The organism is Actinophytocola gossypii, assembly GCF_025165815.1.
Taxonomy (GTDB): Bacteria; Actinomycetota; Actinomycetes; order Mycobacteriales; family Pseudonocardiaceae; genus Actinophytocola; species Actinophytocola gossypii.
Genome location: NZ_JAFFZE010000015.1, coordinates 56610 through 113980 on the forward strand (window position 1 = coordinate 56610; position 57371 = coordinate 113980).

54 protein-coding genes and 1 riboswitch (2 of these 55 cut by a window edge) are annotated in these 57371 nt (G+C 73.2%); of the genes, 42 read left to right on the top strand and 12 right to left on the bottom strand.

The window, feature by feature from the left end:
• From JT362_RS19115 to pspM, 3 genes are all read left to right on the top strand, one after another.
• Positions 1 to 74, top strand: the 3' end of a protein-coding gene (locus JT362_RS19115) for a hypothetical protein (RefSeq protein WP_260192713.1). It extends 613 nt beyond the left edge of the window; the window shows 74 of its 687 coding nt (coding positions 614-687); its start codon lies off the left edge, out of view; it ends in the stop codon at positions 72 to 74.
• Positions 75 to 179: 105 nt separating this feature from the next.
• Positions 180 to 1019 carry a PspA/IM30 family protein gene (locus tag JT362_RS19120; RefSeq protein WP_260192715.1) on the top strand — a complete coding sequence of 280 codons (840 nt, stop codon included), beginning with the start codon at positions 180 to 182 and terminating at the stop codon, positions 1017 to 1019.
• A gap of 45 nt (positions 1020 to 1064) precedes the next feature.
• Complete coding sequence (pspM, locus tag JT362_RS19125) at positions 1065 to 1931, top strand: phage shock envelope stress response protein PspM (protein WP_260192716.1); 867 nt, start codon at positions 1065 to 1067, stop codon at positions 1929 to 1931.
• 37 nt (positions 1932 to 1968) lie between these two features.
• Here the strand turns inward: pspM and JT362_RS19130 are convergent, their stop codons facing one another.
• A complete protein-coding gene (locus JT362_RS19130) occupies positions 1969 to 2997 on the bottom strand; it encodes a quinone-dependent dihydroorotate dehydrogenase (RefSeq protein ID WP_260192717.1) in 1029 nt (342 codons plus the stop codon).
• Between the two features lie 43 nt (positions 2998 to 3040).
• Here JT362_RS19130 and JT362_RS19135 point away from each other — a divergent pair, with 43 nt between their 5' ends.
• A complete protein-coding gene (locus tag JT362_RS19135; RefSeq protein ID WP_260192718.1) occupies positions 3041 to 3910 on the top strand; it encodes a coiled-coil domain-containing protein in 870 nt (289 codons plus the stop codon).
• A gap of 388 nt (positions 3911 to 4298) precedes the next feature.
• Positions 4299 to 4712: a hypothetical protein gene (locus JT362_RS19140; protein WP_260192719.1), complete on the top strand. Its 414-nt coding sequence runs from the start codon at positions 4299 to 4301 to the stop codon at positions 4710 to 4712.
• Between the two features lie 16 nt (positions 4713 to 4728).
• Here JT362_RS19140 and JT362_RS19145 read toward each other — a convergent pair whose 3' ends face one another.
• Positions 4729 to 5676, bottom strand: a complete 948-nt coding sequence (locus tag JT362_RS19145; RefSeq protein ID WP_260192720.1) for a ParA family protein — start codon at positions 5674 to 5676, stop codon at positions 4729 to 4731.
• A gap of 34 nt (positions 5677 to 5710) precedes the next feature.
• Between JT362_RS19145 and JT362_RS19150 the strand changes: the two genes are divergently transcribed.
• The 4 genes from JT362_RS19150 to JT362_RS19165 all read left to right on the top strand — a co-directional run bounded on the left by JT362_RS19150 (position 5711) and on the right by JT362_RS19165 (position 9729).
• On the top strand, positions 5711 to 6442 hold the full coding sequence (locus JT362_RS19150) for a methyltransferase domain-containing protein (protein WP_260192721.1): 732 nt from the start codon (positions 5711 to 5713) through the stop codon (positions 6440 to 6442).
• Between the two features lie 402 nt (positions 6443 to 6844).
• The gene (locus tag JT362_RS19155; RefSeq protein ID WP_260192722.1) at positions 6845 to 8107 is read left to right on the top strand and encodes a DNA polymerase IV; all 1263 of its coding nucleotides are present in this window, start codon (positions 6845 to 6847) and stop codon (positions 8105 to 8107) included.
• A 48-nt stretch (positions 8108 to 8155) separates the two neighbouring features.
• Positions 8156 to 9322, top strand: a complete 1167-nt coding sequence (locus tag JT362_RS19160; RefSeq protein ID WP_260192723.1) for a hypothetical protein — start codon at positions 8156 to 8158, stop codon at positions 9320 to 9322.
• Positions 9323 to 9324: 2 nt separating this feature from the next.
• Complete coding sequence (locus tag JT362_RS19165; RefSeq protein ID WP_375546526.1) at positions 9325 to 9729, top strand: hypothetical protein; 405 nt, start codon at positions 9325 to 9327, stop codon at positions 9727 to 9729.
• Here the strand turns inward: JT362_RS19165 and JT362_RS19170 are convergent.
• Both JT362_RS19170 and JT362_RS19175 read right to left on the bottom strand, forming a co-directional pair.
• Positions 9726 to 10481: an SIR2 family NAD-dependent protein deacylase gene (locus JT362_RS19170; RefSeq protein ID WP_260193219.1), complete on the bottom strand. Its 756-nt coding sequence runs from the start codon at positions 10479 to 10481 to the stop codon at positions 9726 to 9728. The genes JT362_RS19165 and JT362_RS19170 overlap by 4 nt on opposite strands.
• On the bottom strand, positions 10478 to 11479 hold the full coding sequence (locus JT362_RS19175) for a PHP domain-containing protein (RefSeq protein ID WP_260192725.1): 1002 nt from the start codon (positions 11477 to 11479) through the stop codon (positions 10478 to 10480). Before JT362_RS19175 ends, JT362_RS19170 begins: the two co-directional genes overlap by 4 nt.
• Before the next feature lie 216 nt (positions 11480 to 11695).
• Between JT362_RS19175 and JT362_RS19180 the strand changes: the two genes are divergently transcribed.
• Positions 11696 to 12106: an SCO2097 family morphological protein gene (locus JT362_RS19180; RefSeq protein WP_260192726.1), complete on the top strand. Its 411-nt coding sequence runs from the start codon at positions 11696 to 11698 to the stop codon at positions 12104 to 12106.
• A 78-nt stretch (positions 12107 to 12184) separates the two neighbouring features.
• On the opposite strand, the gene JT362_RS19185 is transcribed toward JT362_RS19180, so the two are convergent.
• The 3 genes from JT362_RS19185 to JT362_RS19195 are packed head-to-tail and all read right to left on the bottom strand — an operon-like array spanning position 12185 to position 16972.
• Positions 12185 to 14620, bottom strand: coding sequence for a transglutaminase TgpA family protein (locus JT362_RS19185; RefSeq protein ID WP_260192728.1), 2436 nt, complete (start codon positions 14618 to 14620; stop codon positions 12185 to 12187).
• Positions 14617 to 15864, bottom strand: coding sequence for a DUF58 domain-containing protein (locus JT362_RS19190; RefSeq protein WP_260193221.1), 1248 nt, complete (start codon positions 15862 to 15864; stop codon positions 14617 to 14619). The genes JT362_RS19185 and JT362_RS19190 overlap by 4 nt, the downstream gene beginning before the upstream one ends.
• A gap of 16 nt (positions 15865 to 15880) precedes the next feature.
• Positions 15881 to 16972, bottom strand: coding sequence for an AAA family ATPase (locus JT362_RS19195; protein WP_375546527.1), 1092 nt, complete (start codon positions 16970 to 16972; stop codon positions 15881 to 15883).
• Positions 16973 to 17422: 450 nt separating this feature from the next.
• Here JT362_RS19195 and mraZ point away from each other — a divergent pair, with 450 nt between their 5' ends.
• From mraZ to JT362_RS19310, 23 genes are all read left to right on the top strand, one after another.
• Complete coding sequence (gene mraZ, locus JT362_RS19200) at positions 17423 to 17854, top strand: division/cell wall cluster transcriptional repressor MraZ (protein WP_260192729.1); 432 nt, start codon at positions 17423 to 17425, stop codon at positions 17852 to 17854.
• A gap of 168 nt (positions 17855 to 18022) precedes the next feature.
• Positions 18023 to 18979 carry a 16S rRNA (cytosine(1402)-N(4))-methyltransferase RsmH gene (rsmH, locus tag JT362_RS19205; RefSeq protein WP_260192732.1) on the top strand — a complete coding sequence of 319 codons (957 nt, stop codon included), beginning with the start codon at positions 18023 to 18025 and terminating at the stop codon, positions 18977 to 18979.
• A gap of 25 nt (positions 18980 to 19004) precedes the next feature.
• Entirely contained in the window at positions 19005 to 20039 is a 1035-nt protein-coding gene (gene ftsL, locus JT362_RS19210) for a cell division protein FtsL (protein ID WP_260192734.1), read from the top strand.
• Positions 20039 to 22252 carry a peptidoglycan D,D-transpeptidase FtsI family protein gene (locus tag JT362_RS19215; protein WP_260192735.1) on the top strand — a complete coding sequence of 738 codons (2214 nt, stop codon included), beginning with the start codon at positions 20039 to 20041 and terminating at the stop codon, positions 22250 to 22252. The genes ftsL and JT362_RS19215 overlap by 1 nt, the downstream gene beginning before the upstream one ends.
• 25 nt (positions 22253 to 22277) lie before the next feature.
• Positions 22278 to 23189, top strand: a complete 912-nt coding sequence (locus tag JT362_RS19220) for a haloalkane dehalogenase (protein WP_260192736.1) — start codon at positions 22278 to 22280, stop codon at positions 23187 to 23189.
• Positions 23186 to 24793: an SWIM zinc finger family protein gene (locus JT362_RS19225; RefSeq protein WP_260192737.1), complete on the top strand. Its 1608-nt coding sequence runs from the start codon at positions 23186 to 23188 to the stop codon at positions 24791 to 24793. Before JT362_RS19220 ends, JT362_RS19225 begins: the two co-directional genes overlap by 4 nt.
• 55 nt (positions 24794 to 24848) lie before the next feature.
• On the top strand, positions 24849 to 25514 hold the full coding sequence (locus JT362_RS19230) for a rhomboid family intramembrane serine protease (RefSeq protein ID WP_260192738.1): 666 nt from the start codon (positions 24849 to 24851) through the stop codon (positions 25512 to 25514).
• Between the two features lie 71 nt (positions 25515 to 25585).
• Positions 25586 to 27142 carry a UDP-N-acetylmuramoyl-L-alanyl-D-glutamate--2,6-diaminopimelate ligase gene (locus JT362_RS19235; RefSeq protein ID WP_260192739.1) on the top strand — a complete coding sequence of 519 codons (1557 nt, stop codon included), beginning with the start codon at positions 25586 to 25588 and terminating at the stop codon, positions 27140 to 27142.
• Positions 27139 to 28611 carry a UDP-N-acetylmuramoyl-tripeptide--D-alanyl-D-alanine ligase gene (locus JT362_RS19240; RefSeq protein WP_260192740.1) on the top strand — a complete coding sequence of 491 codons (1473 nt, stop codon included), beginning with the start codon at positions 27139 to 27141 and terminating at the stop codon, positions 28609 to 28611. Before JT362_RS19235 ends, JT362_RS19240 begins: the two co-directional genes overlap by 4 nt.
• Positions 28608 to 29702, top strand: a complete 1095-nt coding sequence (gene mraY / locus JT362_RS19245; RefSeq protein ID WP_260192742.1) for a phospho-N-acetylmuramoyl-pentapeptide-transferase — start codon at positions 28608 to 28610, stop codon at positions 29700 to 29702. Before JT362_RS19240 ends, mraY begins: the two co-directional genes overlap by 4 nt.
• Positions 29699 to 31057, top strand: a complete 1359-nt coding sequence (murD, locus tag JT362_RS19250; protein ID WP_260192743.1) for a UDP-N-acetylmuramoyl-L-alanine--D-glutamate ligase — start codon at positions 29699 to 29701, stop codon at positions 31055 to 31057. Before mraY ends, murD begins: the two co-directional genes overlap by 4 nt.
• Positions 31054 to 32457: a putative lipid II flippase FtsW gene (gene ftsW / locus JT362_RS19255; protein WP_260192744.1), complete on the top strand. Its 1404-nt coding sequence runs from the start codon at positions 31054 to 31056 to the stop codon at positions 32455 to 32457. The genes murD and ftsW overlap by 4 nt, the downstream gene beginning before the upstream one ends.
• Complete coding sequence (gene murG, locus JT362_RS19260; protein ID WP_260192746.1) at positions 32454 to 33554, top strand: undecaprenyldiphospho-muramoylpentapeptide beta-N-acetylglucosaminyltransferase; 1101 nt, start codon at positions 32454 to 32456, stop codon at positions 33552 to 33554. The genes ftsW and murG overlap by 4 nt, the downstream gene beginning before the upstream one ends.
• A 14-nt stretch (positions 33555 to 33568) precedes the next feature.
• Positions 33569 to 34966 carry a UDP-N-acetylmuramate--L-alanine ligase gene (gene murC, locus JT362_RS19265; protein ID WP_260193223.1) on the top strand — a complete coding sequence of 466 codons (1398 nt, stop codon included), beginning with the start codon at positions 33569 to 33571 and terminating at the stop codon, positions 34964 to 34966.
• The gene (locus JT362_RS19270; protein WP_260192747.1) at positions 34963 to 35685 is read left to right on the top strand and encodes a cell division protein FtsQ/DivIB; all 723 of its coding nucleotides are present in this window, start codon (positions 34963 to 34965) and stop codon (positions 35683 to 35685) included. The genes murC and JT362_RS19270 overlap by 4 nt, the downstream gene beginning before the upstream one ends.
• 1 nt (position 35686) lies before the next feature.
• Positions 35687 to 36187, top strand: a complete 501-nt coding sequence (locus JT362_RS19275) for a DinB family protein (protein ID WP_260192748.1) — start codon at positions 35687 to 35689, stop codon at positions 36185 to 36187.
• Positions 36188 to 36392: 205 nt separating this feature from the next.
• On the top strand, positions 36393 to 37772 hold the full coding sequence (gene ftsZ, locus JT362_RS19280) for a cell division protein FtsZ (protein ID WP_260192749.1): 1380 nt from the start codon (positions 36393 to 36395) through the stop codon (positions 37770 to 37772).
• 16 nt (positions 37773 to 37788) lie between these two features.
• Positions 37789 to 38505, top strand: coding sequence for a peptidoglycan editing factor PgeF (pgeF, locus tag JT362_RS19285; protein WP_260193224.1), 717 nt, complete (start codon positions 37789 to 37791; stop codon positions 38503 to 38505).
• The gene (locus tag JT362_RS19290; RefSeq protein WP_260192750.1) at positions 38502 to 39230 is read left to right on the top strand and encodes a YggS family pyridoxal phosphate-dependent enzyme; all 729 of its coding nucleotides are present in this window, start codon (positions 38502 to 38504) and stop codon (positions 39228 to 39230) included. Before pgeF ends, JT362_RS19290 begins: the two co-directional genes overlap by 4 nt.
• A 37-nt stretch (positions 39231 to 39267) precedes the next feature.
• Entirely contained in the window at positions 39268 to 39957 is a 690-nt protein-coding gene (locus JT362_RS19295; RefSeq protein ID WP_260192752.1) for a cell division protein SepF, read from the top strand.
• 20 nt (positions 39958 to 39977) lie between these two features.
• A complete protein-coding gene (locus JT362_RS19300; protein ID WP_184814390.1) occupies positions 39978 to 40262 on the top strand; it encodes a YggT family protein in 285 nt (94 codons plus the stop codon).
• A gap of 46 nt (positions 40263 to 40308) precedes the next feature.
• A complete protein-coding gene (gene wag31, locus JT362_RS19305; RefSeq protein ID WP_260192755.1) occupies positions 40309 to 41142 on the top strand; it encodes a DivIVA-like cell division protein Wag31 in 834 nt (277 codons plus the stop codon).
• A 29-nt stretch (positions 41143 to 41171) separates the two neighbouring features.
• A complete protein-coding gene (locus tag JT362_RS19310) occupies positions 41172 to 41747 on the top strand; it encodes a hypothetical protein (protein ID WP_260192756.1) in 576 nt (191 codons plus the stop codon).
• Here the strand turns inward: JT362_RS19310 and JT362_RS19315 are convergent.
• Positions 41744 to 41920 (bottom strand): hypothetical protein, encoded by a 177-nt coding sequence (locus tag JT362_RS19315; protein WP_260192757.1) that lies wholly within the window; start codon positions 41918 to 41920, stop codon positions 41744 to 41746. The genes JT362_RS19310 and JT362_RS19315 overlap by 4 nt on opposite strands.
• Before the next feature lie 277 nt (positions 41921 to 42197).
• Here JT362_RS19315 and ileS point away from each other — a divergent pair, with 277 nt between their 5' ends.
• From ileS to JT362_RS19330, 3 genes are read left to right on the top strand one after another with little or no spacing between them, the layout of a single operon-like run.
• Entirely contained in the window at positions 42198 to 45311 is a 3114-nt protein-coding gene (gene ileS / locus JT362_RS19320) for an isoleucine--tRNA ligase (RefSeq protein ID WP_260192758.1), read from the top strand.
• Positions 45312 to 45317: 6 nt separating this feature from the next.
• Entirely contained in the window at positions 45318 to 46520 is a 1203-nt protein-coding gene (locus tag JT362_RS19325) for a pyridoxal phosphate-dependent aminotransferase (protein ID WP_260192759.1), read from the top strand.
• Positions 46520 to 46795 carry a DUF167 domain-containing protein gene (locus JT362_RS19330; protein ID WP_260193226.1) on the top strand — a complete coding sequence of 92 codons (276 nt, stop codon included), beginning with the start codon at positions 46520 to 46522 and terminating at the stop codon, positions 46793 to 46795. The genes JT362_RS19325 and JT362_RS19330 overlap by 1 nt, the downstream gene beginning before the upstream one ends.
• Here the strand turns inward: JT362_RS19330 and JT362_RS19335 are convergent.
• A complete protein-coding gene (locus JT362_RS19335) occupies positions 46785 to 47768 on the bottom strand; it encodes a M28 family metallopeptidase (protein WP_260192760.1) in 984 nt (327 codons plus the stop codon). The genes JT362_RS19330 and JT362_RS19335 overlap by 11 nt on opposite strands.
• 105 nt (positions 47769 to 47873) lie before the next feature.
• On the opposite strand from JT362_RS19335, the gene JT362_RS19340 reads away from it, so the two are divergent.
• Positions 47874 to 49361, top strand: a complete 1488-nt coding sequence (locus JT362_RS19340) for a potassium/proton antiporter (RefSeq protein ID WP_260192762.1) — start codon at positions 47874 to 47876, stop codon at positions 49359 to 49361.
• Positions 49362 to 49367: 6 nt separating this feature from the next.
• On the opposite strand, the gene sthA is transcribed toward JT362_RS19340, so the two are convergent.
• Positions 49368 to 50771 (bottom strand): Si-specific NAD(P)(+) transhydrogenase, encoded by a 1404-nt coding sequence (gene sthA, locus JT362_RS19345; RefSeq protein WP_260192763.1) that lies wholly within the window; start codon positions 50769 to 50771, stop codon positions 49368 to 49370.
• Between the two features lie 52 nt (positions 50772 to 50823).
• Positions 50824 to 50939: riboswitch (SAM riboswitch) on the top strand.
• A 33-nt stretch (positions 50940 to 50972) separates the two neighbouring features.
• Between sthA and JT362_RS19350 the strand changes: the two genes are divergently transcribed.
• The 3 genes from JT362_RS19350 to JT362_RS19360 all read left to right on the top strand — a co-directional run bounded on the left by JT362_RS19350 (position 50973) and on the right by JT362_RS19360 (position 53873).
• Positions 50973 to 52286: an aminotransferase class V-fold PLP-dependent enzyme gene (locus JT362_RS19350; protein WP_260192764.1), complete on the top strand. Its 1314-nt coding sequence runs from the start codon at positions 50973 to 50975 to the stop codon at positions 52284 to 52286.
• 64 nt (positions 52287 to 52350) lie between these two features.
• Positions 52351 to 52950 carry a signal peptidase II gene (gene lspA, locus JT362_RS19355; RefSeq protein ID WP_375546529.1) on the top strand — a complete coding sequence of 200 codons (600 nt, stop codon included), beginning with the start codon at positions 52351 to 52353 and terminating at the stop codon, positions 52948 to 52950.
• On the top strand, positions 52947 to 53873 hold the full coding sequence (locus tag JT362_RS19360; RefSeq protein WP_260192765.1) for an RluA family pseudouridine synthase: 927 nt from the start codon (positions 52947 to 52949) through the stop codon (positions 53871 to 53873). Before lspA ends, JT362_RS19360 begins: the two co-directional genes overlap by 4 nt.
• Here the strand turns inward: JT362_RS19360 and JT362_RS19365 are convergent.
• Complete coding sequence (locus JT362_RS19365) at positions 53870 to 54859, bottom strand: chromosomal replication initiator protein DnaA (RefSeq protein WP_260193229.1); 990 nt, start codon at positions 54857 to 54859, stop codon at positions 53870 to 53872. The genes JT362_RS19360 and JT362_RS19365 overlap by 4 nt on opposite strands.
• Positions 54860 to 54973: 114 nt before the next feature.
• Between JT362_RS19365 and JT362_RS19370 the strand changes: the two genes are divergently transcribed.
• Positions 54974 to 56224 carry a CehA/McbA family metallohydrolase gene (locus JT362_RS19370; RefSeq protein WP_260192766.1) on the top strand — a complete coding sequence of 417 codons (1251 nt, stop codon included), beginning with the start codon at positions 54974 to 54976 and terminating at the stop codon, positions 56222 to 56224.
• On the opposite strand, the gene JT362_RS19375 is transcribed toward JT362_RS19370, so the two are convergent.
• Positions 56221 to 57084 carry an alpha/beta fold hydrolase gene (locus JT362_RS19375; protein WP_260192767.1) on the bottom strand — a complete coding sequence of 288 codons (864 nt, stop codon included), beginning with the start codon at positions 57082 to 57084 and terminating at the stop codon, positions 56221 to 56223. The genes JT362_RS19370 and JT362_RS19375 overlap by 4 nt on opposite strands.
• Before the next feature lie 63 nt (positions 57085 to 57147).
• Between JT362_RS19375 and JT362_RS19380 the strand changes: the two genes are divergently transcribed.
• Positions 57148 to 57371, top strand: partial view of a CGNR zinc finger domain-containing protein gene (locus JT362_RS19380; protein WP_260192768.1) — the 5' end (the start) only. The gene runs 337 nt beyond the window's last position; the window shows 224 of its 561 coding nt (coding positions 1-224); it begins with the start codon at positions 57148 to 57150; its stop codon lies beyond the right edge, outside the window.

The following is a 57371-nucleotide window of genomic DNA, read 5'->3' on the forward strand; positions in this document are numbered from 1 at the left end:
ATGCCCTGAGGGAGGGTCTGGTCCAGGTGCGCGACATGTCCGACCCCGAGATCGGCTCCGGCAGTCAGGGCTAACCCTGATCGATTCCTGATTTCTGCCGGGTCCGGTGGTGGGGACGCCGTCGTACCTGACACGATGGAACCCACAAGCGACCAGCATGGAGAAGGCAGGCGGAGGAGATGGCCAACCCGTTCGTGAAGTTCTGGAAGTACCTCATGGCGGCCTTCTCGTCGAAGATCGACGAGCATGCCGACCCGAAGGTGCAGATCCAGCAGGCCATCGAGGAGGCCCAGCGGCAGCACCAGGCGCTGTCGCAGCAGGCGGCCGCCGTGATCGGCAACCAGCGCCAGCTGGAGATGAAGCTCAACCGCCAGCTCGGCAACGTGGAGAAGCTGCAGTCCTCCGCGCGCCAGGCGCTGGTGCTGGCCGACGAGGCCCGCGCCAACGGTGACGAGGCCAAGGCCACCCAGTTCGAGCAGGCCGCGGAGTCGTTCGCGACGCAGCTGGTCACCGCCGAGCAGGACATCGAGGACATCAAGACGCTGCACGACCAGGCGCTGCAGGCCGCGACGCAGGCCAAGCAGGCGGTCGAGCGCAACGCGATGATGCTGCAGAACAAGCTCGCCGAGCGCACGAAGCTGCTCAGCCAGCTCGAGCAGGCGAAGATGCAGGAGCAGGTCTCCAAGAGCCTCAACCAGATGAGCGAGCTGGCCGCGCCCGGCAACACGCCGTCGCTGGAGGAGGTCCGCGACAAGATCGAGAAGCGGTACACCACCGCGCTCGGCTCCGCTGAGCTCGCGTCCAACTCGGTGCAGGGCCGGATGATGGAGGTCCAGGCCTCGACCACCGAGCTGGCCGGCCAGTCGCGCCTCGAGCAGATCCGCGCGTCGATGGGCGGTGCGCGGCAGGTCACCAGCGGCACGTCCGGCGCGGCGGCGTCCAACCCGACCGCGAACATCGAGGCCGAGATCGCGCAGCGGGTGGCGCAGGAGCAGAAGGCGAACCCGCAGAGCTCCTGATTCCACTGGTCCGCTGGTCAGCTCACCCGAGGAGGTGCCGGAACCGTGCAAGGTCGGGAGATCGCCAAGCTCGCTCGGCTCGCGAACCGGTACGTCAACGGTGAGGTCGCGCAGCAGGTGCGGCAGGCGCGGCAGCAGGTGCAGGAGGCGCTGGCGAACCGGGGCGACGAGAACGTCCGGATCGAGCGCCAGCGCCGCAAGCTGGAACGCAGGCGGATGTGGGCGTCCCGCTGGGCGACGGCGTGGGCCCTGATCACCGCGATCTGCATGGTGTTCATCGTGGCCGCGGCCACCAGCACCATCGCTCAGGGCGACGAGGCGATGACGGTCGCCAGCGGCATCGCGGTCGCCCTGGTCACCGGCACGATGGCCGTCCGAGGCATGCGCAAGACGGTGCTGGTCAAGCGGGCGCAACGCGAGTTCGACCGCGAGCACCCGCCGCCCGGCCTCCCGGCCGCCGCGCCGTCGACCGCGCTGCCCCCGAAGGGCTCGGCCGCCCGCGAGCCGATGCAGCGGCTGGCCGATGCCGAGACCGCGCTGGCGCAGGTACTGGGTCAGCTGTCGGCGCCGTCGACGTCGGTCCCGGTGGAGTCGGTGGCGCACGTCGAGGCGACGTCGTCGGAGGCCGCGACCGCGTTACGCGCGGTGGCGGCCCAACTGGTGGCGGTGGAGCTGGCGAGGGACCACGCGCCCCCGCTGGAACGCGGCCCCCTGGTGGACGGCGTGACGCGCCTGCGCGAGCAGCTGGACGAGGGCCTGGACGGCTACCGGAGCCTGGTGGCCGCCGCTGGCCGGGTGGTGGCCGCGAACTCGGCCCCTGGCCCCAAGCAGGAACTCACCGACGCCACGGACCACCTGGCCGGCCTGGCGGTCGCCCTCCGCGAACTGTCCGAGGCGGCCGGCCAGTCGTAGACCAGGAAACGGCGGCCACAAGCACACCTGGGCGGCGTCAGCGGGGGAGGCGGTTGATTCGGCGGACCAGGGCCGGGCCGCGGTAGATGAAGCCCGTGTACAGCTGCACCAGGCTCGCGCCCGCGTCGAACATCCTCGCCGCGTCCGTCGGCGTGTGGATACCGCCGACGCCGATCACCGGCAGCCGTCCGTCGCCGTGCTTCGTCACGTGCGAGACCACCTCCAGGGCCCGCGCGGCCAGCGGACGGCCCGACAGGCCACCCGGCTGCTCACCGACCGCCTGGTCCTCGGTCACCAGGCCCTCCCGCGACAACGTCGTGTTCGTCGCGATGAGTCCGGCCACGTCGTGCTCCGCACACACCGACAGCACCTCGTCGATCGCCTCGAACGTCAGGTCGGGGGCGATCTTGACCAGCAGCGGTGGCCGGCGGCCACCGGCGGCCAGGGTGTCGGCCTCACCTCTCAACTCGGCGAGTAGCGCGGACAGCGCCGCCCGGTCCTGCAACCCGCGCAGGCCCGGCGTGTTCGGCGAGCTGACGTTGATCGCGAAGTAGTCGGCGTACGGGAACAGGGCACGCAGCGACGTCCGGTAGTCCTCCACCGCCTCCTCGACCGGGGTGACCTTCGACTTCCCGATGCTCACCCCGATCGGCACGCGCCTCGCCCGCAACCGCCGCAGCCGCTCGGCCAGCGCCGCCGCGCCCGCGTTGTTGAAGCCCATCCGGTTGATCACGGCCTCGCTCGCCGGCAACCGGTACAGCCTCGGCCTCGGGTTGCCCGGCTGCGGATGCCGCGTCACGGTCCCGACCTCGACGAAGCCGAACCCCAACCCTGGCCACGCGCGTAGCGCCACCCCGTTCTTGTCCACCCCCGCCGCGAGCCCGACCGGCCCGGGGAACCGCAGGCCGAACACCTCCACCGGCTTCGACCGGCCGTAGAACGGACGCAGGACCCCGGTCAGCGGACCGAGCCGGGACATCGCCGCGAGCGTCCGCTCGTGCGCGACCTCCGGGTCGCCGTCACCGAGGCGGAACAACGCACGACGCAGAACACGCTGGTAGACCACCCGACCATCGTTCCACCGGCCCCGCGACTGCGAAGATGGTGGTGTGCCGGACACCGTCGACCTGGAAACCGCCGCCGCCGAGCTCTACGCCGGCTCCCGCGAGGACTTCACCCCGCGTCGCAAGGAGCTGGCCAAGGCGGCCCGCGCCCAGGGCGACCGGGACCTCGCCGCCGCGATCGACAAGCTCGGCAAACCCACCACCTCGGCCTGGCTCGCCAACCAGCTCGCCCACGACCCGTCCGCCGACCTCGACCAGGTCGCCGAGCTCGGCGACGCGCTGCGCGAGGCACACGCCAACCTCGCCGGCGCCGACCTGAAGGCCCTCTCCCAGAAACGGACCAAGCTCGTCGCCACGCTCGTCGCGCGGGCCGCCGAGGTGCACGGGTCGCCGCTGACGGAGTCGGTCACCCGCGAGCTCGAGGAGATCTTCACCACCGCCGTCGCCGATCCCGACGTGGCGCGGGTGCTGCTCGCCGGCCGGCTCACCTCGGCCAAGGATCTCGCCGACGCGGTCGCGGCGTGGCCGTCGGTCTCCGGCACGCCGACCCCGGTCGCCCGGCCGAAGCGCACGGAGCCGAAGAAGGACCTGTCCGACCGCGAGCGGGCCGAGCGGGCGAAGAAGCAGGAGGCCGCGCGCCGGGACCTGGACGAGGCGCGGGCCGCGGTGAAGGAGGCCGAGGCGGACCGCACCGAGGAGGAACGCATCCTCGCCGAGGCGCAGCGCGCCGCCGACGAGGCCACCGAGGAGGTCCGCCGGATCTACGAGCAACTCGACGCGGCCGAGAACCGCGAGAAGGAGGCACGCCGGCGGGTCGGCTCCGCGAGCCGGTCGGTCAAGGACGCCGAGAAGCGCGCCGGCCAGGCGTGGCGGCTCGTGCAGCGGGCCGAACAGGCACTGGAGGAACTGGGGTAGACGTAAAACGGCCCCCGGGCGACTCCCGCACTCCGTCAAGGGTGCGGGCTCAGGGTCGGACGAAGTCCCTGAGAGCTCCGGGGGCCGGGTGACTGCCTGGTATTCGCCGACCACACCGCGCGTCTACGGCACCGGGGAAACCGGTGTCAGCCGTGTTGCGCAGCCGGCCAAACCATGTCCGGTCGGGTGGTCCTTAGCGGACAGCCACCTCACGAGTCCTATAGCAATTCACTGTTGGACCACCTCCTCTCTCGTGTACCGCGAGATTACGTCCTCCCGGTGGTTCGCGACAAAGACTTTTCCGGCGAGGAACCTCACGCCGGGGGCGGGAATGCGTCAGGTCGCGGGGCGCTATCACCCGAATGGGGGGTGGTAGATTCCCGCGTCAATGAACTCTCCGTTACGAAGTGAACACGGCCGGCTGGGGCTCGGCGCTGTGGTCGGCGTCGTGACGGCCGCGTTGTTCACCGCGGGAGTGCTGTCCGGGCAGACGACGGTGCCGCTGTCGGACGTCCGGCTCCCGGTCGAACCGGTACCGCCGGCGCCCGGATCGAGCGGCCGGGCGATCGCCGTCACCACGACCGTGTCGGCCAGGTCCGCCGGCTCGTCCTCGCGCCGGGAGTCCACCACCACGACGACGACCACGACGACCACGACAACGACCACCACGACGACCGTGCCCGAGGACGAGCCGCCGGTCGAGACCACGACCACGACCACCACGCGGGACCAGCCACCCCCGCCCGCCGATCCCGACCCGACGACGACCACCACGACCTGCGAGCGGCTGATCTGCTGGTGACCGACCGCGCGCCGGCTCAGCGGTCGGCGACCACGTTCGTGTCGTTGTCGCCGTCGCTCTCGTCGGACTGGCTGTCGGCGTCGAGGTCGCCGTTGAGGTCGCCGTTGAGGTCGCCGTTGAGGTCGCCGTCGAGGTCGCTGTCGGACTCCGGCCAGCTCGCGGTGCGGTGCCGACCCCGGCCGCTGGTGCGCAACACCCTGGCCAGCAACAGGTTCAGCGCCAGCGACACCTCGCGCGAACCCGGTGTGCCCCACTGGTGGATCGGCACGCACGCACCCTGCGCCTGCTGCACCGCGAGCCGGTCGGGCAGCGCCACCGGCATCACCAGCCGCCCGAAGTGCTCGCGCAGCTCGGCGATCCGGTACTGGTGCTCGTAGGACTGCGGCCGGACCCGGTTGACCACCACGCCCAGCGGCGAGAGGACCGGGTTGTGCTCCTCCCGCGCCTTCTCCACCGCCTCGAACGCCCGCTGCGCACCGGACACCGCGAACAGCGTCGGCTCGGTGACCAGCAGGGCGCCGTGCGCGGCGTGCAGTGCCGAGCGGGTCAGCCTGCCGAGCGAGGGCGGGCAGTCCAGCAGCACCAGCTGGTACGGGAGCTCGCCGTCCTCGAGCAGCGGCCCCAGCTCGGTCAGCGCGCGTGCCAGCTTCTCCAGTCGTCGCGGGTCGGGGTCCTGGTCGTTGAGCAGTTCGAGGCTCTCCGAGCCGACCAGCACGTCGACCTCCTCGCCCCAGCCGCTGCGCGCGATCGCGTCCCGCAGCACCGCGGGCCGAGGGGTCTCGAGCACGTCGGCGAGCGTGGCGTCGGTGTCGTCGGGGTCGAGCGTCGCCGTCGCGTTGCACTGCGGGTCGAGGTCGACCACCAGCGTGCGCGCGCCGCGACGCAGGGCCGCCGAGGCAAGGCCGAGCGCGATGGTGGTCTTGCCAACACCACCCTTGAGGCTGAGCACCGCCACCGTTTGCACGGCGACAACCCTACGGGGCCTAGTCTTCACCCCCATGCGACCGGATGCTGTTCGCCACTCGATCGACGCCGAGCTGGCCGCCGCGCGCCGCCGGCGGGGCGGGCAGCCGCCCCGCGTGCTCGACGTCGGCGGTGGTAGCGGCGTTCTCGCCGTGCCGCTGGCCGCGGCCGGAGCCGCCGTGACGGTCGTCGAGCCGAACCCGAACGCGCTCGCGACGCTGTCCCGCCGCGCGGAGGACGCCGGCGTCGCCGACCGGATCACCGCGGTCCAGGCCGACAGCGACGCGCTCGGTCAGGTGGTCGAGGCGGGCGGCGCGGACCTGGTGCTGGCGCACGGACTGCTCGAGGTGGTCGACGACCCGAAGGTCACGGTCGCCGGAATGGTCGGCGCCCTGGCCGAGGACGGCGCGGTGTCGGTGCTGGTGGCGAACCGGACCGCGGCGCTGCTGCACCGCGCGGTCGCCGGCCGCCTGGCGGAGGCGAGCCGTCTCGCCGGGGATCCGAACGGTCGGCTGCCCGCCGAGCCGCTGCTGCGCCGCTTCGACACGGACGGCCTGACGAGGTTGCTGGCCGACGCCGGCCTGGTGGTGGAGCTGCTGCAGGGGCAGGCGGTGCTGTCGGACCTGGTGCCGGGGTCGGCGCTGCAGCAGGACTCCGGAGCCGCGGAGGCCCTGGCGGACCTGGAACTGCGCCTGGCCGGCACGTCGCCGCTGCGCGACATCGCCACCCGCCTGCACGCCGTCGCCCGCCGCGCACCAGGTTGGTGAGCAGCCGCCCAGCGCCCACGCGAGCGAGAGCGAGGGAGCGTTCGCCGGCTGGCTGAGGAGCGCGCACGTGAGCGGGAGCGAGGGCGCGTTCGGGTGGGCTGAGGAGCGCGCAGGTGAGCGGGGGCGAGGGCGCGTTCGGGTGGGCTGAGGAGCGCGCAGGTGAGCGGGGGCGAGGGCGCGTTCGGGTGGGCTGAGGAGCGCGCAGGTGAGCGGGGGCGAGGGCGCGTTCGGGTGGGCTGAGGAGCGCGCACGTGAGCGAGAGCGAAGGAGCGTTCGCCGGCTGGACTGAGGAGCGCGCGCAGGCGCGCCAGCGCCGAGCACGCGACGAGGGAAGCCGGCGAGTCAGCGACTGAGCGAAGCGAACCATGAACCCCGTCGGTGGTGTCTGCTTAGCTCTTCCGCATGGGGCGTAGTGGGGACCTGCCGCGGGGCCTGGTCGATCGGTACAAGGCGCGGGACGGTCGGTGGCCGGACGACACCGGCTGCCACGTCCTGCACGTCGACATGGACGCGTTCTACGCCTCGGTGGAGATCAGGGAGCGGCCGGAGTTGCGGGACCGGCCCGTGGTGGTCGGGGGCACCGGTGGCCGGGGGGTGGTCAGCTCGGCGAACTACCTCGCGCGCACCTTTGGTGTCCGGTCCGCCATGCCCACCGCGCACGCTCGACGGCTCTGTCCGAAGGCGGTGTTCCTTCCGCCGACCTTCTCGCTCTACCAGGACGTCTCCGCCGGCGTCATGGCGATCTTCCGCGACGTCACACCGCTGGTGGAGCCGCTCAGCCTCGACGAGGCCTTCCTGGACGTCTCGGGCGCGCTGCGCCAGCTGCGCCTGACATCGGGGCAGATCGCGGAGCGGATCCGGGCGCGGGTCGCGGCCGAGCACGGGATCACCTGTTCGGTGGGTATCGGCTCGACGAAGTTCGTGGCGAAGTTGGCTTCTGGGCTGTGCAAGCCGGACGGGATGCTCGTGGTGCCGGGGGACGAGGTGTTGGCCTTCCTGCATCCGCTGCCGGTGTCGGCGCTGTGGGGTGTCGGCAAGCGCACGGCGGAGCGGATGGCCGAGGTCGGCCTGCACCGGGTCGGGGACGTCGCCGCCACTCCACTGCCTCGGCTGCGCCGCACGCTGGGCAACGCCGCGGCCGAGCACCTGCACGCCCTCGCCAACGGGCACGACGACCGAACGGTCGAGCCGGAGTCGGTGGACAAGTCGGTCGGCGCGGAGGAGACCTTCGAGGTCGACCGCACCGATCGGGAGGGGTTGCGGCAGGAGTTGCTGCACCTGTCCGAACGCACCGCGGCCGCGTTGCGGCGCCGGGGGCTGCGCGGGCGCACGGTGTCGATCAAGGTCCGGTTCGGCGACTTCACCACGATCACCCGATCGCGCACACTTTCGGTGGCCACGGACGTCACGCAGGAGATCTACCGGACCGCGTGCCGGCTGCTCGACGAGCAGACCCCGCCCGGGCCGGTGCGGCTCATCGGGGTGCGGGTGGAGCAGCTGGGGGAGGACGCCGCCCAGCAGTTGTTCCTCGACGCGCCGGAACGTGGCTGGCGCGACGCCGACCAGGCGGCGGACCAGGCCCGGGCGAAGTTCGGCGGTGCGGCCGTGCGTCCGGCCTCACTGCTCGCCCGTAATCCGGACGAGCGAACCCACTACCGGCAGTGATGCCCTCTTCGCGCGACCGGATGCGGAGCCGCCCGGGGACTGGCGAGAATGATCGGCATCGTCGGGGAGTACCGGCGCCTGGACGAGGAGCGTCGCGTGCGGATGGAAATGATGGCCGGCGTCGGCGGCGGGCTCGTGCTGGTCCTCGCCGCGGCCGTCTTCGTTCGGCGGCGGCTGCGGCGACGCCCCCGCACGCTCGCCGGGCGGTGGGCGGTGCACAACGGCTACGTCTACCGCCGCGACCGGCGAGTGCACCTGTTCGTGCAGGGGCCGCCGTTCGACCGAGGTGACGGGGTGGTCGAGCGGGCGCTGCTCGTCGGGTCGTGCGCCGGGCGGCCGTCGCTGATCACCCACTTCGGCTGGTACCGGGGCCAGCCCGGCCGGATCATCGGCTCCGGGGTGGCGCTGGTGCTCGAGCTGCCCGGCGAGGTGGCGCCGCCGCTGCAGGTCGACGCGTGCGCCGACGCCGCGGACGACGCCGAGTTCGACGAGGCGTACCGGGTGTGGTGCGAGAGCCCGGAGCTGGTGCGTGCCGTGCTCACGCCGCGAGCGCGGCGGGTGCTGACCGGCGGCGAGCGGGTGAACGTCCGCCTGGACGGCACCGCGATGGTCGTGTGGGTCGACGGGGAGCTGCGCAGCGCCCGCCAGCTGGCGACCGTGCACGACCTCGGCACCGAGCTGTACCGGCTGATCCCGGAGTCGGTCTGGGTGGTGCGGGAGCCGCCGGAGGAGGTGCCCGTGCAGCGCGCGCCGGACCCGGAGCCGGACGGGGTGCGCGCGGTCGACGTGCACGGCCGCCCCGGCGAGGCCAGCCAGTGCGACGGCGAGGTGTCGGTGAGCGTGACCATGCCGGCGGCCTGGCCCCGGTTGACCGTGGTCGCCTACGAGTGGATGGCCGACCAGTACCACGCGGTCACCTTCGACCGCCCGGACCCGAGCGCGTACCGGCTGGTGGACATCATGTTCGCGGTGCGCTCGGCGGACGACAACTTCCGCCGCGCGGTCCTCGCCGACCTCGCCGAGTGGCTGCCGCTGGACGAGCGGAACCGGCGGTGCGGCATGGTGCTCGAGGCCGACCGGGTGACCGCGCACGCTCCCGGCGAGCTCGCGAACGACACGCTGGTCACCCTGCTCGCCGACGTGGTGCACGAGATCGTCACCCGGCTGTCCGAGGACACCGTCCGCTACCGCCCGGACAAGCTCGCCGCCTACTAGAATTGTCCGGCATGGGCGGGATTCCGATGGCGAACGTACTCCTGGTCGTCGCCGCGGTGGTCGCGCCGACGCTGCTGTTCTGGGTGTTGCTGCGGGTGCCGAGGACGGTCGACGCGGTCGGCGCGTTCGTGCGGCGCCGTCGTGCTCCGCGTACCGCCGCCCCGCCGATCGAGCGGCTGACCGCCGATCTGCACCGCGTCCACCGCACGCTCGCCGAGTACCCGCCCGGCACTCCCAACGTCCGCCGCCGGGCCACCAGGGACGCCTACGACGCGCTGCTGGCCCAGGCGTGCGCCGCGGTCGACGTGCCGCACCGGTTGACCGAGCTGCCGGACGGCATGGCCCGCGAGGTGGAGCGGCTGCGCGTCGAGGAGGCCCTCCGCGAAGCCGGGCTCACGGTGCCCTAGGCCGCCAGCGCCGGCAGCACGGACCCCAGCGGGTCGCGCAGCACCACGGCGGCCAGGTGGTCGTACGGGGTCTCGTCCGCGTTGCAGATCACCACGGTCGCCCCGGCGCGGGCGGCCAGCCCCACCAGGCCGGCGGCCGGCTGGACGGCCAGCGAGCTGCCCACCACGAGCATCAGGTCGCAGGTCTGCGCCGCCTCCTTGGCCCGCATCAGCACCGCCACGTCCAGCGCCTGCCCGAACGAGATCGTCGCCGACTTGAGGATGCCGCCGCACAGCTCGCACGGCGGATCCTGCTCACCCGCCTCGACCCGCGCGAGCGCCGCCCGCATCGGCCGCCGGTCGCCGCACGCCAGGCACACCGTGTCGAACATCGACCCGTGCAGCTCGACCACGCGCTCCGGGTCCGAGCCGGCCTTCTGGTGCAGTCCGTCGATGTTCTGGGTCAGGATCGCCGCGAGCCGGCCACCGCGCTCCAGCTCCACCAGCGCCCGGTGGCCCGCGTTCGGCTCCGCGTCCCACACCGGATGGGTCAGCCGAGCCCGCCACGACTGCCGGCGCACCTCCGGGTCGGACACGTACGCCTGCAGCGACGACAGCCGCTCGCTGCCCGGATCGCGCGTCCACAGGCCGTTGGGGCCGCGGAAGTCCGGGATGCCGGAGTCGGTCGACACGCCCGCCCCGGACAGCACCACGATCTCCGACGCCGCCGCGACCGCGGCGACCCCCTCGGCGAGCGAGTCCGCCGCCCTCACGCGCACCACGCCAGCAGCTCGTTGGCGGTCTTGGTGTTTATCACCCGTTCGGGTGGTACTTCGCACTCCTCGGCGCGCTCGCAGCCGTAGGGCAGCCAGTCGAGCTGCCCCGGCGCGTGGGCGTCGCTGTCGATCGCGAACACGCAGCCCAGCTCCAACGCCTGGGTGAGCAGCCGCCGCGGCGGGTCCAGCCGGTCCGGGCGGGAGTTGATCTCCACCGCCACGCCGTTGTCCCGGCACGCCGCGAACACCGTCGCCGCGTCGAACTCGGACTCCGGGCGCGGCCGCCCGCGCACCCGCCGGCCGGTGCAGTGACCGAGCACGTCGACGTGCGGGTTCTCGATCGCGGCGACCATCCGCCTGGTCATCTCCCGGCCCGGCATCCGCAGCTTGGAGTGCACGCTCGCCACCACCACGTCCAGCCGGTCCAGCAGCTCGGGGGTCTGGTCCAGCCCGCCGTCGAGCAGGATGTCCACCTCGATCCCGGTGAGGATCCGGAACGGCGCCAGCTCGGCGTTCAGTTCCGCGACCACGTCGAGCTGGGACTCCAGCCGCTCGGCGGACAGGCCGTTGGCGACCGTGAGCCGAGGGGAGTGGTCGGTCAGCACCATCCAGTCGTGCCCGAGCATGATCGCCGTCTCGGCCATCTCCCGGATCGGGCTGCCGCCGTCGGACCAGTCGGAGTGGGTGTGACAGTCCCCACGCAGCTCGGTGCGCATCGCCTCCCCGCCGGCCACCGGCTCGATCCCCGCCGACAGGAGCTTGGCCAGGTAGGCGGGCTGCTCGCCGCGGGCGGCCTCGGTGATCGCGGCGCCGGTGGTGCGGCCGATGCCGGGCAGCGCGGTCAGCGTGCCGGCCCGCAGCCGCGTGTCGAGTTCACCCTCGGCGAGGCCGTCGACCACGGCGGCGGCCCGCCGGAACGCCTGCACCTTGTGAGTCGGCTCGCCGGACCGTTCGAGCAGGAACGCGATCTGCCGCAGGGCGCGGGACGGCTCCATCACCCCGCCTCGAGGGGTTCGAGCCGGGTCGTGGCAGACTCGCGATTCGCCGGGTTTCGCTGACGCATACGACCATGATTCCGGATCGGGTAGTCGCGGAGGCTCGCGGCTCGTATCCTGGGGGGTGACGCCCCCGGAGCGGGGCGCCCGCCGGGTTCGGCGGCCAAGAACCGTGATCGCCCGGCGCTCGCGACCGCTGTGCCGGAGGAGGAACGAATGCCACTCTCCGAGCACGAGCAGCGACTGCTCGACCAGATTGAGCGTGCGCTCTACGCCGAGGATCCCAAGTTCGCATCCACAGTGCGCGGAGCGCGCCTGCGCAAGCCGTCCCGACGGCGGCGCCTGCAGGGCATCGCGCTGTTCGTACTGGGTGTCGCACTGCTGGTTCTCGGTGTGATCCTGCCGCTGAAACCTGGCGGTGTCCCGGTAGTCAGTTTGCTCGGCTTCCTGGTGATGTTCTTCGGTGCGCTGCTCACGCTCTCCGCCATCCGACATGGTGGCGGCGAGGCCGAGGAGGGTGCCGAGGAATCGGCTGAGGGCGGCGGAGGCACGCCGAAGGCGCGCCGCAGCTCGTTCTCGCAGCGCATGGAGGACCGCTTCCGCAAGCGGTTCGAAGACGAGCCGTAGGCCCGGTTCGCCCCCAATGCCCTGAACGACTCTTTCCGGACGGTCGACGTCCCGTGAGAGCCGTTCAGGGCATTGGGCTCACCGCTGCGGGCGACGCATGATCGACGGCGGAAGCAGGCGGGCCCGCCAGCCGACCGGGTTCGTCCGCCGCAGACCCTCGACCACGCGGTCGAACGCGGTCGCGAGCGCGGGATCGGGCCTGTCCTGCCCGCCGTACCAGGAGCGCTCCACCTCGGCGACCACGGTGCGCAGCGCGCGCCGGCCGTCCTGGTCGAGCTCGTGCTGGTTGGCGAGCCTGCGCGCGGCGGCCCGGACCGTCTCGGCGCTGTCCGGCTCGACACCGCGGTCGGTGGACTCGGCCATCAGCTCGGCCCACGCCGACGACGCCGCCTCCGGTCCGCTGGCGTGCACCTCGTGCCGGCGCCGGGACCGCACGCGCTCCCGGCCGAGCCCCGGCAGAGCCGCCAGCAGCAGGACCCCGACCAGCACAGCGAGCCACCACGCCACCACGCCGGCGGCGAACACCACGGTCACCGCCCAGCTCGCGGCGGCCAGCGCGGGCAGCGGCGAACGCCCGGTCCGCCCGCGGGCCGCCGCGAACCCGGTGGCCACGATCGACAGGACGACCAGCGCGGCGATCGTCCACCAGGTCCAGTTCGGCGAGTCGTTCCCGCCCTGGTCGTTGCCGCCACCGCCCGCCTCGACCTGGTCCTGGTCCTCCGGTGCCTGGGTGGGACCGGCGGGAACGCTCGGGTCGGTGGTCTCCGGCGCGCGGTCGACCGGGTCGTCCTCCGGGATCTGCGAGTCGCTCTGCGTGGAGTAGGGCGGGGTGTAGTTGGTGCCGTCGGCCAGCGGCGTCGGGTCGAACTGCACCCAGCCGGACCCGGGGAAGAACACCTCGACCCAGGCGTGCGCGTTCTGCGTGGTGATCGTCCGGTAGTCGCCGGAGTCGTAGCCGGCGGTGTAGCCCATGGCCACCCGGGACGGGATGCCGGCCGCGCGCAGCAGGATCGCCATGGCCGACGCGTACTGCTCGCAGAACCCGATCTTGCTCTCGAACAGGAAGTCGACCAGCGCCTCCTCGTCGCTGCCGCTCGCGGTCCGGGTGTCGTAGGTGAAGCCGTTCACCGGGTCGAAGTAGTCCTGGATGGCGTGCACCTGGTCGAACACGCTGGCCAGCCCCGAGGTGAGCTCGTCGGCGAGCGCCACGACCCGCTCGTTGATGCCGTCCGCGCGGGTGTAGATCGGCGCGATCTCGGCCGGGTCCGTGGCGCGGGCGCCGCGCAGTGCCTCCGCCGAGGGCTGGCTGAGGTCGGCCTCCTCGACGTAGGTCGGCAGCCGCTGCCGGCGCTCGCCGTAGACGATGCCGGTCCCGGGGTCGTAGCGCATGCCCTCCGGCAGGTCGCGCAGCTGGCGCGGGGTGCCGACGACCGGCGCCCACACGTCCTCGGAGTTGACCGGCTCGATCGTGATCTCGACCGGGTTGCCCGGCCCGAAGTTGCTCTGGCCGGGTGGCAGCGGCAGCACCCGCTGGTCGGCCGGCACCCCGCGCGGCATGTTCTCCCTGGCGCGCCAGCCGCCGTTGTCGTCGTAGTCGGCGAGGGTCAGCGCCCGCAGGTAACGCGGCTCGTCGCCGAGGTCGTGCACGCGGAACAGCTCCACGTTGCCGTCCCGGTCCAGCATGCCGCGCAGCGACGTGAACGGGTTGAGGCCGAGCCCGCCCGCTCCCGGCCCGCCGGAGCCGTTACCGGGAAGCTGGCCGACGGTGCCGATCCCGGTGACCGTCGCGCCGGCGAACAGCGCGATCGCCACCGCGCCGGAGACCAGCGCGGCCGGTGAGCCGAGCCCGCCGCCGGTGCCCTGCACGGTGGGCCGGTTCCGCCACTGCTGGTGCCGGTGCGCGCCGTCGACGGCGAGCAGCGCGGCGAACGACATCGCACCGAGCACGAACGCCCACCACGGCAGCAGCTCGTCGGCGAGCGAGGCCGGGACCGCGTACACGCACAGCAGCACCAGCCCGCACGCGGCCGGCGTGCCGGCGGACACCGCGAGCGTGTCGACCAGCACCGCGACCAGCCCGATCGCGATGACCACCAGGCACAGCACGGCCGTCGACGGCTCGACCGGCGGCACCCCCGTGCGCACGACCTCCACCGACGTCCGCAGCACCTCGCCGAGCTCGGCGAAGGCGTCCGGGCCGGGAAACAGCCCGAACACCGCGCTGTCGGTGAACAGGGTCACCAGCAGACACAGCAGGGCGAACATCTGCGCGAGCCCGACCAGCAGGATCGGTGTGCGCACCGCGCGCAGGCCGAGTCCGACCGCGGTGACCACGCTGACCGCCACGCCGGCGTAACCCCACCAGCGCAGGCCCTCGATCACCCCGGCGAGCGCGAGCGACGCGCAGAGCGTGGTGACCGCGGCGACCACCGGGGTCACGGTCATCGACCACTGCGCGGAGCTGAGCTCGCCGGACGTTCCCCGCTGGGGTGGCGCGGTCGCCGGTCTGGTCACTGGCCGACTCCCGTCATCGGGCGGCTGCCGTGGCCGCGGCACAACGTCGCCCAGGTCGCGGGCATCGGCGTGGTGGGATCGGCGACGGTCACGCCCCAGCCGGTGCCGGTCAGCAGCCGGCGCGCGCCGTCGAGGTCGGTGCTCTCCCCGCCCCAGGCGGTGGTGTCCAGCAGGACGGCGAGGCTGCGGGTGCCCCGGCCGCGCTGCGTGATGAGCTGGCCGAGCGCGTCGGGGGTGGTGGAACCGAGGATCGCGATCAGCTCCTGGCCGTGGGCAGGGTCGGTGTGGCAGTCCATCAGGTGCTGCGGGCTGGGCTGCAGGGCCGCGAGCGCGTCGAGGACGGCGTTGTCGTTGTGGGTGCCGTCGCCGGTGTCGCTGACGATCAGCCGGCCGGTCTCGGTGACCAGGCGGATCCGCTGGCCGTACCGGTGCAGGTGCAGGCAGATGCTGGCGGCGAAGGACACCGCCCACTCCAGCGAGGACGTGGCGCCGGTGCCGCCGTGCGCGGCGGCGCGGTGGTCGAGCAGGATCGTGGTGCCGCCGCGCCAGGGGCGTTCCTCGACCCGCACCATCATCTCGTCGCGCTTGGCGGTGGACCGCCAGTGCACCTTGCGCAGGTCGTCGCCCTGCCGGTAGGGCCGCACGATCGCGTCGTCGTCGCCCTGGCCCGCGGCCAGCCGAACCGAGCCGTCGTCGCCGGAGCCGAGGCCGGAGCCGCCGGGCACACCGACCAGCGGCACCACCCTGGGCACCACGACCAGCCGGGAGGTGCCGGCCAGCTCCCGCTCGAACTCGGCCAGCCCGAACGGGTCGGTGACGGTGGCCTTCAGCGGGCCGAGCTGCTGGATGCCGCGCAGCATCGGCGACACCGCGTACCGCAGCCGGGTGCCGGTGTGCCGGGGCAGGTGCTCGATGACGAACCGGGGCTTGCCGCCGAGCGAGTACGGCACCCCGTCGGACACCAGCAGCCCACCGGTCGGCAGCCGGCCGGTGCTGTGCACGTGGACCGACACCTCGGCCCGCCCGCCGACCGGCACCCGGACCGGGGTGATCTGCCGCTGGGCGTGCAGCCCCACCCGTGCGACGGCGGTGAGGAAGCACACCAGCAGCGGCAGCGCGACGATGAACACCGAGACCCGCAACAGGTCCCGCTCGTTGAGGATGAGCGAGCACAGCGCGGCGGCCAGGCCGGCGGCCAGCAGGCACCTGCCCCGCGTGGTCAGCCCGGCCAGCGCTCCGCGTATCGGCCGCGCCATCGACTTACCGGTTCCTGGCCCAGTACGTGTCCTGCGGCTGTGCCTGTGGCACCGGCACCCGCTGCACGAGCCCGCGGACCAGCTCGGCGGTGGAGCGGCGGCCGGCCTGCGCCTCGGGGGTCAGCACGAGCCGGTGGGCGAGCACCGGCACGGCGACCGCGTGCACGTCGTCCGGCACCACGAAGTCCCGCCCGGACAGGGCGGCCTGCGCGCGGGCCGCGCGTACCAGGTGCAGTGTCGACCGGGGCGACGCGCCGATCCGGATCTCGGGTAACCGCCGGGTGGTCGACACCAGCTCCACGCAGTACCGGCGGATGTCGGGGCTGAGCTTGATCGCGCGGACGGTCTCGATGAGGCTGTTGACCTGGCTCGCGTGCGACACCGGCTGCAGCTCGTCGAGCGGGTTGTGCCCGGCGTGCTCGTCGACCATCGCCAGCTCGGCCTGCGGGTCCGGGTAGCCGATCGACACGCGCGCGGTGAACCGGTCCCGCTGCGCCTCGGGCAGCGCGTAGGTGCCCTCCATCTCGATCGGGTTCTGGGTGGCGATCACCATGAACGGCGCCTCGAGCCGGAACGTGTTGCCGTCGACGGTGACCTGCTCCTCCTCCATGCACTCCAGCAACGAGGACTGGGTCTTGGGGGAGGCGCGGTTGATCTCGTCGCCGACCACGATGTTGGCGAACACCGGGCCGGGGCGGAACTCGAACTCGTTGGTCTGCCGGTTGAAGATCGACACCCCGGTGACGTCGCTGGGCAGCAGGTCGGGGGTGAACTGGATCCGGCTGACCGTGCAGTCGATCGACCGGGCGAGTGCCTTGGCCAGCGAGGTCTTGCCGACGCCGGGGACGTCCTCGACCAGCAGGTGGCCCTCGGCCAGCAGGGTGACCAGGGCGATGCGGACCACGTCCGGCTTGCCGACCAGGACCCGCTCGACGTTCGCCGCGATCCGCTGGGCGATCGAGTTCAGCTCGTTGAGCGAGGCCGCCGGTCCGGCGGAGCCGTGCGAACCGTTCGTCCCGTGCTGCGCGTACGGGTCGCCCGACGGCGCGGCATAGGGGTTGCCGGGCAGCGCCGAGGGCTGGGGGCTGGACGTCACGCGGCCTCCTGTGGTCTTTCGTCGGCGCAGAGCCTGCTCTGAAGTGTGTCAAACCTGCGAGAAGTACCCCACCCCCGGTCAGGACGCGCGAGACCGGCGGGGGTTCCCCTCAATTCTGTACGCCCACCGGGCCGCGCGTGTTCCACCTCCGCGGAATCCCCACATCGCCCCACGGGGTGTACCCGGACCGGCCCAAGATCACTCGGCGGGCGCTCTCCGGACCCTCGTGACGGCCTCGAACGGCCGTGGACGCTACCCGGACGGGGGAGGCCCACCACCGGCCCCCACCTTTCCCCCACGGCCGTCACCTGCGAAAACGTCGGCGTGTCGGCGAACGAAACGCCGCGTTCGCCGTTGACTGTGGTGAAAAGTGGGGTACGGTGGCGGCAAGTGGGGCGGAAGGGGGCTCCATGACTGGCCCGCAAGGGTCGGTGGGGAGGTGGGTCGCCGGTGTTCCTCGGCACGCACACCCCGAAGTTGGACGACAAGGGGCGGCTCACGCTGCCTGCCAAGTTCCGAGACGCGCTCGCGGGCGGGCTGATGGTCACGAAGGGCCAGGACCACTGCCTGTATGTGTTCCCGAGGGCGGAGTTCGAGGAGATGGCACGCAAGGTGGCCGCGGCGCCCCTGACGAACGAGGCGGTTCGCGCCTACCAGCGGTACCTGTTCGCCGGCACCGACGAGCAGCGTCCCGACGGTCAGGGGCGGATCGCGGTCGCACCGGAGCTGCGGCGTTATGCCGGGCTCACCAAGGAGTGCGTGGTCATCGGTGCGATCACCCGCTTGGAGATCTGGGACGCGCAAGCGTGGCAGACCTACCTGGACGAACACGAGGACAGCTACTCCCAGGCCGCTGAGGAGGTCCTCCCCGGGGTGTTCTGACCCCGGTCGTCCTGGCCTCCGGACGGGCGCGGGTGCCGCCAGGCCTCGGTCCGCTCGCTTTCGGCCCTGGCGCACCTTCCCCGGCGCCAGGTTCGACGAGCGGGCGGGGACCTGGCGGCACCCCCAACGGTCGGCGGCGTCGTCCCGGAGCGGGAAAGGGGGTGAGGCATGGCCGCGCACGTACCCGTGTTGCTGGACCGGGTGCTCGAACTGCTCGGCCCGGCGCTGTCGCGGGACTCCGCCGTGCTCGTCGACGCCACGGTCGGCCTCGGCGGACACGCCGACGCGCTGCTCGCCGCCCACCCCGGCCTCACCCTGGTCGGCTTCGACCGCGACCCCAACGCGCTGGACCGCTCCGGCGAGCGGCTGGCCCGCCACGGCGACCGGGTGCACCTGGTGCACGCCGGCTACGACGAGATGCCCCGCGAGCTGGCGGCGCTCGGGTTCGAGCCGGCCGAATCGGTCGACGGGGTGCTGATGGACCTCGGCGTCTCCTCGATGCAGCTCGACCTCGCCGACCGCGGCTTCGCCTACGCCCAGGACGCCCCGCTGGACATGCGGATGGACCCGACGACGGGGCGGACCGCGGCCGAGATCCTCAACACCTACACCGCCGACGAGCTGACCAGGGTGCTGCGCGACTACGGCGAGGAGCGGTTCGCCCGCCGGATCGCCAACGCGGTCGTCTCGGCGCGGGCGAAGGAGCCGTTCACCACCAGCGCCCGGCTGGTGGAGCTGCTGTACGACGCGGTTCCGGCGGCGAGCAGGCGCACTGGTGGCCACCCGGCCAAGCGGACCTTCCAGGCGCTGCGCATCGAGGTCAACGACGAGCTCGGGTCGCTGGAGCGCACCCTGCCGGCGGTGTACGCCGCGCTCAAGGACGGCGGCCGGATCGTCGTGGAGTCCTACCAGTCGCTGGAGGACCGGCTGGTGAAGCGGTCGTTCGCCACGATGGCGGCCTCGCGGACCCCACCCGGGCTGCCGGTCGAGCTGCCGGGCCACGGTCCGCGGCTGCGCCTGCTGACCCGGGGCGCGGAACAGGCGGACGAGCAGGAGAAGGAGCACAACCCGCGGGCGGCCTCGGTGCGGCTGCGCGCGGCGGAGCGGATTCGGGAGGCGTCGTGAACGAGCTGGTCGAGCGAGGTGCGGCATGACGGCACCGGCACGAGCGAACTCCACCACCAAGTCCGGGACCGACCAGGCCGCGGCGCCGGCCGAACGCGCCACGCCCGCGACCGGCAGGCGCCGGGCCGAGCGGGAGGCCGCCGCCGCCCGGATCGCCGAGCGCGCCGCGACCGGCACCGGCCGCAGGCGCCGCACCGCCGACGCCGAGCCCGACCGCGACCTGGACCGGCGCCGCGAGCCACGCCGCTCCGGCGAGCGGACCGACCGTACCGACCGCACCCGGAGCCGCACCCGCCGGACGACCACGACCCGCGACACGGCCCGCGAGCGCACCCGCGACGCGACCCGCGAGCACGCCCGCGACGCGACCCGCGACGCGGCCCGCGAGCGCACCCGCGACACCGCCGAGCGTCGCACCCGCACCGCGCGCTCGCGCACGACCGAGCGCACCCCGGGCACCCGGCGGGCGACCACCGGCTCGTCGACCCGCACCGAGCCGCGCCGGCGGCCCGCGCGCACCGCCACGGCGACCGTCGAGGCGCCGCCGCGCCCCAGGACCACCCCCGCCACCGAGCCACGGCCCGCCAAGCGTTTGCGGTCCACCTCGCTGGTCGCGCGCAAGGCACTCGCCCGCCGCGCGCACCGGAAGGGGCAGGTCCCGGAGCCGTTCGAGCACGACGAGGAGCGGGCCGCCGGGCGCGCGTCGTTCGTCATCCTGATCATCGCGCTGCTCACCGTGGGCGTGGCGGCCACCCTGTGGCTGTCCACCCAGTCGATCGCCGACTCCTACCGCCTCGAGGACGCCAAGCAGACCGCCGACCAGTTGGAGGAGCGGGCCGCCCAGCTGCAGCGCGAGGTCGCCAACGCCGAGTCCGCCTCCTCGCTCGCCGAGCGCGCCAAGGAGATGGGCATGGTCCCCGCCGGCCACCCGGCGCGGCTCGTGGTCCGGCCGAACGGCAAGGTCGTCGTCGTCGGCGAACCGACCCGCGCCACGAAGCCCAAGCCGTCCCCGCCACCGGAGACCGGGGCCGGCGAGGAGTCGTCCGGAGGTGACGGCTGATGCCGCCCGCCGGCAAGCCACCGGACGGCCGCCGCCCCGACCGGGGCTGGCCCGCGCTGCCCGGCCGCCGCACCCCCGGCGCGCCGAGGTCCGGCCGACCCACGCCGCCGCGGCGCGCCCCCTGGCACGACGACGACTCCTACCCCGACCCGCCCCCACCCCGCCCGATCCGGCGCGGGAGTGACCGGGACGCGCTGCCGCCGTGGCGCGAGGCGTTGCGCCGCAAGGCCCGCGCCGAAGCCGCCGCCGAGGCGCGTCCGCGGGGCGCCAGGAGCGGCCCTCGAGCCGGCGCGGCCAGCGCCCGCCGGAGCGCGCCGGCACCCCGGCACAGCACCGGCACCGCCCGGCGCGTCTCCACCGGACCGCGCCGGATCGTGCGCAAGCCGACCGGGAACCACCACGTCCGCGTGCTCGTCGTGCGGTTCCTGCTGGTCGGCGCGCTCGTCGCGGCCGGGCTCAAGCTGATCCAGGTGCAGGGCTTCGAAGCCGAGGCACTGGCCGCCAAGGCCGAGCAGCAGCGGACCACCACGTTCGAGATCCCCGCCGTCCGCGGCGCCATCCTCGACCGCGACGGGACCAAGCTCGCGTTCAGCGTCGAGGCCCGCATGCTCGCCTTCCAGCCGAACCGGATGCGCGAGGAGTACGCGGAGGCCACCAGGAACAACCCGGCCGAACCGATCGACTTCGACCAGCGCACCGAGGAGATCGCCCGCGCCATCCACGAGGTGGTCGGCGATCGGGTGTCCGAGGAGGAGCTGCTCGCCAAACTCCGCAAGGACGCCAGCTACGTCTTCCTGGTCGGCGAGGTCGAGCCGGCGGCCGCCCGGGACCTGACGGAGCGGTACCCCGAGATCATCGACGAGTACCGGTCCATGCGCGAGTACCCCGGCCGCTCGCTGGCGTCCAACATCGTCGGCGTGGCCAACTGGCGCATGGACGACCCGGACGTCGACAAGCACAACCTGCACGGCCTGTCCGGCCTGGAGGCCCTGCGCGACAAGGTGCTGTCCGGCACGCCCGGCCGCGAGGTCAAGGACACCACCGGCGGCAGCGACACCCTCGTCATCCCCGGCAGCGACCGGGAGATCGAGCCCGCGGTCGACGGCTCGAACCTCGTGCTGACCATCGACTCCGACCTGCAGTACTTCCTGCAGCAGGCGCTCGCCGACTACATGAAGCGGGCCGAGGCCGAGGGTGGCAGCGCGGTCGTCCTGGACTCGCACACCGGCGAGGTGTACGCGCTCGCCAACGACACGAGCTTCGACCCGACCGGCCCGCTGGACACCAGCGAGATGGGCAACCCCGCGGTCACCACGCCCTACGAGCCGGGATCGGTGGCCAAGGTCGTCACCGCGCTGTGCACCATCCAGGAGGACATCTCCGAACCCCAGGACGTGCACATGGTCGCCGGCACCCACCAGGTCGCCGACCGCACCATCAGCGACGCCTGGCCCCACGGCACCCTGCCGTTCACCACCACCGGGATCTTCGCCAAGTCGTCCAACGTGGGCACCCTGATGCTCGCCGAGGAGTGCGGCAAGGACCGCTTCTCCGCGCTGCTGGAGAAGCTCGGTCTCGGCCAGCGCACCGGCGTCGGACTGCCCGGCGAGAGCCCCGGCCGGGTGCCGCCGCGCGGGCAGTGGTCCGGCTCCACCTTCGGCAACCTGCCGATCGGGCAGGGCATGTCGATGACCGTGCTGCAGATGGCCGCCATGTACCAGGCGGTCGCGAACGGCGGGGTGCGGGTGCCGCCGCGGATCGTCGACGCCGTCGTCACCCCCGACGGCGAGCGGATCCCGGAGCCCGACCCGAAGCCGGTACGAGTGGTCAGCGAGGACACCGCGAAGACCGTGCGCGACATGTTCCGCGCGGTCGTGCAGGACGGCGACGGACTCAACGACGGCACTGGTGAGCCGGGCTCGCTGACCGGGTACCAGATCTCCGGCAAGACCGGGACCGCCCAACAGATCGACCCGGAGACCGGCAGCTACTCCAACTCGCTGTACTGGGTCACGTTCGCCGGGATCCTGCCGGCGAACGACCCGCGGTTCGTCGTCGGGATCATGATCGACCGGCCGAACTACTCCGGCGGGGAGATCGAGGGCCGGTCCGCGGCACCGCTGTTCCACGACATCGCCTCGTACCTGACCCAGCGCTACAACATCCCGCTGTCGAAGAAGGCGAGCCCCGTGGTGCCGCTCATCGCCGACTGACACCCGCACGGAATAGGCTTGCCGGATGCGAGTGCTGCGTACTCCCGAGGAACGGTTCGACGGCCTGCCCGACTTCCCGTACCACGCCGGGTACGCCGACCTCGGTGACCTGCGCGTCGCCTACGTCGAGGCCGGACCGGCGGACGGGCCGGTGGTGCTGCTGCTGCACGGCGAACCGAGCTGGTCGTTCCTGTACCGGCACGTGATCCGGGTGCTCGCCGACGCCGGGATCCGCGCGGTGGCACCGGATCTCGTCGGCTTCGGCCGCTCCGACAAGCCGGCCGAGGTCGCCGACCACAGCTACGCCCGGCACGTGGAGTGGATGCGCGCACTGGCGTTCGACGTGCTGGACCTGCGCGAGGTCACCGTCGTGGGGCAGGACTGGGGCGGGCTGATCGGCCTGCGCCTCGCCGCCGAGCACCCGGCGCGGGTCGCCCGCGTGGTCGCCGCGAACACCGGGCTGCCGACCGGCGAGTACACCATGCCCGAGGTGTGGTGGGACTTCCGCCGTGCCGTGGAGCGCGCCGAGCAGCTGGACATCGCCCGCTTCGTGCAGTCCGGTTGCCGCACCCGGCTGTCCGACGAGGTCCGCGCCGCCTACGACGCGCCGTTCCCCGACGAGTCGTACAAGGCGGGCCCCCGCGCGATGCCCGGCCTGGTCCCGGTCAGCACCGACGACCCGGCGTCGCGGGCGAACATCGCCGCCTGGGCGGTGCTGCGCGAGTGGGACAAACCGTTCCTGACCGCGTTCGGCGACAGCGACCCGATCACCGGGGCGATGGCCCCGATCCTGCGCAAGCTGGTGCCCGGCGCCGCCGGCCGCGCGCACCCGACCCTCGCCGACGCCGGCCACTTCCTGCAGGAGGACGCGGGGGAGCGGCTCGGTGAGATCGTCGCCGAGTTCGTCCGCGACGACCGCCGGGACGACCGCGAGTGACCGCCTGGTTCACCGAGGAGGATCTGGCCGCCACGGCCGGGGGACCGTCGTTCGCGCGGGGGCGGGACTACGTCGCCGCGGTGGGCGACGTGCAGCCGACCGCGCTCGGCGTCAAGGCGTGCGTGCGTGGCACCGCGGACTACGAGGTGTGGCTCGGTCGGGACGGCGCGCGGCTCGTGGGGGAGTGCGGCTGCCCGTACGGGGCCGACGGGAACTTCTGCAAGCACTGCGTGGCCGTCGGGCTGGTGCTGCTCGCCGGTGACGGGCCGGGGTCCGGCGAGCCGGACGTGCGCGCCCACCTGGACTCGCTGGACCACCACGAGCTCGTGGACCTGCTGCTGGCCCAGGCGGAGCGCGACCCGGTGCTGTACCGCAAGCTGAGCCTGCGCGCCGCAGGCACCTCCGGGACGCCACAGGTGGCGGTGCTGCGCCGGCAGCTCGACGAGGCCCTGCGGGTGCGCGGCTACCTCGACCGGCGGGCCACCCTCGACTACGCGCACCGCGCCAAAGAGGTGCTGGTGACCATCGAGGAACTGCTCGACGCCGGGCACGCCGCCGAGGCGCGACCGCTGGCCCGCGCCGCGGTCGAGGCCGTCACCGCCGCGATGTCCACAATGGACGACGAGGTGGGTGCGGTGGTCGGCGTGTGCCGGCGAACGTTCTCGTTGTACGCCAAGGCATGCCGGGCCGCGCGCCCGAACCCGGCGAAGCTGGCCGCGTGGATCGCCCAGGTCAAGCTGGACACGCCGTGGCCGACCCTGGAGCTCGCCGAGTTCACCGAGGCGCTCGGCGCGGCCGGGATGGCGGAGTACCGCTCGCTGGTGCGGCACGCGCACGAGGTGGGCGACCCGGACCGGGCACTGGCCGTGCGGGCGATGCGCGAACAGCTGGCGGCCGTCGACGGCGACCTGGACGCGCACGTCGACATCCTCGCCGAGGGCGTGCCGAGCCCCAAGGCGTTCCTGGACATCGCGAACCTGTTGCGTGGCGAGGGGCAGCTGGCCGGCGCGATCCGCTGGGCCGAGCGCGGCGTGGAGGAGACCGGCGACCCCCGGGTGGCCGACCTGCTCATCCAGTCCTATGTGGACGACGGGCGGCCGGCGGAGGCGCTGGCGGTGCGCACCGAGGCACTGCGGGCCACCCCGACCCGGCATGCCTACGCGAACCTGCGCCGCACCGCCGAGCTGACCGGTGCCTGGCCGGCCGCCCGCGAGCCGGCGCTGGACCTGCTGCGCGCCGCCGCCGAGGACGGCGAGGCCGACGAGCTGGTCGGCGCCCTGCTGGACGACGGCGAGCCGGCGGAGGCGTGGCAGGCGGCGGAGAAGCACGGCTGCGGCGACCGGGCCTGGCTGGAGGCGGCCCGCCCGCACGGCGTCGAGCACCCGGCCGAGGTACTGGCCGGCTACCGGCGGGTGATCGACAACAGCCTCGTCCGCACCGGCCGCGACGCCTACCGCGAGGTCGCCACCCTGCTCGTCGAGCTACGCGACCTGTCCGCCCGCTGCGGCGAGGAGCCGGCGTTCACCGCGCTGGTCGCCGACATCCGCGCCCGCCACCACCGCCGCCGCGCCCTGCTCGTGGAGCTGAACCGCCGCGACCTGTGAGTGCGAGCCTTCATCGCATGGCCGCGAGCCGGCCGCTGCCACATACTGGAAGGCGATGAGCACGCAGCCGTTCGGCCCGCTCGACCCGTCGCCGCCGCCCGCGGTGCGCGACGACGGGTCGCTGGCCAGCCCGCTCGGCCGAGCCGTGTCGCTCATGGTCGGCGTCCTGGCGCTGCTCTGGCTGGTCGAGCTCGTCAACGCGCTGTCCGGCCGCGAGCTCACCCAGGCCGGCGGCATCCGCGCCCGCGACCCCGGGAGCCTGATCGACATCGTGTTCTCGCCGTTCGTGCACGGCAACCTCGAGCACCTCGCCGGGAACGCGCTGCCGCTGTTCAGCCTCGGCTTCATCGCCGCCGTGCCGGACCTGCGGCGGTTCCTGCTGATGAACGCGGTCGTGATCGTCGTCGGCGGGTTCGGCGTGTGGCTGTTCTCGCCGGACAACTCGGTGTCCGTCGGCGCCAGCGGGCTGGTGTTCGGGTACTTCGGGTACCTGCTGCTGCGCGGCATCGTCGACCGCCGCCCGGTCGACGTGGTCGTCTCGGTCGGGGTCGCGCTCGCCTACGGCTACCTGATGTGGCACTCGATCGGGTTCGGCGTCAGCAACATCTCCTGGCAGGGTCACCTCGCCGGGCTGGTCGGCGGGATGCTCGCCGCGATCCTGCTGCGCCGCCGCCGCGCCGCCCCCACCGAGCCCGCGGCACCACCACCGACACCGAGCTAGCGCGTCCCGACACGGCCGCGTGCACCAGGGTGTCCTTGATCGCCCTCCGTGCGCAGGTAACCTTCCGCGACGTGCCCGCCAAGCTCGTTGGCAAGGCCGTCACGGCACCGCCTCGCCCCACCAGGATCACGCCAGTCCCGCTCACCACGTTGGTGGCGCGGGCGGACGCGCGTCTCATCGCACCGGACCACGGCCGGCCCGCGGCCGCCACCGGCATCACGCTGCGTGCCCAACACGTGCTTCCCGGTGACCTGTTCGCCGCGCTGCCCGGTGCCCGCGTGCACGGCGCCGACTTCGCCGACGCGGCCATCGCCGCCGGCGCGGTCGCGGTGCTCACCGACGAGGCGGGCGCCGCCAAGCCGGTCGTCCGCGACTCCGGCCTCCCGGTCGTCGTGCACGACGACCCGCGCGGCGTGCTCGGCTCGGTCGCCGCGTGGATCTACGGCGAACCGTCACTGCACCTGGCCGTGCTCGGCGTCACCGGCACCTCCGGCAAGACCACCACCACGTACATGGTCGAGGCGGGCCTCAAGGCCGCCGGGCACCACACCGGGCTGATCGGCACCGTGGAGACCAGGATCGGCGGGGATCGGCTGGCCAGCGCGTTCACCACCCCCGAGGCCCCGGACCTGCAGGCCCTGTTCGCCGTCATGGTCGAGCGCGGCGTCACGCACGTGCCGATGGAGGTCTCCAGCCACGCGCTCGCGCTCGGCCGGGTCAACGGCACCCGGTTCGCCGTCGGCGGGTTCACCAACCTCTCCCAGGACCACCTGGACTTCCACTCCGACATGGAGGACTACTTCCAGGCGAAGGCCATGCTGTTCGACGGCCGCTCCACCACCGAGGTCGTCTGCGTGGACGGCGAGTGGGGCAAGCGCCTGGTCACCGCGCAGACCATCACCGTGTCCGCCGCCGGTGCCGCCGACTGGACCGCCACCGGCATCACCACCTCCCGGTCCGGCGAGCAGTCGTTCACCATGCACGGCCCGGACGGGCTGACGCTGCCGATCACGCTGCCGATCCCGGGCAGCTTCAACGTCGCCAACGCGCTGCTCGCCGCCGCCTGCGTGCACGCCGCCGGGGTCGAGCCGGCCGACATCGCCGCCGGGCTCGCCTCGGTCGAGGTCCCCGGCCGGATGGAGCGGGTCGCGGTCGGCCAGGACTTCACCGCGGTCGTCGACTACGCGCACAAGCCGGCCGCGGTCGCGCTCGCGCTCGACGCCATGCGCGGCCGCACCGACGGCCGGGTGATCGTCGTCCTCGGCTGCGGCGGCGACCGCGACGAGGGCAAGCGCCCGCTGATGGGCGAGGCCGCCGCGCGCCGCTCCGACCTGCTGATCGTCACCGACGACAACCCGCGCACCGAGGACCCGGCCGCGATCCGCGCAGCCACCCTCGCCGGCGCCCTCGACGTGCCGAAGGCCGAACGCGGCGAGGTCGTCGAGGTCGGCGACCGGCGCGCCGCGATCGAGGCCGCCGTCGCCCGCGCCGGCACCGGCGACGTGGTCGTCATCGCCGGCAAGGGGCACGAGACCGGCCAGGAGATCGACGGTGTCGTGCACCCCTTCTCCGACCACGACGAACTGCGCGCCGCCATCTGGGCCCGCCTGGAGGAGAGCGGACGATGATCCCCCTCACCCTCGCCGAGATCGCGGCGGCCACCGGTGGCCGCCCGCACCACGCCGACGGCACCGAGACCGTCACCGGATCCGTCGAGTTCGACTCCCGCCGCGTGGGCCCCGGCGGCCTGTTCGTCGCGCTGCCCGGCGAGCGGGTCGACGGCCACGACTACGCAGCCACCGCCGTCGCGGCCGGCGCGGTCGGGGTGCTCGCCGCCCGCGAGATCGACGCCCCCTCGGTGATCGTGCCGCCCGCCGGCACCGCGCACGAGCGGTCGGTCGCGCTCACCGGCGACACCGACGGCTCCGGCGCCGCGGTCCTCGCCGGCCTCGCGCGCCTGGCCCGCGAGGTCGTCGACCGGCTCAGCGGACCGGGCGGGCTCACCGTCGTCGGCGTCACCGGATCGTCCGGCAAGACCTCCACCAAGGACCTCATCGCCCAGGTGCTGGAGCCGATGGGGACCACCGTCGCCCCGCCCGGCTCGTTCAACAACGAGCTCGGCCACCCGTGGACCGTGCTGCGCGCCGACCACGACACCCGCCACCTGGTCCTGGAGATGTCCGCCCGGGGCCCTGGCCACATCCGCGCGCTGTGCGACACCGCGCCGCCGCGGATCGGGGTCGTGCTCAACGTCGGCTCCGCGCACCTCGGCGAGTTCGGCTCCCGCGAGGGCATCGCGGCCACCAAGGGCGAGCTGCCCGAGGCACTGCCGACCGACGGCGTCGCCGTGCTCAACGCCGACGACCCCCTGGTCGCCGCGATGGCCGAGCGCACCACCGCCCGGGTCGTGCTCGTCGGGGAGAGCGAGCACGCCCAGATCCGGGCCGTCGACGTGGCGCTCGACGACCACGCCCGCGCCACGTTCACCCTGGTCACCCCGCACGGCGAGCGGCGGGTCAGGCTCGCCCTGCACGGCGGCCACCACGTCGGCAACGCGCTGTCGGCCGCCGCGGTCGGCCTCGAACTCGGCGCGGACCTCGACGACGTGGCCGAGCGGCTGCGGGACGCCCGGCGACGCTCCGCCAGACGGATGGAGGTCACCGACCGCGCCGACGGGGTCACGGTCGTCAACGACAGCTACAACGCCAACCCCGAGTCGGTCGCCGCCGCGCTGCGCACCCTGGCCCGCATGGGCGGCGACGGCGAGCGCCGCACCTGGGCGGTACTCGGCCTGATGGGCGAGCTCGGCGACGACGGCGAGGAGGAACACGAGCGGACCGGCCGGCTCGCCGCCCGACTGGGCATCGACCGGCTGGTGGCGGTGGACGAGCAGGCCGGGGGCATCCAGCACGGCGCCCGGCTCGAGGGGACGGACGGGAAGGAGCCGGTGCTGGTGCCGGATGTCGAAGCCGCGATCGCGTTGTTGGACGCGGAACTGCGGCCGGGTGACGTGGTCCTGGTCAAGGCCTCCAAGGTGGCCGCGCTGTGGCGGGTCGCGGACGCGCTGCTCGAGGCCGAGTTGGAGGCCGGCGCGTGATCGGCATCCTGATCGCGGCCGCGATCGCGCTCATGGTCTCCATCCTGTTCACGCCGTACCTGATCCGGGTGTTCTCCCGGCAGGGCTTCGGGCAGGAGATCCGCGAGGAGGGCCCGGAGGGGCACAAGTCCAAGCGCGGCACCCCGACCATGGGCGGCGTCGCGATCATCGTGGCGATGTGGGCCGGTTACCTGGTCGCGCACCTGGTCAGCGCGATGACCGGTCCGAGTGAGGGCCCGACCGTGTCCGGCCTGCTGGTCATGCTGCTCACCACGGGCCTCGGCCTGGTCGGCTTCCTGGACGACTTCATCAAGATCCGCAAACAGCGCAACCTCGGGCTGAACAAGACCGCGAAGATGGTCGGGCAGCTGGTCGTCGCGCTCGTGTTCGGCATCCTCGCGGTGAACTTCGCCGACCGGTACGGGTTCACCCCGGCCTCGGTGAACCTGTCGTTCGTGCGCGACCTGACGATCATCTCGTTCGGCACCATCGGGTTCGTCGTCTTCTGCTACATCGCGGTGTCCGGCTGGTCGAACGCGGTGAACTTCACCGACGGCCTGGACGGGCTCGCCGGCGGCGCCTCGGCGATGGTGTTCGGCACCTACGTGGTCATCACGTTCTGGCAGTTCCGCTACAACTGCGGCGACAGCGACCCGACCCCCGGCTGCTACGACGTGCGCGACCCGCTCGACCTCGCCGTGATCGCGGCCGCCGCGATGGGCGCGTGCATCGGGTTCCTCTGGTGGAACGCCGCGCCGGCGAAGATCTTCATGGGGGACACCGGCTCCCTGGCGCTCGGCGGCCTGGTGGCCGGCCTGTCCATCACCACCCAGACCGAGCTGCTGATGGTGATCGTGGGCGGCCTGTTCGTCGTGGAGATGCTGTCGGTGGTGCTGCAGATCGCGGTGTTCCGCACGACCAGGCGAAGACTGTTCCGGATGGCCCCGTTCCACCACCACTTCGAGCTGGCCGGGTGGGCGGAGACCACGGTGATCATCAGGTTCTGGCTGCTGGCCGGGATCTGCGCGATCTTCGGCCTCGGCCTCTTCTACAGCGAGTGGCTGGCCGCCGCCGGCAACCTGACGCCATGACCGACCGGGTACTGGTCGCCGGCGCCGGGGTGACCGGGCGGTCGGTCGTGGACGCGCTGGTCGAGCTGGGCGCGCGGGTCACCGTGACGGTGCCCGAGTCGGCCGCCGGGCAGCTCGCCGGGTTCCCGGACGGCGTGGCGACCGAGGCCGGGCTCGCCGCGCCGCCCGCCGGCACCGACCTCGTCGTCACCAGCCCCGGCATCCCGCCGACGAACCCGCTGCTGGCCGCCGCGGCTGCCGCCGGGATCGAGGTGATCGGCGAGGTCGAGCTGGCCTGGCGGATCGCCGCCGCGAAGCCAGCGCCGCCCACCTGGCTCGCCATCACCGGCACCGACGGCAAGACCACCACCGTCGGCATGCTCGAGGCGATCCTGCGTGCCGCCGGGATCGACGCCGTGGCCTGCGGGAACGTCGGCCTGCCGGTGGTCGACGCGGTCCGCGCCGGCCACCCGGTGCTCGCCGTCGAGCTGTCCAGCTACCAGCTGCACTGGCAGTCCTCGCTGCGCGCCGGCGCCGCCGTGGTGCTCAACGTCGCCGACGACCACCTCGACTGGCACGGCGGCGTCGAGCCCTACGTCGAGGCCAAGGCGCGGATCTACACCGGCGCCCGGCTCGCCGTGCACAACGCCGACGACCCCGTGTCCACCCGCCTGGCCGCGAGCCGCCCGAACCGGGTCTCCTTCACCCTCGGCGCGCCGGCCCCCGGCCAGTACGGCGTCGCCGACGGCTGGCTCGTGCACGGCGACCTGCGGCTCCTGCCCGCCGCCGAGGTCCGCCCCGCCGGCCCGCACAACGTCGCCAACGCGCTGGCCGCCGCCGCCCTCGCCCGCGCCGCCGGCGTGTCGCCCGAGCACGTCCGCGCCGGGCTGAACGCCTACGAGCCGCCCGAGCACCGGGTCCAGCTGGTCGCCGACATCGGCGGCGTGCGGTGGATCAACGACTCCAAGGCCACCAACACCCACGCCGCGCACGGCTCGCTGACCGCGTTCGAGCACGTGGTGTGGATCGCCGGCGGCCTGCTGCACGGCGCCCCGGTCGACGCGCTGGTCGCCGAGGTCGCGCCACGCCTGCGCGGGACCGTGCTGATCGGCGCCGACCAGGACGCCTTCGCCGCCGCGCTCGCGCGACACGCGCCGGATGTCCCGGTACATCGGGTCCGGTCGGGGGACGATGAGCCCATGATCTCCGCAGTGCGCGCGGCCGGCGCGATGGCGGGTCATGGCGACGTGGTCCTGCTCGCCCCGGCGGCCAAGTCCCACGACCAGTTCGCGAGCTACGTGCACCGCGGCACGGCGTTCACCGAGGCCGTGCACGCCACGGCCGGTGCGGTCGCCGAGCCCGGGCGCGGCGGATGACGGCACTCGAACCGGCACGAGCCGAGACGCAGGACAAGGCGGGCAAGGAGCGCACCCCGCGCCGGCCCGCGCGTCACGGCCGGATCCACGCGGCCAGGGTCGCGCTGACCGCGTGGCTCGGCCGGCCCCTCGCGTCGTTCCACCTGGTGCTCGCGATCTGCGGCCTGCTGGTCGTGCTCGGCCTGGTGATGGTGCTCTCCGCGTCGTCGGTGATCTCCCAGCAGCAGAGCTACTCGCCCTACACGGTGTTCGGCAAGCAGGTCGTGTTCGTGCTGGTCGGGCTGGTGCTGTTCTGGATCGGGCTGCGGATGCCGCTGCGCAAGATCCGCTCCTGGAGCCCGACCGCGCTCTGGGTGAGCCTGCTGATGCTCGTCCTCGTGCTGATCCCCGGCATCGGCACCCAGGTCAACGGCACCCGCAGCTGGTTCCAGTTCGGCCCGGTCGGCTTCCAGCCGGTCGAGGTGGCCAAGGTCGCGCTCGCGCTGTGGGGAGCGCACATCCTCGTGGTCAAGCGCGGGCTGCTGCACCAGTACCGGCACCTGCTGGTGCCCGTGGTGCCGGTGGCGCTGGTGATGTTCGCGCTGATCATGCTGCAGCCCGACCTCGGCGGCACGATCACCCTCGGCGTGGTGCTGATCGCCCTGCTGTGGTTCGCCGGCGCGCAGATGCGGCTGTTCGTCGCGCTCGCGGGCGGCGCCGTGGCCGGCGCGCTGATCCTGGCCCTCAACGCCGACTACCGGCTGCTGCGCGTGCTCGCCTTCCTCAACCCGGAGGAGGCCCCGGACAGCGCGAACTACCAGGCCGCGCAGGCCCTGTACGCGCTCGCCGACGGCGGTCTGTTCGGCAAGGGCCTCGGCCAGGGCCCGTCGAAGTACTTCTACCTGCCCAACGTGCACAACGACTTCATCTTCGCCCTGGTCGGGGAGGAGCTGGGGTTCCTCGGCTGCGCGCTGGTGCTCGGCCTGTTCGCCCTGCTCGCCGTGGTCGGCATGCGGATCGCGACCCGCAACATCGACCCGTGGATCCGGATGGTGGCGGCCACGCTCACCGTGTGGCTGGTGGCGCAGGCGGCGATCAACATCGGCTACGTGGTGGGCCTGCTGCCGGTCACCGGCATCACATTGCCGCTGATCTCGGCCGGTGGCACCTCCGTGGTGATCACGCTGCTGGTGTTCGGCATCCTCGCGAACTGTGCTCGGCACGAGCCCGAGTCGGTGGCCGCACTACGCTCTCAGGGGCCAGGCCGGTTCGGACGGCTGATGCGGCTGCCCGCGCCGGACCCGTACCAGCCCCCCGCGAAGCGCCGGCCGGCCCGCACCCCCGCTCGTCCGCGCGGCCCCGGCGGCAGCGGCTCAGCCCGCCGGCAGCACCCGCGCCGTTCCCGAGGAGGAACACGTTGACCGACCCCACGCGCCGTGGGCCCTGCGTCGTCGTCGCCGGCGGCGGGACCGCCGGACACATCGAACCCGCGCTCGCCCTGGCCGACGCGGTCCGCCGCCTCCGCCCGGACGCGCGGGTGGTCGCGCTCGGCACCGAGCGCGGCCTGGAGAAGACGATCATCCCGGCCCGCGGCTACCAGCTGGAGATGATCCCGCCGGTGCCGATGCCCAGGAAGCCGAACGTCGACCTGCTGAAGCTGCCGCTCAAGGTGCGCTCCGCGGTGAAGACGACCCGCGAGGTGCTGGACCGGGTCGGCGCCGACGTCGTGGTCGGCTTCGGCGGCTACGTCGCGCTGCCCGCGTACCTGGCCGCCCGTGGCCGCACCCCGATCGTGGTGCACGACTCCAACGCCCGGGTCGGCCTGGCCAACAAGGTCGGCGCCCGGTTCGCCGACAAGGTCGCGGTCGCCGTGCCCGACTCCGGGCTGCCGAACGCGGAGGTGGTCGGCATCCCGCTGCGCGAGTCGATCATCCAGCTGGACCGGCACGCGCTGCGCGCCAGGGCCCGCCAGTTCTTCGGCCTGCACCCGCAGGCCCCGACGCTGCTGGTGTTCGGCGGCTCGCAGGGCGCGCGGTCGATCAACAACGCGGTGTCCGCGTGCGCCAGGCAGTTCGCCGACGCGCGGATCGGCGTACTGCACGCGCACGGCCCGAAGAACTCCCTGGTCGTGCAGGACGTGCCGGGTGCGCCGAGGTACATCGGCGTGCCGTACCTGGACCGGATGGACATGGCCTACGCGGCCGCCGACGCGGTGCTCTGCCGCAGCGGCGCGATGACCGTGGCCGAGGTGTCCGCGGTCGGCCTGCCCGCGATCTTCGTGCCGCTGCCGCACGGCAACGGCGAGCAGGCACTGAACGCGAAGCCCGTGGTGGACGCGGGCGGCGGGTACACGGTCCTGGACGAGGAGCTGACCCCCCAGCGGGTCGCCGAGCTGGCCATCCCGCTGCTGACCGACCAGCGCCGCCTCGCGTCGATGAGCGCCGCCGCCCAGGGCACCGGCCACCGCGCGGCCGCCGACGTCCTGGCCCGCATGGTCCTGGACGTGGTGCGCAAGTGAGCCTTCTGGATCGCATGCACCTGGTCGGGATCGGTGGGGCCGGGATGAGTGGGATCGCACGGATCCTGCTCGACCGGGGGCTCGCGGTGTCCGGGTCGGACGCCAAGGAGTCGACCGCGCTGCTCACCCTGCGCGCGCAGGGCGCCAGGATCGCCGTCGGGCAGGCCGCGGCCAACCTCGACCTGCACGGGCCGGACGGGCCGACCGCGGTGGTCGTGTCCACGGCGATCAAGGCCGACAACCCCGAGCTGGTGGCCGCGAAGGAGCGCCGCCTGCCCGTGCTGCACCGGTCCGCCGCGCTGGCCGAGCTGATGGCCGACCACCGGGTCGCCTGCGTGGCCGGTACCCACGGCAAGACGTCCACCACCTCGATGCTGACCGTGGCGCTGCAGCGGTGCCGGCTGGACCCGTCGTTCGCCATCGGCGGCGACCTGAACGACTCCGGCGCCAACGCCCACCACGGCGCGGGCGGGATCTTCGTCGCCGAGGCCGACGAGAGCGACGGCTCGTTCCTGGCGTTCTCGCCGTCGGTCGCCGTGGTCACCAACGTCGAGGCCGACCACCTCGACCACCACGGCTCGGTGGCGGCCTACACGGCGGTGTTCGAGGCTTTCGTCGACCGCATCGTGCCCGGCGGCGTGCTGGTCGCCTGCGCCGACGACCCCGGCTCGGCCGCCCTCGCCGACTCCGCCGAGGCCCGCGGCGTCCGGGTGCGCCGCTACGGCCGCGCCACCGACGCCACCGGCTCCGCCGGCGACGCCACGATCCTCGACTACCGGCCGGTGGACGGCGCCGGCGTGGTCCGGGTCCACCTCGACGGCCGCGAACTGGAGCTGCGGGTCCAGCTGCCCGGCGAGCACATGGCCGCCAACGCCGTCGCCGCGCTGGTCGCCGGCCTGGAGCTCGGCGCGCCGGCCGACGGGCTGGTCGAGGGCATCGCCGGCTTCGGCGGCGTCCGGCGCCGGTTCGAGTTCAAGGGCCGGGCCGGCGACGTTCGGGTCTACGACGACTACGCCCACCACCCGACCGAGGTCGCCGCGCAGCTGCGCGCGGCCCGGCAGGCGGCCCAGGGCGGCCGGCTCGTGGTGGTCTTCCAGCCGCACCTGTACTCGCGCACGAAGCTGTTCGCGGCCGAGTTCGGCGCGGCGCTCTCGCTCGCCGACGAGGTGGTCGTGCTGGACGTGTACGGCGCGCGGGAGCAGCCGGAGCCGGGGGTGACCGGCCTGCTCGTGGCCGACGCGGTGTCGCCGCCCGCGCGGGTGCACTGGCAGCCGTCGTTCGACAAGGTGCCGGAGCTGGTCGCGGACCTCGCCCGTTCGGGCGACCTGGTGCTCACCATGGGCGCGGGCGACGTGACCATGCTCGGCCCGGAGGTGGTCGCGGAGCTGGAGCGGCGGGTGAAGCTGGCGTGACCACCACGGTCCGGGGCAGGCGGCGGCCGGTCGAGCGGCGGCCGCCGACCCGCCGGCGGTACCTCGCCCGGCGCTGGGTGGCGCTGCTGGTGGTGCTGGCGGTCCTCGGGCTGGGGTACGTGCTGATGTTCACCTCGGTCGTCGGCGTGCGCGAGGTCGCGGTGTTCGGCACCAGGGACCTCTCGCACGACCAGGTGCGGGAGACCGCCTCGATCGAGCTGGGCGCGCCGATGGTGCGGCTGGACACCGAGGAGATCGCGCTGCGGGTGGCGGAGCTGCCCCGGGTGTTCGAGGTGCGGGTGTCCCGGTCCTGGCCGAGCACGGTGGAGATCACCGTGACCGAGCGGGACCCGGTCGCGGTGCGCCTGGCCGGCGACGACGTGCACCTGATCGACCGCACCGGCCTGGACTACGCCACGGTCGAGGCCAGGCCGAAGGAGCTGCCGGTGCTGCGGGTCGAGAACCCGAGCCCGGACGACGCCGCCACCCGGGCCGCGGTGACCGTGCTCCAGGACATCCCCGACCAGCTGCGCGAGCGGGTGGTCGAGGTGTCGGCCGAGACGGCCGGGAGCGTGCGGCTGACCCTGGCCGGCAAGAAGATCGTGAACTGGGGCGACGCCGAGGACAACACCCGCAAGGCCGCCGTGCTGGCGCCGCTGCTCACCCGGCCGGGCAAGATCTACGACGTGACCACTCCCGACTTCCCCACGGTGTCCTGAAGTGGATGACCGTCCCGAGGCCCCGTTCACCGGCGGCGAGCGCGTCCAGCTCGCCGGCTTCCTCGACTACCTGCGCGCCACGGTCGTGCTGAAGGCCACCGGCCTCACCGACGAGCAGGCAAGGCGCCCGCTGGTCGAGTCCTCGCCGCTGACCACGGTCGCCGGGATCGTCTCCCACCTCACCTACGTGGAGAACGCCTGGTTCGCGGTGGTCCTCGACGGCAAACCGAGCCAGTGGGCCGAGCGGCTGGCCGCCGATCAGGACGCCGAGTTCCGCGCCGGCCACACCACCCCGCTGCCCGAGCTGCTCGCCGCCTACGAGGCCGAGTGCGCGCGCAGCCGCGACGTGGCGGAGCGGCTCGACCTGACCGCCACCGGCCTCCGGCACGGCGAGCCGGTCAACCTGCGCTGGGTGCTCATCCACATGATCGAGGAGACCGGCCGGCACGCCGGACACCTGGACCTGTTGCGGGAGCAGGCGGACGGCAGTACCGGGGAGTGACGACCCCATCGGGTGTTCGCACGCACAACCCCGTAGACACACGGCGTGGCGGCTGGAATCGGCGGGTCTCGGTGCCTACCGTCCTGTATTCGACGTCAGGGCTTGACATAACTCTAAGTCTCTTGTTGAGGTTCAGGGTTTGCGTGACTTCTGACGAGTCGGGGTCTTGTAGGGCAGCAGAGCGTGACCAAGGAAGGCGGATCCGATGACGCCCCCGCACAACTACCTGGCGGTGATCAAGGTCGTCGGCATCGGCGGCGGTGGGGTCAACGCCGTGAACCGCATGATCGAGGTCGGCCTGAAGGGTGTCGAGTTCATCGCGGTGAACACCGACGCCCAGGCGCTCCTGATGTCCGACGCCGACGTGAAGCTCGACATCGGCCGGGAGCTCACCCGAGGGCTCGGCGCAGGCGCCAACCCGGAGGTCGGGCACAAGGCCGCCGAGGACCACCGCGAGGAGATCGAGGAGGTCCTCAAGGGGGCCGACATGGTCTTCGTCACCGCGGGGGAGGGCGGCGGCACCGGCACCGGTGGCGCGCCGGTGGTGGCCTCCATCGCCCGCAAGCTCGGCGCGCTCACCATCGGCGTGGTGACCCGCCCGTTCGCCTTCGAGGGCAAGCGGCGGGCCAAGCAGGCCGAGGAGGGCATCACCGAGCTGCGCAACGAGTGCGACACGCTCATCGTCATCCCCAACGACCGGCTGCTGCAGCTCGGCGACATCGGCGTCTCGCTGATGGACGCGTTCCGCTCGGCCGACGAGGTGCTGCTCTCCGGTGTGCAGGGCATCACCGACCTGATCACCACGCCCGGGCTGATCAACCTGGACTTCGCCGACGTGAAGAGCGTCATGTCCGGCGCCGGCAGCGCGCTGATGGGCATCGGCTCGGCGCGCGGCGAGGGCAGAGCCGTGCAGGCCGCGCAGAAGGCGATCAACTCGCCCCTGCTCGAGGCGTCGATGGACGGCGCCCACGGTGTCCTGCTTGCCATCGCCGGCGGGTCGGACCTGGGGCTGTTCGAGATCAACGAGTCCGCGTCGCTGGTCCAGGAGTCCGCCCACCCCGAGGCGAACATCATCTTCGGAACGGTGATCGACGACTCGCTCGGCGACGAGGTCCGGGTGACCGTGATCGCCGCCGGCTTCGACAGCGGCACCCCGACGCACAAGAAGCTCGATCCGACGGTCGTCGGCTCCCGTACTCCGGTCGCGTCCGCCCAGTCCGGCCAGGTGGCCCCGCCACCCGCGCCCGGCCCGACCCCCGGCCCCGCGCCGAGCGAGCCGCGGGAGCACACGCCAGAGCCGGCGCCCCGCCCGGAGCCCCCGGCCCCCGCGCCGGAGCCGCACCAGCCGCCCGCCCCGCCAGCGGCGCCGCAGGCGGACCACCAGCCGGAGACCGCGCCCCCGCCCCGCCAGGCCGCGAGCGGCTACGGCACGACCGGGAACCCGATGGGCGGCGGCGTTCCGCCGTCGGCGAGCCCGCGCCGCACCACGCCCGGCACGCCCGGCGGTGGCCTGCCCGGCCGGGCGGTCCCGGTCACCGACGAGCCGGACGACGAGGTGGACGTTCCCCCGTTCATGCGCCGGTAGCCTCCCTGTCGTGATCCTGCGCGTCAGGCGGGTCGTGACGACCCGCGCCGGTGGACGGTCGAAGCCGCCGTACGAGTCGTTCAACCTGGGTGCCGGAGTCGGGGACGATCCCGGCGCCGTCACCGCCAACCGCCACCGGCTCGCCGACGAGCTCGGTCTCGACCGGGACCGGCTGGTGTGGATGGAACAGGTGCACGGGCGCAACGCCGAGATCGTCGACGGCCCGGTGCCCGACGCGGTCGAGGCGACCGACGCGCTCGTCACCACCCGGCCCGGGCTCGCGCTCGTCGCGCTGTGCGCCGACTGCGTCCCCGTGCTCCTGGCCGACCCGGAGGCCGGCGTGGTCGGCGCCGCGCACGCCGGCCGGGTCGGTGCCCGGGTCGGCGTGCTGCCCGCCGCGCTCGACGCCATGGTCGAGGCGGGCGCGGCGATGAACCGGATCGAGGTCCTCCTCGGCCCGGCCGTGTGCGGCGAGTGCTACGAGGTGCCCACGCACATGCAGGCCGACGTGGAACGTCATCTACCGGGCAGCGCGTGCCGGACCAGGCGCGGAACCCCAGGGCTCGACCTGCGCGCCGGGCTCTGGCGCCAGCTCGCCGACGCCGGGGTCGGCCGGGTCGGCGTGGACCCGAGGTGCACCGTTGAGGACGCAACCTTGTTCAGTCACCGCAGGGACGGCACCACTGGGCGATTGGCCGCCGTCACCTGGCTCGAGCCGGACGGTGCCGCGTGAACGCCCGACGGGCGGAGCTGGCCGCCGCGCTGAAGGAGGTCCGTACCCGGATCGACGACGCCTGCCTGGCCGCCGGGCGCGCGCCCGAGGAGGTCCGGCTGGTCGCGGTCACCAAGACGTTCCCGGCGTCCGACGCCGCGCTGCTCTGCGACCTCGGCATGGTCGACCTCGCCGAGAACCGCGAGCAGGAGGCCGTCGCCAAGGCCGCCGACCTGCGGGAACTCCGGCCGGACGCGCCCGTGCGCTGGCACATGGTCGGCCGGCTCCAGCGGAACAAGGCGCGCTCGGTGGTCCGGTGGGCGGCCGAGGTCCAGTCGGTCGACTCGCCGCGGCTGGCCGAGGCGCTGGCCAGGGCGACCGGCAACGCGGTGGACGCGGGGGAGCGCTCCGGCCCGCTCGACGTGCTCCTGCAGGCCAGCATCGACGGCGACCCGGCCCGCGGCGGGTGCCCGCTCGACGAACTCGGCCGGCTCGCCGATGAGGTCACACGAACGGGTGAATTACGGCTGAACGGGATCATGGCCGTGGCGCCGCGTGCGATGGACCCGGCGGAGGCGTTCGGGCGGCTGGCGGAAGCGGCCGCCGGCCTGCGTGAAGATCATCCGGAGGCCACCGAACTGTCCGCCGGGATGACGAACGATCTCGAGGCGGCGATCACTCACGGTTCCACCTGCGTGCGTGTCGGAACCGCGCTGCTGGGTAGCCGCGGGCTAGCCTCCCCCTAACACGCACGGGGAGCCGCGAGCAATCGAGGGCAGGGGTATGGGCACGCTGCAGAAGCTGAAGGCCTACTTCGGAATGGTCCCTGCCGACGAGTACGACGGCTACGACCTCGATGACCTGGACGATGGTGCCATGGACTACCGAACCGGCTACCGGCGGCCCGACTACCTCGCGGACGACGACGACTACGAACCGTATCCGGATGAGCGTCGGCGTGGTTTCGGTGGGCGGCGGGTCTACCGCGACGAACCGATCGACGAGCGGTACGACGAGCGGTTGGACGGTGAGCTGGGCGGCCGTGCCGACTACCCGCAGCGACCGGTCCGGCCCCGTCCGTCCTGGGCGAGCGAGGCCCCCGTGCACGGTGCCCTGGCGGTCGAGCCGACCAGGGCCCCGTCTCCGCGTCCACGCAAGGAACCGGCCCCCCAGCCGGCCACGAGCGCGTACCCGATGGGCCGGATCGTGACGCTGCACCCGACGAGCTTCGCCGAGGCCAGGACCATCGGCGAGCACTACCGGGACGGTACCCCGGTGATCATCAACCTGACCGAGATGGACGACGCGGACGCCAAGCGGCTGGTCGATTTCTCGGCCGGGCTGGCGTTCGCCATGCGGGGTGCGATGGACAAGGTGACGAACAAGGTGTTCTTGATCTCACCGCCGAACGTGGACCCGACCGCGGAGGACAAGAGGAGGATTGCCGAGGGCGGGTTGCTCAACCGAAGCTGAGTGATGGCAGAGTTGACAACGTGGATCCCGTGCGGCTTGTCTTGTATTGGGTACTGTTCGTCTTCTGGCTGTTCCTGACCGCGCGTGTCGTGGTGGAGCTCGTTCGAGCGTTCTCGAGAGAGTGGCGCCCGGCCGGCGGGGTTGCGGTAACGCTGGAGACCATCTACACAGTGACCGACCCTCCGGTCCGCTTGGTCCGTCGGTTGATACCGATGGTCCGGATCGGGGGCGTAGGGCTGGACCTATCGATTATGGTGCTGCTGTTGGTCGTGTTCATACTGATGCGACTGGCCTATCCCGGGTGACGGGGCCCCGGGGTGGACCGCAGCCATGAGTGCGTGAGGTGATCGAATGTCGTTGACCCCCGCTGACGTGCACAACGTCGCGTTCAGCAAGCCTCCCATTGGCAAGCGGGGCTACAACGAGGACGAGGTGGACGCGTTCCTCGACCTGGTCGAGGTCGAGCTGTCCCGCCTGATCGAGGAGAACAACGACCTGCGTGCGCAGGTCGAGCAGCTCGACTCGCAGCTCGAGTCGGCGCGTGCCGACATCGAGGACGCGAGCCGAGGTGTCGCTCCCGCGCCGGCTCCGGAGCCTCGACGCCTGACGCCGGTGCCGCCGCCGAGCGCACTCGAGCAGACCTCGCCCGGCCAGGCGGGTGGCGATCATCACGTACAGGCCGCGAAGGTGCTCGGCCTGGCCCAGGAGATGGCCGACCGCCTCACCGGCGAGGCCAAGGCCGAGTCCGACGGCATGCTGTCCGAGGCGCGCACCAAGTCCGAGCAGCTCCTGTCCGAGGCCAGGGCGAAGTCGGACACCATGGTCAACGAGGCCCGCACCAGGGCCGAGACGATGCTCAACGACGCGCGTACCCGGGCGGAGTCCCTGGAACGCCAGGCCCGCGACAAGGCCACGGCGCTGGAACGCGACGCGCAGCGTCAGCACACCGAGGTCCTCGGCCAGGTGCAGACCGAACGCACCGCGCTCGAGAAGAAGATCGACGAGCTGCGCACGTTCGAACGCGAGTACCGCACCCGGTTGAAGATGCTGCTCGAGTCCAGCCTCCGCGAACTCGGCGACCGGGGTCCGGCCGCACCGTCCAGCCCGTCGTCGGAAGGCGGCAGTCGATCGTCGAGTAGTCAGCAGGGCTACGCGTTCGGTCCCCGCGCCGCCGAGGCCGGCTGACCCGTCCACGCGCCCGCACTGGGGTTCCCGTGCTCTACATCGTCCTGGCCCTGGTGCTGGCCGCGTTCGGTCTGCTGATCGCCGCACTCACGACCGCGAACACCGTCTGGGCGTGGATCTCGGTGACGATCAGCGTGGTGGCCGCCGCGCTGCTCATCGCGGACTGGGTCGGCACCCGCCGCCGCGCCGGCTCGATGACCGCGCCCGCGTCGGCCGCGCCGCCTCGCGCCCCCACGGCGCCTGAGGAGCCCCGCGACCCCGTGCGGGACTTCGAGCAGGTCCACGAGCGCGGACCGGAGCCCGAGCCGATCCCGCTGGTCGAGCAGACCGTCCAGCACGAGCGCTTCCCGGCCCTGCCCCCGCCCGACGAGGAGCCGGGGGAGGAGGCCACCGACGCGTCGGACCTGCTGGTGGTCTCCGAGCTGACCATCGAGGTCCGGGTGGTGGACGAGCACCCCCGCTACCACCTCGGCTCGTGCGCGTGGCTCAAGGACAAGGCCACCCTGCCGCTGCCGGTCAACGAGGCCCGCCAGCTGGGGTTCACCCCCTGCGCCTACTGCGGCCCGGACGCCGTCCTCGCCGCCCGCCACCGCGCCGCCCGTTAAGGCAGCCAATCGTCGTCCTCGCCGATCACCGCCGGGCTCGCCGGCTGGTCCTCGCCCCAGAAGTCGTCCTCCGGTTCCGGGAGGTATCGGGAGGGCGGGCGCACCAGGTCTTCCTCGGGGTTCTCCACCACCTGCCGGAAGGCCCGCAGGAACATGCCGAACCCGGATGTCATCCCCATCACCCCGCCACCCAGGGTACCGGCCTCGCCCCGCCCGGCGGTGAAGTCGGTTGCCGGGGTGGTTACGCTTGTCTCAGTGGTGTTGATCCGGCCATCACCGGGGAGCCTCCGGAAGAACGGGCCCGCGCGGGCCTCAGTAGAACCGGACGGGTAGGCCCGTCACAGCCGAAACGAGTGGCCGTCGCCGGAGCGCGACGGCAAACGGGGTGGTACCGCGGCGTTCGTCGTCCCCGTGTCGTAGCGCACGAGGGAACCGAACCGCGAGGAAACCATGGCATACCCCAAGGCGAACCTGGGCACCGGAGAGGCCGTTCCGGCCCAGCCGTCCTTCCCCACGCTCGAGCTGGCCGTGCTCGACTACTGGGAGTCCGACCACACCTTCCCTGCCTCCGTCGACGCGCGCCCCGCCGGCACCAACGGCGCGAACGAGTTCGTCTTCTACGACGGCCCCCCGTTCGCCAACGGCCTCCCGCACTACGGGCACCTGCTCACCGGCTACGTCAAGGACGTCGTCCCGCGCTACCAGACCATGCGCGGCAAGCACGTCGAGCGCCGGTTCGGCTGGGACTGCCACGGCCTCCCGGCCGAGTTCGAGGCCGAACAGCAGCTCGGCATCAAGACCAAGGCCGAGATCGAGGAGATGGGCGTCGCCGAGTTCAACGACGCCTGCCGGACCTCCGTCCTCCAGTACACCGGCGCCTGGCGCGACTACGTCACCCGCCAGGCCCGCTGGGTCGACTTCGACAACGACTACAAGACGCTCGACCTCGACTTCATGGAAAGCGTCATGTGGGCGTTCAAGTCCTTGTGGGACAAGGGCTTGATCTACGAGGGCCACCGCGTCCTCTGGTACTGCTGGCGCTGCGAGACCCCGCTGTCCAACACCGAGACCCGGATGGACGACGTCTACCTCGACCGGCAGGACCCCGCGGTCACCGTGGGCCTGCGACTGGAGACCGGGGAGCTCGCCCTGGTCTGGACGACCACGCCGTGGACGCTGCCGTCCAACCTCGCCATGGCCGTGCACCCGGACGTCGACTACGTGACCGTGGAACACGAGGGCGAGCGCTACGTCCTCGCCGAGGCGCGGGTCGCCGCCTACGCCCGCGAGCTGGGGGAGGCCCCGCCCGTCCTGGCCCGGTTCAAGGGCGCGGACCTGCTCGGCCGCCGCTACACCCCGCCGTTCGACTTCTTCGCCGGGACCGAGAACGCCCACCAGGTCCTGGCGGCCGACTACGTCACCACCGAGGACGGCACCGGCATCGTGCACATCGCGCCGGCCTACGGTGAGGAGGACAAGGTCGTCACCGACGCGGCAGGCATCACCCCGGTCACGCCGGTCGACGCGCGCGGCCGGTTCGACGCGCAGGTCCCGCCGTACGAGGGCATGCACGTCTTCGACGCCAACGGCCAGATCATCCGCGACCTGCGCGCCACCGGCACCGTGCTGCGGCACGAGACCTACGACCACCCGTACCCGCACTGCTGGCGTTGCGGCAACCCGCTGATCCAGCGCGCGGTCTCGTCCTGGTTCGTCGCGGTGACCAAGTTCCGCGACCGGATGGTCGAGCTGAACCAGGAGATCAACTGGGTGCCAGGGCACGTCCGGGACGGCCAGTTCGGCAAGTGGCTGGAGAACGCCCGCGACTGGTCGATCTCCCGCAACCGGTACTGGGGATCCCCGATCCCGGTCTGGACCTCGGACGACCCGGCCTACCCCCGGGTCGACGTGTACGGCTCGCTCGACGAGCTGGAGCGCGACTTCGGGGTGCGGCCGGCCGACCTGCACCGCCCGCACATCGACGAGCTGACCCGGCCCAACCCGGACGACCCGACCGGGAACTCCACCATGCGCCGGGTGCCGGAGGTGCTGGACTGCTGGTTCGAGTCCGGGTCGATGCCCTACGCGCAGGTGCACTACCCGTTCGAGAACCGCGAGTGGTTCGAGCACCACTACCCGGGCGACTTCATCGTCGAGTACAACGGGCAGACCCGCGGCTGGTTCTACACCATGCACGTGCTCGCCACCGCGCTGTTCGACCGGCCGGCGTTCCGCAACTGCGTCGCGCACGGGATCGTGCTCGGCGACGACGGGCAGAAGATGTCCAAGTCGCGCAAGAACTACCCGGACGTGAACGAGGTCTTCGCCCGCGACGGCTCGGACGCGATGCGCTGGTTCCTGATGTCCTCGCCGATCCTGCGCGGCGGCGACCTGGTGGTGACCGAGCGCGGCATCCGCGACGCGGTGCGCCAGGCCGTGCTGCCGCTGTGGAACACCTGGTACTTCCTCGCCCTGTACGCGAACGTCGAGGGCGTGTCCGGCACCTGGCGGACCGACTCGCCGCACGTGCTGGACCGGTACGTGCTGGCCAAGACGCACTCGCTGGTCGCGTCGACCACCGAGGCGCTGGACCGGTACGACCTGTCCGGGGCGTGCGCCGGGGTGCGGGAGTTCCTGGAGGCGCTGACCAACTGGTACGTGCGCCGCTCGCGGGACCGCTTCTGGGCGGGCGACCGGGACGCGATCGACACCCTGCACACCGTGCTGGAGGTCGTGTCGCGGGTGACGGCGCCGCTGCTGCCGCTGACCACCGAGGCGGTGTGGCGCGGTCTGACCGGCGAGCGCTCGGTGCACCTCGCGGACTGGCCGTCGGCGAACGCGGTGCCGGCCGACGACGCCCTGGTCACCGCGATGGACCGGGTGCGCCAGGTCTGCTCGGCCGCGCTCGCGCTGCGCAAGTCCAACAAGCTGCGGGTGCGGCTGCCGCTGGCGTCGCTCGTCGTGGCCGCCGCCGATGCCGACGTGCTGGCGCCGTTCACCGAGCTGATCGCCGACGAGGTCAACGTCAAGGACGTGTCGTTGACCACCGACGTCGCCGCGCACGGCCGGTTCGAGCTGGTGGTGAACGCGCGGGCGTGCGGGCCGCGGCTCGGCGCGGACACCCAGAAGGTGATCCGCGCGGTCAAGGCGGGCGAATGGACCACCTCCGGCGACTCGGTGGTGGCCGCGGGCATCGAGCTGCTGGCCGGCGAGTACCAGCGCCGGCTGGTGGCGACCGACACCGGCGCGACCGCGGAACTGCCGGCCAGCTCGGGCCTGGTCGTCCTGGACACCGAGGTGACCCCGGAGCTGGAGGCCGAGGGCCTGGCCCGCGACCTGGTGCGCGTGGTGCAACAGGCGCGCCGCGAGGCCGGCCTGGACGTGGCCGACCGGATCGCGCTGACCGTGCAGGCCCCACCGGCGGTGACCGAGGCCGCCCGCGCGCACGAGCGTTTCCTGGCGAGCGAGACCCTCGCCGAGACGGTGTCCTACGCCGACACGTCCGCCTTCACCGGCACCGTCGGCGACGGCGTCCAGGTCGCCGTCGAGGTCCGGAAGGTCTGACGGGAGATGGCGGTGTCGGCGACGCTGGCGGCCCATCAGGTCGTCGAGGAGCGGCGGCGGGCCGGGTTGCCGGTGCTGCCGATGTCGTTCGGGCAGGCCGGGGTGCCGGTGCACCCGCTGTTGGCCGAGGCGCTCGCCGCCGCGGCCGGGCGCAACGCCTACGGCCCGGTCGCCGGCGACCCCGCCGTGCGCGAGGCCGCGGCGGGCTGGTGGACCCGTCGCGGCGTGCCGACCGAGCCCGAGCAGGTCGTGTGCGGGCCGGGCAGCAAGGCCCTGCTGTACGCGACCCTGCTCGCCGCGGGCGGCGACGTGGTCCTGCCGCGTCCGAGTTGGGTCTCCTACGCCCAGCAGGCCGCGCTCACCGGCCACCGGGCGGTCCACGTGCCGACCAGGCCCGGCGAGGGCGGCGTCCCCGACCCGGACCGGCTCGCCGACGCCGTGCGCGCCGCGGACCGGCCGGTGCGGGCGGTGGTGCTCACCCTGCCCGACAACCCGACCGGCCGGCTCGCGCAGCCGGAGACCGTCCGCGCGGTCTGCGCCGTGGCCCGCGAGCTCGACCTGACGATCGTCGCCGACGAGATCTACCGCGACCTCGCCTACGGCGGCGAGTTCCTCAGCCCGGCCGAGGTAGCCCCGGAACGCACGGTCGTCACCACGGGCCTCAGCAAGAACCTCGCTCTCGGCGGCTGGCGCCTCGGCGTCGCCCGGTTCCCCGCCGGCCCCCTGCACGATGCGGTCCTGTCGGCGGCGAGCGAGCTGTGGTCGTGCCCGTCCCGGCCGGTGGAGGCCGCCGCCGCGCTCGCGTTCACCGAGCCGCCCGAGCTGGTGTCCTACGTGGACGATGCCAGGCGCGTCTACGAGCGGATCACCACCGCCGTCGCCGGCGCGTTCGCCGGCGCCGGTGCCGCGGTCGCACCCCCGCGGGCGGCGTTCTACTGCTACCCGGACCTGTCCCCGCGCCTGTCCGGCGAGACCGGTGCCGCCGTCGCGCACCGGCTGCTCACCGAGCACGGCCTGGCCGTCCTCCCCGGCGCCGAGTTCGGCGAGCCGGCGTCCTCGCTGTCCTTCCGCGTCGCCACCGGTCAGCTCACCGGCGACACCGACGACCAGCGCCGCGAGGTGCTGGCCGCCGCCGAACCCCTGGACGCCCCCTGGGTGGCGGCATCGCTGGACCGCCTCGCCGGCGTGCTCGGCGCGGTCCTGCGGTGATCCGCTTCGGCGTCCGGGTCCGGCCCGGCGCCCGGCGCGGCGCGGTGGGCGGTCGCCGGCCGGCCGCCGGCGGTGACGCGCTGGTCGTCGCCGTGCCCGCACCGGCCGTCGACGGCAAGGCCAACGAGGCCGTCCGCCGGGCCATCGCGGAGGCGTTCGGGGTCCGCGCCAGGGACGTGACGATCGTGACCGGCGTCCGTGGCCGGGACAAGGTCGTCGAGGTGGCCGGGGGCGACCCCGAACGCCTCGCCGAGCTGCTCGGCCCTATGCCGTGAGGGTCCAGACCGCGGCGGCGATGGCGTCGGAGTTGCGGTCCAGGGCGGTGGCGTCGATGTTGTCGGTGGTGTCGCAGGGGGAGTGGTAGCACGGGTCGAAGGCGTCGCCTGCCGTGCCGCCCCACTTCTCGGCCTGGGCCGGGGTCTTCGTGCCCTCGGCGCCGGTGAACACGCCGCCGGTCGGGATGCCGGCGTCGGCGAACGCGGCGTGGTCGGAGCGGCCACCGATCTGGATCGGCTCGGTCGGCACGCCCGCCGCCGCGTAGTGGTCGTTCAGCATCTGCTCGAACGTGGCCGAGCCATCCGGCTGCCCGGACGACGAGTACACGAAGTACCCCGCGTTCGGTGAGCCGATCATGTCGAAGTTCAGGTAGCCGGAGATCTTCGCCAGTTCGTCGGCGGGCAGGGACTCCACGTAGTGCGTCGAGCCGACCAGGCCGATCTCCTCCGCGCCCCACCACGCGAACCGCAGGTGCTTCGCCGGCGCCAGGTCCTGCTCGGCCACCGCCAGCGCGACCTCCAGCAGCCCAGCCGACCCCGAGCCGTTGTCGTTGATCCCCGGCCCGACCCGCACGCTGTCCGCGTGCCCGCCGAACATCATCACCGCGTTCTCGTCCCCGCCCGGCCAGTCGGCGATCAGGTTGTAGCCGGTGCCGTTCGCCTCGAACTCCTGCAGCGTGGTGACGAACCCGGCGGCGTCCAGCGCGGACCGGAGGTACTCGAGCGCGGCCAGGTATCCCGGCTGCCCGTGCGCCCGGTTCCCGCCATTGGCCGCCGCGATCCGCTGCAGCTCGGCCAGGTGCGCCTGCACGTCGGCCACCGGGATGTCCGGCGCGGCCGCGTACCGCTCGGTGGTGAACGGCGACGCGGCGGCGGGTTCCGAAGGCGCCGTCGCCGCGCACGCCCCGGCGAGCGTGACGGCGGTGACGCCGAGGGCGGCCACCTTCCGGCCCAACGCACGGCCCAGGCTCATGGTGCTCCCTCCAAGGAGTTGCCGATCTCTCGTCAGCGTGTCAAGAGCGTGTTTCGCACGCTAGGTTCATTCGTCGGTAGTCGCCAGCCGAAACCGGAGGTACGCGTGTCCCCCGAGCTCACCACCGTGCTCGGGGTCGTGGCCGCCGTCCTGCTCGTGGCCGTGCTCGCGGTGCGGGTCTCGGTGCGACTCGGGTTCCCGTCGCTGCTGCTGTTCCTGGCGATCGGCGTCCTGCTCGGCGAGGCCGGCATCGGCATCGAGTTCGAGAACGCGGCGCTCACCGAGTCGCTCGGACTCGCCGCTCTGGTGCTGATCCTCACCGAGGGCGGGCTGTCCACCCGCTGGTCGCAGGTCAAGACCTCGCTGTGGCCGGGGATCCTGCTGTCCACTCTGGCCGTCTGGCTGAGCATCGCGGTCACCGGCGCCGCGCTGCACTGGCTGCTGGGCCTCGACTGGCGGATCGCCCTGCTGTGGGGAGCGGTGCTCGCCTCGACCGACGCCGCCGCCGTGTTCAGCGTGCTGCGCAACGTCGCCGTGAGCCGGCGGCTGGTCGGCGCGCTCGAGCTGGAGTCCGGGATGAACGACGCCGCCGCCTACATGGCGGTGGTGCTGCTCGCGTCCGACATCGCGTTCACCTGGAGCGTGCCGCTGGTGATGGTCTACCAGCTGGTCGTCGGCGGCGTGACCGGGATCGTGCTCGGCCGGCTCGCCGCGGCCGCGCTGCGCAGAGCCGCCCTGCCGGCCACCGGCCTGTATCCGCTCGCGACGGTCGCGGTGTCGATGCTCGCGTACTCCTGCGGGTCGATGCTGGGGGCTTCCGGGCTGCTGGCGGCGTATGTGTCCGCGTTGGTGCTCGGCAACTCCAAGCTGCCGCACCGGACGGACACGCTGTCGTTCGCCGAGGGACTCGGGATCCTGTCGCAGATCGGGCTGTTCGTGCTGCTCGGCCTGTTCATGTCACCCGATCGGTTGCTCTATGCGGTGGTGCCGGGACTGGTGGCGGGGGCCGTGATCACCCTGCTGGCGCGGCCGATCTCGGTCGCCGTCGCGGTGGCGCCGTTCCGGATGCCGTGGCGGGAGCAGGTGTTCCTGTCCTGGGCGGGCCTGCGCGGCGCGGTGCCGATCGTGCTCGCGACGATCCCGCTCACCGGGGGGATGCCGGGCGCGCAGCGGCTGGTCGACGCGGTGTTCGTGCTGGTCATCGTGCTGACCGTGGTGCAGGGCAGCACCCTGAATCTGCTGGCCCGACTGCTCGGGCTCAGCCGGGGCGCGCGGTCCCGGGAGGTGCACGTGGACGCCGCGCCGCTGGACGAGCTGGGCGCGGTGCTGCTGCAGGTGCGGATCCCGCCCGGCTCGAAGTTGCACGGCGTGTACCTGACCGAGCTGCGCCTGCCGATCGGCGCGACGGTGAGCCTGCTGGTGCGACACGGGAAGGGGCACACGCCGTCGCACGACACCCGCCTGCAGGAGAACGACCAGCTGCTCGTGGTGGCGACCGAGCAGGTCCGGTCGGCCACCGAGCACCGGATCCGGGCGGTGGACCGGGCCGGCCGGCTCGCTCGCTGGAAGGGCGAGACCGGCGCGGAGGATTGACCCGGCTCAGTCGGTGAGCAGGTTGATCTGGCGGATCTTGTTCGTCGCGTCCAGCGCGGCGACCTTGTACGACTCGGCCAGCGTCGGGTAGTTGAACACGGTGTCCACCAGGTAGTCGACCGTGCCGCCGCAGCCCATCACGGCCTGTCCGATGTGGACCAGCTCGGTGGCGTGCGTGCCGAACACGTGCACCCCGAGCAGCGACCTGTCGTCGGGCGACACCAGCAGCTTCAGCACGCCGTAGGAGTCGCCGATGATCTGGCCCCTGGCCAGCTCCCGGTACCGGGACACACCGACCTCGAACGGGATCCGCTGCTCGGTCAGCTCGTCCTCGGTGCGGCCGACGTAGCTGATCTCCGGGATCGTGTACACGCCGATCGGCTGCAGCTCGTGCATCGGGTGCGCCGGGTCGCCGCAGGCGTGGTGCGCGGCGAGCCTGCCCTGCTCCATCGACGTCGCGGCCAGCGCGGGGAAGCCGATCACGTCGCCGACCGCGTAGATGTTGTCGACCGCCGTGCGGAACTGCGCGTCCACCGAGATCCGGCCGCGCGCGTCCGCCTCAAGGCCGGCCGCCGGCAGGTCGAGGTGGTCGGTCATGCCCTGCCGGCCCGCCGAGTACATGACCATGTCGGCGGGGATCTTCTTGCCGCTCTCCAGGATCGCGACTGTGCCCTTGGCGTAGCGCTCGACGGCGGCGACGGTCTCGCCGAACCGGAAGGTCACCGCGAGGTCGCGCAGGTGGTACTTGAGCGCCTCGACGACCTCGGTGTCGCAGAACTCCAGCATCCGCATCCGCCGCTCGATCACCGTGACCTTGGTGCCGAGCGCGGCGAACATCGACGCGTACTCGATGCCGATCACCCCGGCTCCGACGACGATCATCGAGCGCGGGATCCGCTCCAGACCGAGGATCCCGTCGGAGTCGATGATGGTGTGGTCGTCGAAGTCCACGGTGGACGGCCGGGCCGGCCGGGTGCCGGTGGCGATGACGATCTTGTCGGCGGTGACCGAGCGCTCCTGCCCGCTGCCGTCGGTCACCTGGACGGTGTTGCGGTCGAGGAAGCGGCCGAGGCCGGGCAGGATCGTGACGTCGTTGCGGGCGAGCTGGGCGCGGATCACGTCGACCTCGCGGCCGACGACGTGGCTGGTGCGGGCGGTCAGGTCACCGATGGTGATCTCGTCCTTCACCCGGTAGCTCTGCCCGTACAGCTCGCGCTGGTTCATCCCGGTCAGGTACAGCACCGCCTCGCGCAGCGTCTTGGACGGGATCGTGCCAGTGTTGATGCACACCCCGCCGATCATGTTGCGCCGCTCGATCAGCCCCACCCTGGCCCCGAGCTTCGCGGCGGCGATCGCCGCCTTCTGCCCACCCGGACCGGAGCCGAGCACCAGCACGTCGAAGTCGCTCATGGCCGACAGTCTGGCAATGCCGCGGCGGGATCGGCTACTCTGCCGACTCGAAGGTCATGAGTGTCAGCGCGAAGCCCCGGCTAGCTGACCGGCAACCCTCCTACCGCGGTGGGGTGCCCCGGGTGAGGACCAGGCCCTCCGCGAGGTGCGGGCGGGCAAGCGCGGACCCCCGGGCGGGGTCCCAGACCCGGAGGCTCCCAGATGACGTTCGCCATCCCGTACGCCCGAACCGTGCCCGACGCCGTTCCGCCGGTGGTCGGCGCCGGCCTGCCCGTCCCGCTGGTGGACGGCCGCGAGGTGCCCTACGCCAACCTCGACCACGCCGCCAGCGCGCCGTGTCTGCGCGCGGTGCGCGACGCGGTCGACGAACTGCTGCCGTTCTACGCGAGCGTGCACCGCGGTGCCGGGTTCGCCTCGCAGGTGTCCACCCGGGTCTACGAGCGGGCGCGGGCCGCCGTGCGCTCGTTCGTCGGCGCGCGTGACACCGACGCGGTGGTGCTCACCCGCAACACGACCGACGCGCTGAACCTGCTGGCCAGGGCCCTGCCGAAGGGCACGTCGGTGGTCGTGTTCGACACCGACCACCACGCCGCGCTGCTGCCCTGGCGCGGGCGCCTGGTGCACCGGATCTCGTCCGTGCCCGAGCTGGAGGAGGCGCTCACGGCGTGCCCGACCGGCCCCCGGCTGGTGGTGGTGACCGGCGCGTCCAACGTGACCGGGGAGCTGTGGCCGGTGCGGTCGGTGGTGTCGACCGCGCGCCAGCACGGTGCCCGCGTGGTGCTCGACGCCGCGCAGCTCGCGCCGCACCGACCGGTGGACGTCCGGGCGCTGGACGTCGACTACGTGGTGCTGTCCGGGCACAAGCTGTACGCCCCGTTCGGGGTCGGCGCGCTGGTCGGCCGCGCGGACTGGCTGCGCGCCGCGCCGCCGTACCTCGCCGGTGGCGGCGCGACCCGCCTGGTGCGCGACGACCTGACGGTGTCCTGGAACGAGGGCGTCGAACGGCACGAGGCCGGCAGCCCGAACGTGGTCGGCGCACACGCCCTCGCGGTGGCCTGCCGGACGATCCAGGCGTGGGGCTGGGAGTCGATCGTCGCGCACGAGCGCGCCATGACCGAGCGGCTGCGCACCGGCCTGGCCGGTGTTCCCGGCCTGCGCGAGCTGTCCCTGTTCAACGGCGACCGGGTCGGCGTGGTCAGCTTCGCCGTCGACGGCCACGACCCGGGCCTGCTCGCGGCTGCCCTGTCCGCCGAACACGGCATCGGCGTCCGGGACGGCGCGTTCTGCGCGCACGTGGCGACCCGCCGCCTGCTGGCCTCGGCCGGCGTGCCGGGGGAGCGCGCGCTGCGGGCGAGCCTGGGGCTCGGCAACACCGTCGAGCACGTGGACCGGCTGGTCGCCGCCCTGCACACCCTGGTCACCGACGGCCCCACCTGGAACTACACCCTGGTCGACGGCCGCTGGACCCCGACACCCGACCCGCGCCCCCTGCCGCCGTTCCTGACCGGCGAGTAGGTGCCGACCAGCAGGATCAGCATGTGCCGGATCGTCCGGTTCGGGCGGCGTGGACAATGACCGGGTGAGCGACGAGCGCGACACCGAGACCACGGCCGACCCCGACGTGCCGGACGGCGCCGATCCAGCCGGCGGGGGCGACGACGCGCCGCTGCCGCCTCGGCGGGGGTTCCTGCTTCTCCTGCTCGCGCCGATCATCGTCGTCGCCGACGTCGTGACCAAGGTCATCGCGGTCGCCGCGCTGGACGGGGAGCCGCCGCTCCGGCTGCTCGGCGGGTTCGTCTACCTGCAGATCGTGCGGAACCCTGGGGCCGCGTTCGGGATGGCGACCGGGTTGACCTGGCTGCTCACGCTCGTCGCCGTCGGGGTGGTCATCGCGATCATCTGGATCATGCCGAAGCTGCGGTCGACCGGGTGGGCGGTCGGTCTCGCGCTGGTGCTCGCCGGGGCGCTCGGCAACCTCATCGACCGGTTCTTCCGCGAGCCCGGTCCACTGCGCGGGCACGTGGTCGACTTCGTCTCGCTGTTCGCGCCCAACGGCGACATCTGGCCGGTGTTCAACGTCGCCGACTCGTCGATCGTCTGTGGCGGCGCGCTGATCGTGCTCATGGCGCTGCTCGGCCGCGACTACGACGGCACCCTCACCAAGGACAAGAAGAAGTGAGCGACCGGACCCTTCCGGTGCCCGACGGGCTCGACGGGATGCGCGTCGACGCGGGGCTCGCGAAGCTCCTCGGCCTGTCCCGCACCGCCGCCGCCTCGCTCACCGAGTCCGGCGACGTCAGCCTCGACGGGCGCCCGGCCGGCAAGTCCGACCGGCTCGTCGCCGGCGCCTGGCTCGAGGTGACCCTGCCCGAGCCGGACCGGCCGGTCGAGGTCGAGCCGGTCGCGGTCGCCGGCATGAAGATCCTCTACGAGGACGACGACGTGATCGTGGTCGACAAGCCGGTCGGCGTCGCCGCGCACCCGAGCCCGGGCTGGACCGGGCCGACGGTCGTCGGCGGCCTCGCCGCGGCCGGGACGCGGGTGTCGACCTCCGGCGCGGCCGAGCGGCAGGGCGTGGTGCACCGGCTCGACGTCGGCACCACCGGCGTCATGGTGGTGGCCAAGAGCGAGCACGCCTACACCGTCCTCAAGCGGGCCTTCAAGGAGCGCACCGTCGACAAGGGCTACCACGCGCTCGTGCAGGGCCACCCCGACCCGACCGCCGGCACCATCGACGCCCCCATCGACCGGCACCCCAAGCACGACTACAAGTTCGCCGTCGTCGCGAGCGGCCGGCCGAGCGTCACCCACTACGAGGTCGTCGAGGCGTTCCGGGCGGCGTCCCTCGTGGACATCCGGCTGGAGACCGGCCGCACGCACCAGATCCGGGTGCACTTCTCCGCGCTGCGCCACCCGTGCGTCGGCGACCTGACCTACGGCGCCGACCCCGTGCTCGCCAAACGTCTCGGGCTGACCAGGCAGTGGCTGCACGCCCGGCGGCTCGCGTTCGACCACCCGGCGGACGGCCGGCGCGTCGAGTTCGTCAGCGAGTACCCCGACGACCTGCGCGCCGCGCTCGACAAGCTGGCCGAGGAGAGTTAGGACTCCACGTCCCAAGTCAGGGTGCGGGCCTCGTCGTCCGGCCGGGGACTCCAGCGCACCTGCGTGACCTCGGTGTTCTCCGGCACCACGTACACCGTGTGCCCGCCGGCGGTCTCACCCGGCGGCACGCCGATGCGGTGCGGCGGCCGTGAGGACAGCGACACCGGCGCCTTCGAGATCGTCTCGCCGTCCGGGGTGACCAGCACCAGGTACATGTCGGGCAGCGACTGGAACGCCACCTGCCCCCGGTTGGTCAGCTCGGTGTGCACCACCACCGACCGCTCGCCGTCCTGCAGCCGGTAGCCGGCGGCGGTGAACAGGTAGTCGGCCGGGTCGACGACCTCCACCAGGGCGATCGCGAGCCGCTCGCCCTCCAGCCCCTCGGTCTGCAGCATCGTGCCGACCTTGCCCTGGCGGACGTTGGCGTCCGGGCGCTCGGTCCGCATGGTCGGCTGGGTCATGTCCTGCGGCGGCTGGTCGCCCCGCGCCCACGTCGACGTCTGCGGCGGCCCCCACGTGGTCATCGGCACGTCCGGTTGCGGGGCCGGGACGGGAGCGCTCGGCGGCCCGGTCTGCGCGGCGAACGGCGCGCTCGGTGGACCGGTGCGCGGCGGGTACGCCGGCACCGGGTAGGCCCCGGACGGCACGGCGTGCGGGCCGGACGGCACCTGGTGCGGCCCGGAGGGGACGGCGTGCGGCCCGGACGGGGGCTGCGGCGGCGCTCCGTAGCCGTACTGCATCGGCACCGGACCCGACGGCGGCGCCTGGAACTGCTGTGGTTGCGGCGGTTGCTGCGGGTAGCCGTACGGAACCGGTTGCACGGGCGCGATCGCGGCCCGCAGCCGCGCCGGGTCGCACTCCACGCCGACCAGCAGGGGCAGACCGGTCGCGGACAGCGCGACGAGGCGCGAGGCCACTTCCCGCGGGTCCATGCCCAGCCGGGCGGCGACCTCGTGCACCGCTGCTCTGCCCATCTCGGCGACCATGCCGAGCAGGCGAACGTCTACCGGATCCGTCACGGTCCGCACGCTACCCGGTCCGGTGGATCATCGCGGCGACAGCCGCGCCCGACGGCCCGTATTCGCTGGCAGGATCGCGTCGTGGAGACCGTGCACACCGGACGCTGGACCCGGGCCGACCGCGCCGCCGACCCCTGGCCACGCCTTCCGTTCGACGTGCCGGCCGGCTCTCCCGGGGTCACCGTCGAGCTGGCGGTCGCCGGCCGGGACGCGGTCGTCGACCTCGGCTGCGAGGGCGCGGCCGGCTGGCGCGGCTGGTCCGGCGGCGCGCGCACCCGCTACACGATCACCCCGGACGCGGCGACGCCCGGCTACCTGCCCGGCGAGCTCGAGCCCGGCCGGTGGCACGTCGTGCTCGGACTGCACCGGGTGCCGGCGGACGGCGTGGACGTCACCGTCACCGTCCGCGACGGCGGCACCGTCGAGCCGGACCCTCCGCCGCCACCCGTGCCGGCGCGGCCACCACGCCGCGCACTGCCGGCGCTCCCCGGACAGCGGTGGGTGGCCGCCGACCTGCACGCGCACACGCTGCACTCCGACGGCGAGCTGACCGTCGCCGAACTCGCCGCGGCGGCCGCGACCGCCGGCCTGGACGCGCTCGCGGTCACCGACCACAACACCACCAGCCAGCACGCCCACCTCGCCGAGGCGGGTCGCCGCTACGGCGTCGCGCTGATCCCCGGCCAGGAGATCACCACCGACCTCGGACACGCGAACGCGTTCGGCGACATCGGCTGGGTCGACTTCCGCCTGCCCGCCGACACCTGGGTCGAGACGGTCGCCGGGCGCGGCGGCCTGCTGTCGGTCAACCACCCGCTGGCCGCCGACTGCGCCTGGCGGCACCCGCTGACCACCCGTCCGCCGCTCGCCGAGGTCTGGCACTCCAGCTGGCTCGCTCCGGCCTGGGGCGGCCCGGTCGCCTGGTGGCAGGCGTGGGGCACGGCGACCACGCCCGTCGGCGGCAGCGACTGGCACCGCGCCGGCGACGGCACGAGCCTCGGCTCGCCCACCACCTGGGTCGCCGTCGACGCCGCCGCCGAGACCCCGGACGAGTTGGTCGACGCCGTGCTCGACGGGCTGCGTGCCGGCCGTACCGCGGTCTCCCGGGACCGGGACGCACCGGTCCTGCTGCCGCTCGGCGACGAACTGGTCGCGCTCGGCGCGCCGGGCACACTGGTGCTCGGGGACGGGGTGCGCCGCGCGGTGACCTCGGACCGGGAGGTGCTGCCGGGCGGCCAGGTGCTGTGCGGGCACGACGGGAGCGTGCTCGCGCTCGCGGCGATGACCGAGGTGACCACCATGCATGGCGTGCTGCCGCCGCGGTACGCCTAGCCGGCGTCCGGACCGTCCGCCTGCTGGCCGAAGAAGCGCAGGAGGGCGTCCGCGGTGTCCCGCGGGTTGTCCTCGGCGACGAAGTGTCCTGCCGCTGGGACGTCCTCCCGCTGCGCACGGGGGATCGCCGAGGCGAGCCGGTCTCCGGTACTGGGGTCGAGCCACTGGTCGTGCTCGCCCCACAGCACCAGGGTCGGTGCGGTGACGCGGTCCAGGAGGTCCACCACGTCGCGGGTGTCGTCGAAGTGGACGCTGGTGACCTGGTCGACCCAGCGCTGCTGCCCCTCGGGTCCCGTCCAGGGAGCGAGATACGCGTCGAGGACCGCGTCGGGCATCTCGCGGTGGGTCGCGGTGCGCAGGCGCGGCGCGATGATGTCGGCGAAGACGTGCGGCGGCATCGTGCGGTAGGCGTCCGCGTGGCGCTGCATGTGTTCGGTGAAGGGGGTGTTCCACGGGCCGATGACGGCCCCGTCGAGCAGCGCGAGCCGACGGGCGGGCACCTTGTCGACCAGGTGTGCTCGCAGCACGATTCCGGCGCCGATGTCGTGCCCGACCAGGTCGGGCACGTCAAGCCCCCAGTGCGCCACCAACTCGGCGAGGGTCCGGGCCTGCCGGACGATCGACGGCGCGACCCCCGGGTCGGTTCGGGAGTCGCCGAAGCCCAGCATGTCCCACACGTGGACGGTGTGCCGGCGGGCCAGGACGGGGACCACCTCGCGCCACAGGTAGGCCGACGCCGGTGTGCCGTGGGTCAGTACCACCGGCGACCCTTCGCCGAAGACGCCGGCCGCGACCACGCCGCCGGATACCCGGACCCGGTCGGTCAGCCGCCACGTCCCGGACCTGGTGCGTGTGTTCATGTCCCCTCCCGGGAGTAATGGGTAAATTGAGCTTGTAGCGGTTACAGTAGCAGGAGGTAAGGCTTGAAGATAGTTTTCACCGATTACGTACTCGGTGCTGGTGTGGCCACCGGCCTGGTCAACACGTCCCCCGTGGTGCGTGGCGCCGGCGAAGTGCTCACCGACCCGGCGGCCCTGGACCGGTTCCTCGCCGACCACGGCCTCCGGTCCGGTGCGGTGCGGGCCAGTGACGACCTGGCGAGGGTGCACGCCCTCCGCGACGAGATCCGCGCCGTGCTGGAGGCCGC

Excerpts from the sequence above, each read along its gene's own strand:
- ftsZ (WP_260192749.1), top strand. The coding sequence starts at position 36,393 with ATGACGCCCCCGCACAACTACCTGGCGGTGATCAAGGTCGTCGGCATC.
- JT362_RS19160 (WP_260192723.1), top strand. The coding sequence starts at position 8,156 with ATGATCGGCATCGTCGGGGAGTACCGGCGCCTGGACGAGGAGCGTCGC.
- JT362_RS19150 (WP_260192721.1), top strand. The coding sequence starts at position 5,711 with ATGCGACCGGATGCTGTTCGCCACTCGATCGACGCCGAGCTGGCCGCC.
- JT362_RS19365 (WP_260193229.1), bottom strand. The coding sequence starts at position 54,859 with ATGGTCGCCGAGATGGGCAGAGCAGCGGTGCACGAGGTCGCCGCCCGG.
- ftsW (WP_260192744.1), top strand. The coding sequence starts at position 31,054 with ATGACGGCACTCGAACCGGCACGAGCCGAGACGCAGGACAAGGCGGGC.
- JT362_RS19315 (WP_260192757.1), bottom strand. The coding sequence starts at position 41,920 with ATGACATCCGGGTTCGGCATGTTCCTGCGGGCCTTCCGGCAGGTGGTG.
- JT362_RS19230 (WP_260192738.1), top strand. The coding sequence starts at position 24,849 with ATGAGCACGCAGCCGTTCGGCCCGCTCGACCCGTCGCCGCCGCCCGCG.
- wag31 (WP_260192755.1), top strand. The coding sequence starts at position 40,309 with ATGTCGTTGACCCCCGCTGACGTGCACAACGTCGCGTTCAGCAAGCCT.
- JT362_RS19350 (WP_260192764.1), top strand. The coding sequence starts at position 50,973 with ATGACGTTCGCCATCCCGTACGCCCGAACCGTGCCCGACGCCGTTCCG.
- JT362_RS19180 (WP_260192726.1), top strand. The coding sequence starts at position 11,696 with ATGCCACTCTCCGAGCACGAGCAGCGACTGCTCGACCAGATTGAGCGT.
- murC (WP_260193223.1), top strand. The coding sequence starts at position 33,569 with ATGCACCTGGTCGGGATCGGTGGGGCCGGGATGAGTGGGATCGCACGG.
- JT362_RS19215 (WP_260192735.1), top strand. The coding sequence starts at position 20,039 with ATGCCGCCCGCCGGCAAGCCACCGGACGGCCGCCGCCCCGACCGGGGC.
- JT362_RS19220 (WP_260192736.1), top strand. The coding sequence starts at position 22,278 with ATGCGAGTGCTGCGTACTCCCGAGGAACGGTTCGACGGCCTGCCCGAC.
- rsmH (WP_260192732.1), top strand. The coding sequence starts at position 18,023 with ATGGCCGCGCACGTACCCGTGTTGCTGGACCGGGTGCTCGAACTGCTC.
- JT362_RS19155 (WP_260192722.1), top strand. The coding sequence starts at position 6,845 with ATGGGGCGTAGTGGGGACCTGCCGCGGGGCCTGGTCGATCGGTACAAG.
- JT362_RS19175 (WP_260192725.1), bottom strand. The coding sequence starts at position 11,479 with ATGGAGCCGTCCCGCGCCCTGCGGCAGATCGCGTTCCTGCTCGAACGG.
- JT362_RS19325 (WP_260192759.1), top strand. The coding sequence starts at position 45,318 with ATGGCGGTGTCGGCGACGCTGGCGGCCCATCAGGTCGTCGAGGAGCGG.
- JT362_RS19375 (WP_260192767.1), bottom strand. The coding sequence starts at position 57,084 with ATGAACACACGCACCAGGTCCGGGACGTGGCGGCTGACCGACCGGGTC.
- ileS (WP_260192758.1), top strand. The coding sequence starts at position 42,198 with ATGGCATACCCCAAGGCGAACCTGGGCACCGGAGAGGCCGTTCCGGCC.
- JT362_RS19120 (WP_260192715.1), top strand. The coding sequence starts at position 180 with ATGGCCAACCCGTTCGTGAAGTTCTGGAAGTACCTCATGGCGGCCTTC.
- JT362_RS19240 (WP_260192740.1), top strand. The coding sequence starts at position 27,139 with ATGATCCCCCTCACCCTCGCCGAGATCGCGGCGGCCACCGGTGGCCGC.
- JT362_RS19140 (WP_260192719.1), top strand. The coding sequence starts at position 4,299 with ATGAACTCTCCGTTACGAAGTGAACACGGCCGGCTGGGGCTCGGCGCT.
- JT362_RS19295 (WP_260192752.1), top strand. The coding sequence starts at position 39,268 with ATGGGCACGCTGCAGAAGCTGAAGGCCTACTTCGGAATGGTCCCTGCC.
- murD (WP_260192743.1), top strand. The coding sequence starts at position 29,699 with ATGACCGACCGGGTACTGGTCGCCGGCGCCGGGGTGACCGGGCGGTCG.
- JT362_RS19335 (WP_260192760.1), bottom strand. The coding sequence starts at position 47,768 with ATGAGCCTGGGCCGTGCGTTGGGCCGGAAGGTGGCCGCCCTCGGCGTC.
- ftsL (WP_260192734.1), top strand. The coding sequence starts at position 19,005 with ATGACGGCACCGGCACGAGCGAACTCCACCACCAAGTCCGGGACCGAC.
- sthA (WP_260192763.1), bottom strand. The coding sequence starts at position 50,771 with ATGAGCGACTTCGACGTGCTGGTGCTCGGCTCCGGTCCGGGTGGGCAG.